The 56,215-nt window shown below is 73.1% G+C and carries 52 protein-coding genes and 2 tRNA genes (2 of these 54 running past the window's edge); 15 read left to right on the forward strand and 39 right to left on the reverse strand.

Annotation, left to right across the window (positions count from 1 at the left end):
* A protein-coding gene (locus tag AES38_RS10860) for a carbonic anhydrase (RefSeq protein WP_053774992.1) crosses the window boundary here: on the forward strand, positions 1-255 show its 3' end. 423 nt of this gene lie to the left of the window's left edge; 255 of the gene's 678 nt are visible here — the last part of the coding sequence; its start codon lies beyond the left edge, outside the window; the stop codon is at positions 253-255.
* Positions 256-338: 83 nt separating this feature from the next.
* Complete coding sequence (locus AES38_RS10865; protein ID WP_072174637.1) at positions 339-1,766, forward strand: class II fumarate hydratase; 1,428 nt, start codon at positions 339-341, stop codon at positions 1,764-1,766.
* Positions 1,767-1,844: 78 nt separating this feature from the next.
* On the opposite strand, the gene phoH2 is transcribed toward AES38_RS10865, so the two are convergent.
* Together phoH2 and AES38_RS10875 are read right to left on the reverse strand one after the other, a co-directional pair.
* A complete protein-coding gene (gene phoH2 / locus AES38_RS10870; protein WP_053775777.1) occupies positions 1,845-3,191 on the reverse strand; it encodes an RNA 5'-3' helicase PhoH2 in 1,347 nt (448 codons plus the stop codon).
* A 223-nt stretch (positions 3,192-3,414) separates the two neighbouring features.
* Positions 3,415-4,200, reverse strand: a complete 786-nt coding sequence (locus AES38_RS10875; RefSeq protein WP_053774993.1) for an isoprenyl transferase — start codon at positions 4,198-4,200, stop codon at positions 3,415-3,417.
* 81 nt (positions 4,201-4,281) lie between these two features.
* Here AES38_RS10875 and trhA point away from each other — a divergent pair, with 81 nt between their 5' ends.
* Positions 4,282-5,025 carry a PAQR family membrane homeostasis protein TrhA gene (trhA, locus tag AES38_RS10880; protein WP_053774994.1) on the forward strand — a complete coding sequence of 248 codons (744 nt, stop codon included), beginning with the start codon at positions 4,282-4,284 and terminating at the stop codon, positions 5,023-5,025.
* Between the two features lie 24 nt (positions 5,026-5,049).
* On the opposite strand, the gene AES38_RS10885 is transcribed toward trhA, so the two are convergent.
* From AES38_RS10885 to mca, 6 genes are all read right to left on the reverse strand, one after another.
* Positions 5,050-6,426 (reverse strand): extracellular solute-binding protein, encoded by a 1,377-nt coding sequence (locus AES38_RS10885; RefSeq protein ID WP_053774995.1) that lies wholly within the window; start codon positions 6,424-6,426, stop codon positions 5,050-5,052.
* A 50-nt stretch (positions 6,427-6,476) separates the two neighbouring features.
* Complete coding sequence (locus AES38_RS10890; protein WP_053774996.1) at positions 6,477-7,391, reverse strand: carbohydrate ABC transporter permease; 915 nt, start codon at positions 7,389-7,391, stop codon at positions 6,477-6,479.
* Entirely contained in the window at positions 7,388-8,377 is a 990-nt protein-coding gene (locus AES38_RS10895; RefSeq protein ID WP_053774997.1) for a carbohydrate ABC transporter permease, read from the reverse strand. Before AES38_RS10895 ends, AES38_RS10890 begins: the two co-directional genes overlap by 4 nt.
* 160 nt (positions 8,378-8,537) lie before the next feature.
* Positions 8,538-9,059 (reverse strand): hypothetical protein, encoded by a 522-nt coding sequence (locus tag AES38_RS10900; RefSeq protein ID WP_053774998.1) that lies wholly within the window; start codon positions 9,057-9,059, stop codon positions 8,538-8,540.
* 110 nt (positions 9,060-9,169) lie between these two features.
* The gene (locus AES38_RS10905; RefSeq protein ID WP_053774999.1) at positions 9,170-9,514 is read right to left on the reverse strand and encodes a hypothetical protein; all 345 of its coding nucleotides are present in this window, start codon (positions 9,512-9,514) and stop codon (positions 9,170-9,172) included.
* Positions 9,514-10,401, reverse strand: coding sequence for a mycothiol conjugate amidase Mca (gene mca / locus AES38_RS10910; protein ID WP_174775900.1), 888 nt, complete (start codon positions 10,399-10,401; stop codon positions 9,514-9,516). The genes AES38_RS10905 and mca overlap by 1 nt, the downstream gene beginning before the upstream one ends.
* A 12-nt stretch (positions 10,402-10,413) precedes the next feature.
* Here mca and AES38_RS10915 point away from each other — a divergent pair, with 12 nt between their 5' ends.
* On the forward strand, positions 10,414-10,950 hold the full coding sequence (locus tag AES38_RS10915; protein ID WP_256998809.1) for a DUF4307 domain-containing protein: 537 nt from the start codon (positions 10,414-10,416) through the stop codon (positions 10,948-10,950).
* A gap of 60 nt (positions 10,951-11,010) precedes the next feature.
* Positions 11,011-11,499, forward strand: coding sequence for a transcription elongation factor GreA (gene greA / locus AES38_RS10920; protein ID WP_053775001.1), 489 nt, complete (start codon positions 11,011-11,013; stop codon positions 11,497-11,499).
* A gap of 81 nt (positions 11,500-11,580) precedes the next feature.
* On the opposite strand, the gene ilvA is transcribed toward greA, so the two are convergent.
* A complete protein-coding gene (ilvA, locus tag AES38_RS10925) occupies positions 11,581-12,957 on the reverse strand; it encodes a threonine ammonia-lyase (protein ID WP_053775002.1) in 1,377 nt (458 codons plus the stop codon).
* Positions 12,954-14,189, reverse strand: a complete 1,236-nt coding sequence (locus tag AES38_RS10930; protein ID WP_053775003.1) for an AI-2E family transporter — start codon at positions 14,187-14,189, stop codon at positions 12,954-12,956. Before AES38_RS10930 ends, ilvA begins: the two co-directional genes overlap by 4 nt.
* A gap of 96 nt (positions 14,190-14,285) precedes the next feature.
* On the opposite strand from AES38_RS10930, the gene AES38_RS10935 reads away from it, so the two are divergent.
* Together AES38_RS10935 and AES38_RS10940 are read left to right on the forward strand one after the other, a co-directional pair.
* Entirely contained in the window at positions 14,286-15,512 is a 1,227-nt protein-coding gene (locus AES38_RS10935; protein ID WP_053775004.1) for a winged helix-turn-helix domain-containing protein, read from the forward strand.
* Entirely contained in the window at positions 15,509-15,967 is a 459-nt protein-coding gene (locus tag AES38_RS10940; protein WP_053775005.1) for a hypothetical protein, read from the forward strand. Before AES38_RS10935 ends, AES38_RS10940 begins: the two co-directional genes overlap by 4 nt.
* Here the strand turns inward: AES38_RS10940 and AES38_RS10945 are convergent.
* Both AES38_RS10945 and AES38_RS10950 read right to left on the reverse strand, forming a co-directional pair.
* Entirely contained in the window at positions 15,964-16,530 is a 567-nt protein-coding gene (locus tag AES38_RS10945) for a LemA family protein (protein ID WP_053775006.1), read from the reverse strand. The genes AES38_RS10940 and AES38_RS10945 overlap by 4 nt on opposite strands.
* Before the next feature lie 96 nt (positions 16,531-16,626).
* Positions 16,627-17,964: a glycoside hydrolase family 1 protein gene (locus AES38_RS10950; RefSeq protein ID WP_256998810.1), complete on the reverse strand. Its 1,338-nt coding sequence runs from the start codon at positions 17,962-17,964 to the stop codon at positions 16,627-16,629.
* Between the two features lie 497 nt (positions 17,965-18,461).
* Here AES38_RS10950 and AES38_RS16345 point away from each other — a divergent pair, with 497 nt between their 5' ends.
* The 3 genes from AES38_RS16345 to AES38_RS10960 all read left to right on the forward strand — a co-directional run bounded on the left by AES38_RS16345 (position 18,462) and on the right by AES38_RS10960 (position 22,063).
* Positions 18,462-19,481: a hypothetical protein gene (locus tag AES38_RS16345; RefSeq protein ID WP_256998811.1), complete on the forward strand. Its 1,020-nt coding sequence runs from the start codon at positions 18,462-18,464 to the stop codon at positions 19,479-19,481.
* Positions 19,478-20,488, forward strand: a complete 1,011-nt coding sequence (locus tag AES38_RS16350; RefSeq protein ID WP_256998812.1) for a hypothetical protein — start codon at positions 19,478-19,480, stop codon at positions 20,486-20,488. Before AES38_RS16345 ends, AES38_RS16350 begins: the two co-directional genes overlap by 4 nt.
* A 132-nt stretch (positions 20,489-20,620) precedes the next feature.
* The gene (locus AES38_RS10960; protein WP_053775007.1) at positions 20,621-22,063 is read left to right on the forward strand and encodes an amino acid permease; all 1,443 of its coding nucleotides are present in this window, start codon (positions 20,621-20,623) and stop codon (positions 22,061-22,063) included.
* Positions 22,064-22,138: 75 nt separating this feature from the next.
* Here the strand turns inward: AES38_RS10960 and AES38_RS10965 are convergent, their stop codons facing one another.
* The 15 genes from AES38_RS10965 to AES38_RS11035 all read right to left on the reverse strand — a co-directional run bounded on the left by AES38_RS10965 (position 22,139) and on the right by AES38_RS11035 (position 38,516).
* Entirely contained in the window at positions 22,139-23,080 is a 942-nt protein-coding gene (locus tag AES38_RS10965) for a ferritin-like domain-containing protein (RefSeq protein WP_053775008.1), read from the reverse strand.
* A 184-nt stretch (positions 23,081-23,264) separates the two neighbouring features.
* Positions 23,265-25,892 carry an OpgC domain-containing protein gene (gene opgC, locus AES38_RS10970; RefSeq protein ID WP_244629161.1) on the reverse strand — a complete coding sequence of 876 codons (2,628 nt, stop codon included), beginning with the start codon at positions 25,890-25,892 and terminating at the stop codon, positions 23,265-23,267.
* Between the two features lie 14 nt (positions 25,893-25,906).
* Positions 25,907-26,341, reverse strand: coding sequence for an ATP-binding protein (locus AES38_RS10975; protein ID WP_053775010.1), 435 nt, complete (start codon positions 26,339-26,341; stop codon positions 25,907-25,909).
* Positions 26,342-26,345: 4 nt separating this feature from the next.
* Positions 26,346-26,684: an STAS domain-containing protein gene (locus AES38_RS10980; RefSeq protein WP_053775011.1), complete on the reverse strand. Its 339-nt coding sequence runs from the start codon at positions 26,682-26,684 to the stop codon at positions 26,346-26,348.
* The gene (locus AES38_RS10985) at positions 26,681-28,633 is read right to left on the reverse strand and encodes a glycosyltransferase family 2 protein (RefSeq protein ID WP_053775012.1); all 1,953 of its coding nucleotides are present in this window, start codon (positions 28,631-28,633) and stop codon (positions 26,681-26,683) included. Before AES38_RS10985 ends, AES38_RS10980 begins: the two co-directional genes overlap by 4 nt.
* Before the next feature lie 71 nt (positions 28,634-28,704).
* Positions 28,705-29,901, reverse strand: coding sequence for a PP2C family protein-serine/threonine phosphatase (locus AES38_RS10990; RefSeq protein WP_053775013.1), 1,197 nt, complete (start codon positions 29,899-29,901; stop codon positions 28,705-28,707).
* 173 nt (positions 29,902-30,074) lie between these two features.
* A tRNA-Leu gene (locus AES38_RS10995) sits at positions 30,075-30,149 on the reverse strand.
* Positions 30,150-30,273: 124 nt separating this feature from the next.
* Positions 30,274-31,764 carry an NAD(P)/FAD-dependent oxidoreductase gene (locus tag AES38_RS11000; protein ID WP_053775014.1) on the reverse strand — a complete coding sequence of 497 codons (1,491 nt, stop codon included), beginning with the start codon at positions 31,762-31,764 and terminating at the stop codon, positions 30,274-30,276.
* Positions 31,765-31,801: 37 nt separating this feature from the next.
* Positions 31,802-33,085 carry a S8 family peptidase gene (locus AES38_RS11005; protein WP_053775015.1) on the reverse strand — a complete coding sequence of 428 codons (1,284 nt, stop codon included), beginning with the start codon at positions 33,083-33,085 and terminating at the stop codon, positions 31,802-31,804.
* Positions 33,082-33,597: a DUF501 domain-containing protein gene (locus AES38_RS11010; protein WP_043675239.1), complete on the reverse strand. Its 516-nt coding sequence runs from the start codon at positions 33,595-33,597 to the stop codon at positions 33,082-33,084. The genes AES38_RS11005 and AES38_RS11010 overlap by 4 nt, the downstream gene beginning before the upstream one ends.
* Positions 33,594-34,148 (reverse strand): FtsB family cell division protein, encoded by a 555-nt coding sequence (locus AES38_RS11015; protein ID WP_053775016.1) that lies wholly within the window; start codon positions 34,146-34,148, stop codon positions 33,594-33,596. Before AES38_RS11015 ends, AES38_RS11010 begins: the two co-directional genes overlap by 4 nt.
* Positions 34,149-34,226: 78 nt before the next feature.
* Positions 34,227-35,507: a phosphopyruvate hydratase gene (gene eno / locus AES38_RS11020; RefSeq protein WP_053775017.1), complete on the reverse strand. Its 1,281-nt coding sequence runs from the start codon at positions 35,505-35,507 to the stop codon at positions 34,227-34,229.
* Positions 35,508-35,623: 116 nt separating this feature from the next.
* Entirely contained in the window at positions 35,624-36,931 is a 1,308-nt protein-coding gene (hisS, locus tag AES38_RS11025; RefSeq protein WP_053775018.1) for a histidine--tRNA ligase, read from the reverse strand.
* Positions 36,932-36,958: 27 nt separating this feature from the next.
* Entirely contained in the window at positions 36,959-37,594 is a 636-nt protein-coding gene (locus AES38_RS11030; protein ID WP_053775019.1) for a TetR/AcrR family transcriptional regulator, read from the reverse strand.
* A 151-nt stretch (positions 37,595-37,745) separates the two neighbouring features.
* Positions 37,746-38,516, reverse strand: coding sequence for a nucleoside triphosphate pyrophosphohydrolase (locus tag AES38_RS11035; protein ID WP_053775020.1), 771 nt, complete (start codon positions 38,514-38,516; stop codon positions 37,746-37,748).
* Between the two features lie 107 nt (positions 38,517-38,623).
* Here AES38_RS11035 and AES38_RS11040 point away from each other — a divergent pair, with 107 nt between their 5' ends.
* Positions 38,624-39,853: a Na+/H+ antiporter NhaA gene (locus AES38_RS11040; protein WP_053775021.1), complete on the forward strand. Its 1,230-nt coding sequence runs from the start codon at positions 38,624-38,626 to the stop codon at positions 39,851-39,853.
* A gap of 36 nt (positions 39,854-39,889) precedes the next feature.
* Here AES38_RS11040 and mfd read toward each other — a convergent pair whose 3' ends face one another.
* From mfd to AES38_RS11060, 4 genes are all read right to left on the reverse strand, one after another.
* Positions 39,890-43,522 (reverse strand): transcription-repair coupling factor, encoded by a 3,633-nt coding sequence (gene mfd / locus AES38_RS11045; RefSeq protein ID WP_053775022.1) that lies wholly within the window; start codon positions 43,520-43,522, stop codon positions 39,890-39,892.
* A 65-nt stretch (positions 43,523-43,587) separates the two neighbouring features.
* Positions 43,588-44,175, reverse strand: coding sequence for an aminoacyl-tRNA hydrolase (gene pth, locus AES38_RS11050; RefSeq protein ID WP_053775023.1), 588 nt, complete (start codon positions 44,173-44,175; stop codon positions 43,588-43,590).
* Between the two features lie 158 nt (positions 44,176-44,333).
* Complete coding sequence (locus AES38_RS11055; RefSeq protein ID WP_053775024.1) at positions 44,334-44,975, reverse strand: 50S ribosomal protein L25/general stress protein Ctc; 642 nt, start codon at positions 44,973-44,975, stop codon at positions 44,334-44,336.
* Between the two features lie 169 nt (positions 44,976-45,144).
* The gene (locus tag AES38_RS11060) at positions 45,145-47,121 is read right to left on the reverse strand and encodes a gluconokinase, GntK/IdnK-type (protein WP_053775025.1); all 1,977 of its coding nucleotides are present in this window, start codon (positions 47,119-47,121) and stop codon (positions 45,145-45,147) included.
* Positions 47,122-47,204: 83 nt separating this feature from the next.
* On the opposite strand from AES38_RS11060, the gene gnd reads away from it, so the two are divergent.
* The gene (gnd, locus tag AES38_RS11065) at positions 47,205-48,659 is read left to right on the forward strand and encodes an NADP-dependent phosphogluconate dehydrogenase (RefSeq protein ID WP_053775026.1); all 1,455 of its coding nucleotides are present in this window, start codon (positions 47,205-47,207) and stop codon (positions 48,657-48,659) included.
* A gap of 69 nt (positions 48,660-48,728) precedes the next feature.
* Here the strand turns inward: gnd and AES38_RS11070 are convergent, their stop codons facing one another.
* The gene (locus tag AES38_RS11070; RefSeq protein WP_157883528.1) at positions 48,729-49,163 is read right to left on the reverse strand and encodes a hypothetical protein; all 435 of its coding nucleotides are present in this window, start codon (positions 49,161-49,163) and stop codon (positions 48,729-48,731) included.
* 181 nt (positions 49,164-49,344) lie between these two features.
* On the opposite strand from AES38_RS11070, the gene AES38_RS11075 reads away from it, so the two are divergent.
* Positions 49,345-49,719 carry a hypothetical protein gene (locus AES38_RS11075; protein ID WP_053775028.1) on the forward strand — a complete coding sequence of 125 codons (375 nt, stop codon included), beginning with the start codon at positions 49,345-49,347 and terminating at the stop codon, positions 49,717-49,719.
* Positions 49,720-49,764: 45 nt separating this feature from the next.
* Here AES38_RS11075 and AES38_RS11080 read toward each other — a convergent pair whose 3' ends face one another.
* The 4 genes from AES38_RS11080 to AES38_RS11095 form a co-directional block, all read right to left on the reverse strand.
* Positions 49,765-50,742: a ribose-phosphate diphosphokinase gene (locus AES38_RS11080; RefSeq protein ID WP_053775029.1), complete on the reverse strand. Its 978-nt coding sequence runs from the start codon at positions 50,740-50,742 to the stop codon at positions 49,765-49,767.
* A gap of 14 nt (positions 50,743-50,756) precedes the next feature.
* Positions 50,757-52,301 (reverse strand): bifunctional UDP-N-acetylglucosamine diphosphorylase/glucosamine-1-phosphate N-acetyltransferase GlmU, encoded by a 1,545-nt coding sequence (gene glmU, locus AES38_RS11085; RefSeq protein WP_053775030.1) that lies wholly within the window; start codon positions 52,299-52,301, stop codon positions 50,757-50,759.
* Positions 52,302-52,352: 51 nt separating this feature from the next.
* Positions 52,353-52,424: transfer RNA gene (locus tag AES38_RS11090), tRNA-Gln, on the reverse strand.
* Positions 52,425-52,499: 75 nt separating this feature from the next.
* Positions 52,500-52,886 (reverse strand): hypothetical protein, encoded by a 387-nt coding sequence (locus tag AES38_RS11095; protein WP_157883529.1) that lies wholly within the window; start codon positions 52,884-52,886, stop codon positions 52,500-52,502.
* A gap of 52 nt (positions 52,887-52,938) precedes the next feature.
* On the opposite strand from AES38_RS11095, the gene AES38_RS11100 reads away from it, so the two are divergent.
* Positions 52,939-53,442 (forward strand): MarR family winged helix-turn-helix transcriptional regulator, encoded by a 504-nt coding sequence (locus AES38_RS11100; protein ID WP_053775032.1) that lies wholly within the window; start codon positions 52,939-52,941, stop codon positions 53,440-53,442.
* A gap of 8 nt (positions 53,443-53,450) precedes the next feature.
* Here AES38_RS11100 and AES38_RS11105 read toward each other — a convergent pair whose 3' ends face one another.
* Genes AES38_RS11105 through AES38_RS11115 form a run of 3 tightly spaced genes read right to left on the reverse strand, consistent with a single transcriptional unit; the run spans position 53,451 to position 55,637 of the window.
* Positions 53,451-53,801 (reverse strand): TraR/DksA family transcriptional regulator, encoded by a 351-nt coding sequence (locus tag AES38_RS11105; RefSeq protein ID WP_053775033.1) that lies wholly within the window; start codon positions 53,799-53,801, stop codon positions 53,451-53,453.
* Positions 53,802-53,811: 10 nt separating this feature from the next.
* Complete coding sequence (locus AES38_RS11110; RefSeq protein ID WP_053775034.1) at positions 53,812-54,819, reverse strand: LLM class flavin-dependent oxidoreductase; 1,008 nt, start codon at positions 54,817-54,819, stop codon at positions 53,812-53,814.
* 2 nt (positions 54,820-54,821) lie between these two features.
* Complete coding sequence (locus AES38_RS11115) at positions 54,822-55,637, reverse strand: LysE/ArgO family amino acid transporter (RefSeq protein WP_053775780.1); 816 nt, start codon at positions 55,635-55,637, stop codon at positions 54,822-54,824.
* Between the two features lie 69 nt (positions 55,638-55,706).
* On the opposite strand from AES38_RS11115, the gene AES38_RS11120 reads away from it, so the two are divergent.
* Positions 55,707-56,215: the 5' portion of a LysR family transcriptional regulator ArgP gene (locus AES38_RS11120; protein ID WP_081001885.1), read on the forward strand. Its footprint extends 388 nt past the window's final position; the window shows 509 of its 897 coding nt (coding positions 1-509); the start codon lies at positions 55,707-55,709; the stop codon falls past the right edge of the window.

Here is a 56,215-nt window from a genome sequence, read left to right on the forward strand (position 1 = left end):
CACATCGCGAACCTCATCGCGCCCATCGCGCCCGCCGTGCACCGCGTCGCGGGCGACCACGTCGTGCCCAGCGAGGTCGACGCCGGCGAGGTCGGCCGCCAGCACCTGCGCGGCACCGTGACCCGCATGCTCGAGGCCTCCGAGATGATCTCCGACAAGGTGGCGGCCGGTAGCCTGGCCATCGTCGGCGCCAACTACAAGCTCCTCGAGGGCACCGCGGTGCCCGACGTCATCGTGGGCGACATCCCTCGCTAGAGGAGCCGTCCGCGCTGACCCGCAGACCCCCGCGGCCGAGGCGGCCCGGGTGCATCACCCGTCCCGAAGGAGAGAGAAACAGCGTGGTCGACACTTCCCCCGGAACCGAGACGAGCGGCGCGGACGCGTTCCGCATCGAGCACGACACGATGGGCGAGGTGCGGGTCCCGAAGGACGCCCTGTACGCCGCCCAGACGCAGCGCGCCGTCGAGAACTTCCCCATCTCCGGCCGCGGGCTCGAGCCCGCGCAGATCCAGGCGCTGGCCCGGATCAAGCGCGCCGCCGCGATCGTGAACGGCGAGATGGGCATCGTCGACGCCGACGTGTCGGCCGCGATCGTGGCCGCCGCCGACGAGGTGGCGGGCGGATCCCACCACGAGCACTTCCCGATCGACGTGTACCAGACGGGCTCCGGCACGAGCTCGAACATGAACATGAACGAGGTCCTCGCGGCCCTCGCCACGGCGTCGCTCGGCAAGCCCGTGCACCCGAACGACCACGTCAACGCGTCGCAGTCGTCGAACGACGTCTTCCCCACCTCGGTGCACGTCGCCGTCACGGGCGCGCTCCTCGCCGAGCTGATCCCCGCCCTCGAGCACCTCGCGGAGGCGCTCGAGACGAAGGCCGACGCGTGGAAGGGGCTCGTCAAGGCGGGTCGCACGCACCTCATGGACGCGACCCCGGTCACGTTCGGCCAGGAGTTCGCCGGCTACGCGCGCCAGGTCCGCCTCGGCATCGAGCGCGTGCGCACCGCCCTCCCCCGCGTCGCGGAGGTCCCGCTCGGCGGCACCGCCACCGGCACGGGAATCAACACGCCCGTCGGCTTCCCGCAGAAGGTGATCCAGGTCCTCGCGGAGGACACCGGCCTCCCCGTCACCGAGGCGCTCGACCACTTCGAGGCGCAGGGCGCGCGCGACGGCCTCGTCGACGCGTCCGGCGCGCTGCGCACCCTCGCGGTGAGCCTCACCAAGATCTGCAACGACATCCGCTGGATGGGCTCGGGCCCGAACACGGGCCTCGGCGAGCTGCACATCCCCGACCTCCAGCCCGGCTCCTCGATCATGCCCGGCAAGGTCAACCCGGTCATCCCCGAGGCCGTGCTCATGGTCTGCGCGCGCGTCATCGGCAACGACGCCACCGTCGCGTGGGCGGGCGCCTCCGGCCTGTTCGAGCTGAACGTCGCGATCCCGGTCATGGGCTCGTCGCTGCTCGAGTCGATCCGCATCCTCGCCTCCTCCACGCGCCTCCTGGCCGACAAGACCGTCGAGGGCCTCCGCGTCAACGAGGAGCACGCGCGTGCCCTCGCGGAGTCGTCGCCGTCGATCGTCACGCCGCTCAACCGCATCATCGGCTACGAGGCGGCGGCCAAGATCGCCAAGCACTCGGTCGCGCAGAAGATGACCGTCCGCGAGGCGGTGGTCGACCTCGGCTACGTCGAGCGCGGCGAGATCACCGAGGAGCAGCTCGATGCGGGCCTCGACGTGCTGCGGATGACGGCGCCGGGCCTGTAGCCGCCGCGCCGCACCGACGCCGACGGGCGCCGATCCCGTCGGGGACCGGCGCCCGTCGTCATGCGCGGAGCGGATGGATCACATGGGGTCGCCGTCGAGCAGCCCCGTCACGAGCGCCGCGATCGCGCTGCGCTCCGAGCGCGTGAGCGTGATGTGGCCGAACAGCTCGTGGCCCTTCAGCGTCTCGATCACGCTGGCGACGCCGTCGTGCCGGCCGACCCGGAGGTTGTCGCGCTGCGCCACGTCGTGCGTGAGCACCACGCGCGAGTTCTGGCCGATGCGGCTGAGCACCGTGAGCAGCACGTTCCGCTCGAGCGACTGCGCCTCGTCGACGATCACGAACGCGTCGTGCAGCGAGCGCCCGCGGATGTGGGTGAGCGGCAGCACCTCGAGGATCCCGCGCTCCACCACCTCGTCCATGACGTTCTGCGAGACGACGGATCCCAGGGTGTCGAACACGGCCTGCGCCCACGGGTTCATCTTCTCGGCGGCGTCGCCCGGCAGGTAACCGAGCTCCTGCCCGCCCACCGCGTACAGCGGCCGGAACACCATGATCTTGCGGTGCTGCTGCTTCTCCAGCACGGCCTCGAGCGCGGCGCACAGGGCGAGCGCCGACTTGCCGGTGCCGGCGCTGCCGCCGAGGGACACGATCCCCACCTCGCGGTCGAGGAGCAGGTCGATCGCGAGCCGCTGCTCGGCCGAGCGGCCCTTGAGGCCGAACACCTCGCGGTCGCCGCGCACCAGGTTCACGGTGCCGCGGCGGACGACCCGGCCGAGCGCGGATCCGCGGTCGGAGTGCAGCACCACGCCCGTGTTCACGGGCAGGTCCTGCACGACGCGCGTCTGCAGCGTCTCGCCGTCGTAGAGGTCGGCCATCTGCTCGCTGGAGAGCGTGACGTCGGCCATGCCGGTCCAGCCGCTGTCGACCGCGAGCTCGGCGCGGTACTCCTCCGCCATGAGGCCGATGGAGGCGGCCTTGACGCGGAGCGGCATGTCCTTCGAGACGACCGTGACCGCGAGGCCCTCCGTGGAGAGGTTGAGGGCGACCGCGAGGATCCGCGAGTCGTTGTCGCCGAGCTGCAGGCCGTTCGGGAGCGCCGCCATGCTCGAGTGGTTGAGCTCGACCCGCAGCGTGCCGCCGGCGTCGCCCACCTCGACGGGGAAGTCGAGCCGCTCGTGCTCCTCGCGGAGCTGGTCGAGGAGGCGGAGGGCCTGGCGCGCGAAGTAGCCGATCTCCGGGTCGTTCCGCTTGCTCTCGAGCTCCGTGATGACGATGACCGGGATCACCACCGCGTGCTCGGCGAAGCGGAAGAGCGCACGCGGGTCGGACAGGAGGACGGAGGTGTCGAGCACGTACGTGCGCTCGGCCTGCTGCGTCCCCTCCCCCCGGTCGTCGCGTCGTGCGGTGCTGCTGCGGCTGTCCATCGGGGCCACGGGCCACTCCATCCCCGAGCGTTCGCGCTCGGATCCTGACGGCGATCGGGCCACATGACGAGAAGAGGTGACGCGGCCCTCTCGATCGGGCGCCATGCCCGATGAGTGCGAACCTACGTCGCGCACCGCGGGTGTGACCAGAGCGACGCGGGTCCGGATGTGTCGCGGACATTAACTCTTGCTCCGCGCGCCGGACGGAGCCGCGGGAGCTGCGTCAGGATCCGAAGCGGCGCTGGCGCGAGGAGTAGTCGCGGAGCGCGCGCAGGAAGTCGACCTCGCGGAGGTCCGGTCCCAGCGCCTCCATGAAGTAGAGCTCGCTGTGCGCCGACTGCCACAGCATGAAGTCGCTGATGCGCTGCTCGCCCGAGGTGCGGATCACGAGGTCCGGATCCGGCTGCCCGCTCGTGTAGAGGTGCTCGCCGATGAGGGCGGGCGTGAGGAGCCCGGCGAGGTCCTCCAGCGTGCCGCCCGCGAGGTGGTGCGCGAGCACGATGCTGCGCATGGCGTCCGCGATCTCGGTGCGCCCGCCGTAGCCGACCGCGAGGTTGATGTGCAGCCCGGTGTTGTCCTTCGAGCGCTCCTCGGAGGCATCGAGGCGCGCGACGAGCTCGGGCGGCAGGCCCTCGTCGGATCCGACGTGCTTCACGCGCCAGTCGCGGTGCCGGGAGAGGTCCTCCGCGAGCTCGCCGATGATGTCGATGAGCGCCGTGAGCTCGGCGCTGCCGCGGCCCGTGAGGTTGTCGGTGGAGAGCAGGTAGAGCGTCGTGACCTTGATGTCGAGGTCGTCGCACCACTCGAGGAACTCGAGGAACTTGGCCGCGCCCGCCCGGTGCCCGTGGGCCGCGGACTCGAGTCCGAGCTGGCGGGCCCAGCGGCGGTTGCCGTCGAGGATCATCGCGATGTGGTGCGGGAGCGCCTGCCGGTCGAGGCCGCGGCGGATGCGCTTCTGGTACGCCCGGTAGAGGAGACCGCGCCACGGTCGGATCGGCTTCTCTCGCACGTAGGCAACGCTAGCCCACGCACCCGGGAGCCCGGATCGCCCGCCCGGCTGACGTCCCCTGGGCTGCCCTACACTCGCAGGATGACGCGCGACGCCTCCTCCCCTGGCCCGCTCGACGACACCCCGGAGGAGGAGGCGTCGGTCGCCCACCTGCCGCTCGTCGAGGACGCGCAGGACGTCGGCCCGGAGCCCAAGCCCACCTGGCGCGGGTGGCTGCACGCGGGCATGACCCCGGTGGCGCTCGTGCTCGGGATCGTCCTCATCGCGGTGGCGGATGGGGCCGCCGCGCGCATCGCGTGCGCCGTGTTCGTGGCGTCGTCGCTGCTGCTGTTCGGCGTCTCCGCGGTCTACCACCGGTTCGACTGGTCGCCGCGGGCCAAGATCCTCCTCAAGCGGATGGACCACGCCAACATCTTCCTGCTCATCGCGGGCTCGTACACGCCCATCACGGTGCTGGCCCTGCCGCACGACAAGTCGGTGCTGCTGCTCTGGCTGGTGTGGTCGGGCGCCGCGCTCGGCGTCCTGTTCCGCGTGTTCTGGATCCACGCCCCGCGCTGGCTCTACGTCCTGCTGTACCTCGTGCTCGGCTACGCGTCGCTCGTGTTCATCGTCGACTTCTTCCGCGCCGACGCCGCGATGATGACGCTGATCCTCGCGGGCGGCCTCGCCTACACGGTCGGCGCCGTCGCGTACGCGCTGAAGCGGCCGAACCCCTGGCCCGGCCGCTTCGGCTTCCACGAGATCTTCCACGCGTTCACCCTCGTCGCGTTCCTCTGCCACTGGACGGGGATCCTGCTGGTGGCGACGCACCCGCCCGTCGTCTGACCGGGCGGGTGCGTCGCGGGCCCGCTACAGGTACGGCTGCACGTTCTCCGTGTACGCGGAGGTGAGCTGGGTGGCGGCCGCCGGGAACACGTCGGCCGGGTCGGCGCCCTGCGTGAGGATCTGCGCCCACGGCTGCTGCAGGTACGTGTCGCCGTTGGGGATCAGCGTGCGCGCCCAGTCCTGCGACCGCACGTGCTCGAGGCTGTCGTACACCGTGCGGAAGGCGGGGTTCGACGCCCAGAAGCCCGTGAGGTCGGACGACCGGCCCGCCGAGGTGCGGACGGGCGCGTAGCCGGTCTTCTTCGCGAAGGCGACCTGCTGGTCGACCTCGGTGACGTGCTTGATGAACATGCCGGCGGCGAGCTGCTGCTCCTTGGTCTTGCTGCCGACGACCGCGAGGCCCGTGCCGCCGGTCGGGACGAACTGCCCCTGGGGGCCGCCGGGCAGGACGCCCGTGCCGATGGGGAACTTCGCGCTCGCGGTGACGATGCCGACCGCGCCCGCCGAGGCGATGGTGCAGGGGGCGAGGCCGCCCGCGAAGTCGACGGCGGTGTCGCCGCTGGCCGCCGCGACGTTGGCGATCTTCGAGTCGAACACGAGGCCGCGGGCGTAGCGGGCCGCCTCGAGCGTCTCGGGCTGGTCGAGCTTCAGGTCCCACCCGTCGGAGTACTGGCCGCCGCGGCCCCACAGCACGTTGCTCATCGCCCACGTGCCGATGGATCCCTGCGGGAGGCGGATCGCGGGCGTCCCGCCGGTCGCCTTCATGATCGCGGGCGCCCACTCCTCGAGCTCCGCCCAGGTCGCGGGGGCGCGGTCCGGGAGGCCGGCGCGCTGCCAGATCGACCGGTCGTAGTAGAAGATCGGCGTCGAGCGCGCGTAGGGCACCGCGAAGCGGCTGCCGTCGTACAGGTAGTCGTCGAGGAACACCCCGTTGAAGTCGTCGAGCTCGAACCCGAGGTGGGACATGAGGCCGTCCATCGCGATCGACTGCTTGTTGACCATGTAGCGGAACCACCAGGTGTCGCTGGCGTTCACCATGTCCGGCATGCTGTCGGTGCCCGCGGCGGCCTGGAGCTTCTGCGCGATCTCGTCGTAGCTCGCGCCGCCCGTGACGACGTTCACCGTGATGCCGGTCTTCGCGAGGAAGTCGGCGGCGAACTGCGCCTCGAGGTCGGAGGTCTGGCCGGGGTGCGTCGTCCACCACGTGATGTCGGTGGCGGGCTGGATCCCGTCCCAGTCGGTGTCGGGCGCGGCCGTCGCCTGGGCGCCGCCGACCGAGGGGCCGGAGCAGGCGGCGAGGAGCGCGGTGCCGCCGAGGACGGCGCCGAGCTTCAGCATGTCGCGCCGGCGGAGGGAGCTGTTCGCCGCGGCGCCGAAGGCCGAGCGGGGGTCGATGGGCATGGTTCTCCTGGGGTTCGGGGATGCGGGTCGGGCGGGGAGGAGGGAGCGGGTCAGCCGGTCACGGCGCCGGCGGTGAGGCCGCCGACGATGCGCCGCTGGAACACGAGGAAGACGGCGAGCACGGGGAGCGTGACGATGACGGTGCCCGCCATGAGCACGCCCCAGTTGGTGATGCCCGTGGTGTCCTGGAGGAGGGTGAGGCCGACGGGCAGGGTCATCATCCGCGGGTCGGTCGTCACGAGGAGCGGCCAGAGGTAGTCGTTCCACTCGCCGACGACGGAGACGAGCGCGACCGCGGCGATCGTGGGGCCCGACATGGGGATCACGAACGACCAGAGCCGGCGCAGGTGCCCGGCCCCGTCCATCGCCGCGGCCTCGAGCACGGAGCCCGGCAGCGTGAGGAAGTGCTGGCGGAAGAGGAACGTGCCGTACGCGCTCGCGACGCCGGGGAGGATGAGGCCGGGGTACGTGTTGATCCATCCGAGGCCCGCGACGACCTGGTAGTTCGGGATCATCACGATCTGCTGCGGCACGAGGAGCGCGAGGATCACCACGCCGAACCACACGTTCCGGAACGGCACGCGGATGAAGACCAGCGCGTACGCCGTCATCAGGCCGAGGAGCACCTTGAGCCCGGAGCCCGCGATCGTCTTGATGGCGCTGTTGGTGGCCAGCGTCTGGAAGGAGACCGTGTCGGACGCGGTCGCGTAGTTCGTGGGCGCGAACGACGACGGCAGCAGCTTCAACGGCACCGAGTAGATCTCGCCGAAGTCCTTGAAGCTCGTGAGCACCATCCAGACCAGCGGCATCAGCATCACGAGCACGGCGAGGGCGAGCGCGAGGTAGGTGCCCGCGAGGGGCGGCCGCGCGGATCCGGATGCGGACGGGCGGCCGAGGCGGCGGCGTGGACGTCCGGGCGCCGACGGCGCTCCCGCGGACTCGGGACGGGCGAGGGTCGCGGTCACGAGTAGTGCACCTTCCGCTGGACGACGACGAGCTGGACGAGGGTGACGACGAGCAGGACGAGGAACAGGATCGTGGCGACGGCCGACGAGTAGCCGGCGCGGCCGGCCACGAAGCCCTCGTGGTAGATCTGGTACATCATCGTGGTCGTGCCCTGCAGCGGCCCGCCCTTGGTCATCGCGCTGATGAGGTCGAAGGTCTGCAGCGAGCTGAGCAGCGTGGTCACGCTGAGGAAGAACGTCGTCGGGCTGAGCATGGGCAGCACGATGCGGACGAAGGTGCGCATGCGCCCCGCGCCGTCGAGGGCCGCCGCGTCGAGCAGGTCCTTCGGCACCGCCTGGAGCCCCGCCAGGTAGATGAGGGCGCAGTAGCCGAGGTCGCGCCAGACCTGCACGGTGGTGACCATCGCGAGTGCGGCGCCCGGGTCGCTGTACCAGTCGGGCGACGGCAGGCCGATGGCGGACAGGCCCGCGGAGATGAGGCCGAAGTTCGGGTCGAAGACGTAGAGCCACAGGAAGCCGACGGCCACGCCCGAGAGCACGTAGGGCGCGACGATGATGGTGCGGACCGGGCCGCGCAGCCGGATCCGGCGGTTCAGCAGCACGGCGACGCCGAGCCCCAGCACCATCGACCCCATCACGGTGACGCCCGTGAAGACGACGGTGACGGAGATGACCGTGGGCGTCTGCGGATCCTGGAACCAGGCGACGTAGTTGGCGAGGCCCACCTCGCGGGCGACGGACGAGCCGATGTTCCACTGCAGCGTCGAGTAGTAGAAGGACTCGAGCAGCGGCTTGTACGTGAAGACCGCGAGCAGCAGCACGTTGGGCCCGACGAAGGCGAGGAACAGCAGGCCGTCGCGGAGGCGCGGGCCCCTGAGGCGGCGCGGTCGCGGGGCGGCGGCGGGACGCGCGGCGACCGGGCGGATCGGCGTGGGCGACCCTCCGGGCGGCGGTGCGAACCGGGCGGGCGCGGGGGCGTGCGTCATGTCGGGCTCCTCCTGCGCTCGGGAGAGGGAACGTTCCCTCCGCGCCCGGCCACGCTACGAAGCGAGGGTTAACGCGGGAGGACGGGCGGGTGGCGGGCGGGGGCACACGCGGCGGCCGGCGTCCCCCGCATGGGGGACGCCGGCCGCCGATGCGATCCGGTCAGCCGCGACGGACGGGCGCGTACCGGTCGTAGACCATCCAGTTGTGACCGGTGGTGTCGATGGTGCCGAAGCCGCCGGCCGTCTGGTACTGGATGTTGCACGTGGGGCCGTCGTAGCTGATGACGTCGTAGAAGCCCGCCGGCAGGTCGACCTTGATGTAGGGGTACAGGTCGGCGCCGGGGCGGTAGTCGCCCATCGAGTAGCAGCGGGAGAGGTTGCCGGCGCCCTTCAGGGACTGGACGCGGATGGCGCGGACGTTGTGCCCGCCGCGGGTCCAGTGCGTCTGGAACTGGATCCGGACGTCGCCGTACGCGAGCGAGGTCTCCGGCGAGCCGCCCGTCCCGGGTGCGGGGACGGTCGTGGTCGTGGTCGCCGAGGTCGGCGCCTCGGACGCGGACGCCGGCGCGATGCCGAGGCCGACGGTGGCGGTGACCGCGAGGGCGACGGCGGCCGTGAGGGATCCGGCTCCGCGGAGGCGACGCGACGATCGGGTCGAGGGCGTGGGGGTGGTGTGTGACACGGTGGTGGCTCCTGTCTCGGGTGGAGCCATGAGACTAGGGAGCGGCAGGCGGGGGGTGGATCGGCACGTCCACAGCGCGCGGACGACCTGCCCCCGCACGGGGGCGGAGGTCAGCCGCGCGGCGGGGATGTCGGGTCGTCCGTGCCGGCGACGCCGTCCGCGTCCGGCGCCGAGCGCCCCGGAGCCCGCCGGTCGCGCTCCGGCGCGGCGTCGCGCGCCAGGTCGGCCTCGAGCTTCTCCGCCTCGAGCCGGCCGCGGATCTCCTCGCGGTAGCGCGTGCGGCGGATCCGCCGGGTCATGTCGACCATGAGCAGCAGCACCATGACGGCCACGAAGAAGATGGCGATGAAGCCGATCGGGCCCGGCGAGACGGTGTCGGGGTCGAACTCGGCGGTGGGCGTCGGGCTCGGCGTGGTGACGGCCGCGGCGAGGCGCAGGGCGAGGTCGGAGCCCATCACGCGCGCGCCGCCCGGTCGTCGGCGTCGTCCGGGATGCCGGCGAAGAGGTCGTGCTCCTCGTCCGGCGCGTCGACGCGCGACTCCACGAGCTGGAAGTCCTCGAACGGCCAGGCCCGCTGCTGCAGGTCGCGCGGCCAGCGGAAGAAGGTGCTGTCGGGCGCGACCTGGCTCGCGTGCGACAGGAGCGCGCGGTCGCGGGCCTCGAAGTGGTCGGCCACGTGCACGTGCGTGGTCGAGAGGTCGGGGCGGTCGCCCATCCAGCCGAGCATCTCGTCGACGGCCTCGAGCATCTCGGGACCCGCGTCGGTGGCGACCAGGTGCTCGCGCACGGCGCGGATCTTCGTGCCGTTGAAGATCCGGTCGAAGTAGAGCTTGGAGATCTCCCACGGCTCGCCCGCGTCGGGGTAGGAGCCCACGACGCCGGACTCGCGCCACGCCTCCATGGCCACGACGTGCGCCTGGATGTGGTCGGGGTGCGGGTAGCCGCCGTTCTCGTCGTAGGCGACGAGGACGTGCGGGCGGAACTCGCGCACCAGGCGGATGAGCGGCTCGGCCGACACCTCCACCGGGATGCTCGCGAAGGACGCGGGCGGCAGCGACCCGTCCTCGCGCGCCATGCCCGAGTCGACGTAGCCGAGCCAGCGGTGCTGGACGCCCATGACGGCCTGGGCGCGCGCCATCTCGATCCGGCGGAGGCCGGGGAGGTCGCGCTCGGCCATCGCGCGCTCGGCGAGGCCCTCGTTGAGGATGTCCCCCGCCTCGCCGCCGGTGCAGCTGACGACCATGACCTCGGCACCCTGGTGCGTGTAGTGGGTGTAGGTCGCCGCGCCCTTGCTGGACTCGTCGTCGGGGTGGGCGTGCACGGCCATGAGGCGCAGGGTCACGGGGCTCCAAGGGTGGGGAAGGTAGTCTGGATCCCCAGAGTACAAGGTGCGTGGGAGGAGATCGCCGTGACGACCGGGTCCCGCTCCCCCGCCCCCGCCGGCCCCCTCGGGGACGACGACGAGACCGTCGAGCACCGGGCGCCGGCACCGCGATCCAGCGCCGCGCTCGACGAGCGGTACGGCCGCACCCGGCCGGCGCGCATCCGTCAGCGCTGGCTCTACGGCACGGCCGGCGGCCTCGTCGCGCTCGTGTTCGGCGCCTGGGTGCTGTGGGCCGGGCTCGACCAGGCGTCGGGATCCATCGACGCCACCGACCGCGCCTTCGACATCGTCGACGACCGCACCATCGACGTCACGTTCTCGGTGGTCATGCCCGCCGGCAGCGAGGCCTTCTGCGCGGTGCAGGCGCAGGACGAGCAGCGCTCCATCGTCGGCTGGAAGGTGGTCGAGCTCCCCGCGCAGGACGGCTTCGAGCGCATGGAGACGGTGCGGCTCCGCACCACCGGTCCCGCGGTGACCGGGTTGATCCACAGCTGCTGGCCCGCCTAGAGTGGGTGATTCGCCTCGACGGTTCCGTCGGGGCGTCCGTGCGAGTGCAAGGAGTCCATCGTGGCGCAGGAGCAGGCAGTCACCTGGCTGACCCAGGAGGCGTTCGACCGCCTCAGCAGGGAGCTCGACACCCTCAGCGTGCAGGGCCGCGAGGAGATCGCGAAGAAGATCGAGATCGCCCGCGAGGAGGGCGACCTCAAGGAGAACGGCGGCTACCACGCCGCCAAGGAGGAGCAGGGCAAGATCGAGGCGCGCATCCGCCAGCTCACGCAGCTGCTGCGGACGGCCGAGGTGGGCGACGCGCCGGAGAGCCACGGCGTCGTGGAGCCCGGCACGGTCGTGACCGCGGTCATCGCGGGCGACGAGACGAAGTTCCTGCTCGGCAACCGCGAGATCGCAGGCGACAGCGAGCTCGACGTCTACAGCGAGCAGTCGCCGCTCGGCGCCGCCATCATCGGCTGGGAGGTCGGGCAGAAGGGCACGTACACCGCGCCCAACGGCCGCGAGATCGCCGTCGAGATCCAGGCCGTGGAGAACTACACGCCGTAGCTCCCCGCATCACGACGAGAGGGGACGCGGACCGCATGGTCCGCGTCCCCTCTCTCGTCGCCGGGGCCGTGACGGACGGCGTCAGTCGCGCTGGAGCCGGGGGTCGTAGCCCGCGTCGCGCAGCCGCTCGACGACCTCGGTCGTGTGCTCGGGCCCGCGCGTCTCCACGCTGACCTCGAGCTCGACCTCGCTGATCTGCAGGCCCCGGCCGTGCCGTGTGTGCAGCACCTCGACGACGTTCGCGTTCGCCTCGGAGATGATCTGCGAGGTGCGCGCGAGCTGGCCCGGGCGGTCGGGCAGCATGATCCGCAGCTTCACGTAGCGGTCGCTGGCGGCGAGGCCCCGGCTGATGACGCGCTCCATCATGAGCGGGTCGATGTTGCCGCCCGAGAGGATCACGACGGTGCGGCCGGCGTCCTGCACGAGGCCCGCCAGGATCGCGGCGACGCCCACGGCACCCGCCGGCTCCACCACGAGCTTCGCGCGCTCGAGGAGGAGCAGCAGGGCGCGGGCCGTGTCGTCGTCCTCGACCGTGACGACCTCGTCGACGCTCTCGCGGATGATGTCGAAGTTGAGCAGGCCCGGCTTCGCGACCGCGATGCCGTCGGCGATGGTGGGTGTGATCTCGATCTCGGTCGCGCGGCCCGCGGCGAGCGAGGGCGGGTAGGCGGCGGCGTTGCGCGCCTGCACGCCGATGACGCGGATCGTGCGGCCCTCCTCCGCGGCGCGCAGCTTGAGCGCCGTCGCGACGCCGGAGATGAGCCCGCCGCCGCCGATGGGCACGACGACCGTCTCCACGTCGGGCGTCTGGTCGAGGATCTCGAGGCCGAGGGTGGCCTGGCCGGTGATCACGTCCTCGTGGTCGAAGGGCGGGATGAGCACGGCGCCCGTCTGCGCCGCGAACTCGGCCGCGGCGAGGAGCGGCTCGGCGACCGTGTGGCCGCGGAGGATGACCTCGGCCCCGTACTGGCGGGTCGCCTGGAGCTTCGGCAGCGCGACGCCGGTGGGCATGAATATCGTGGCGCGGATCCCGAGCTCGCGCGCCGCGAACGCGACGCCCTGCGCGTGGTTGCCGGCCGACGCCGCCACGACGCCGCGCGCCTTCTCCTCGTCGGTGAGGCGCGAGATGCGGTTGTAGGCGCCGCGGATCTTGTACGAGCCGGTGCGCTGCAGGTTCTCGCACTTGAGGTGCACGGGGCTGCCGAGGATCTCCGCGAGGAAGCGCGACGACTCCATCGGCGTGACGTCGGCGACGCGGCTGACGACCTCGCGGGCGGCCTGGATGCGCGCGAGCGTGGGCGCGGATCCGCGGGGCAGCTCCCCGGCGAGCGCGGCGGCGTCCTCCCCCAGCTGCGACGGGTCGAGCTCGTCGCCGACCGCGCGGAGGTGCGGGAGGTCGGGGTGCGGGGCCGCGGCGGCCTCCTCGGCGGGGGTCCGGGCGGGGGCGGCGTCGGTCATCGGGTGGGCTTCCTCGGGTTCGGGCGGCGGGTGGCGTGCGAGGCGTCGGCGGGGACCGCGGGCGGCGGCGGCTCGGGTTCCCCGCGCCAGGCCCCGCTGGCGACGTGCTTGACCATGGAGTTGAGGGTCGCGACGAGCGGCACGGCGAAGAACGTGCCGGCGATGCCGCCGACCATGCCGCCGGCGGCCACCGAGAGCACGACCGCGAGCGGGTGCACCTTCACGACCGAACCCATGATGAGCGGCTGCAGGACGTGGCCCTCCACCTGCTGCACGATGAGGACGATCGCGACCATGATGAGCGCCTGCGTCAGCCCGTTGTAGACGAGCGCGACGAACACGGCGAGCGTGCCCGTGACGACCGCGCCGACGATCGGGATGAAGGAGCCGAGGAACACGAGCACTCCGATGGGGATGGCCAGCGGCACCCCGATGATGGCGGCGCCGCCGGCGATGCCGACCGCGTCGATCAGGGCGACGAGCACCTGCACCTTCACGAAGTTCTGCAGCGTGGTCCAGCCGGCCTTGCCCGCGCCGTCGACCGCGGGGCGCGCGAGCCGCGGGAAGAGGCGCACCACCCAGCGCCACATGCCGGGGCCGTCGATGAGGATGAACAGCGTCGAGAACAGCACGAGCAGCACGCCCGTGAGCACGTGGCCGAGCGAGGACGTGACCGACAGCGCGCCGCTGACGAGCGCGCCGGCGTCGCGCTGGATCGCGTCGACCGCCTGCGCGTAGGCGTCGTTGAGCTGCGCCTCGGAGAGCTGGAGCGGTCCGTCGGTGAGGAAGCCGCGCACGTCGGCGTAGCGGGTGAGCGTCTGCGCGCGGATGGAGTCGTACTGGCCGATGATCTGCGTCGTGACCAGGTAGACGAGCGCCGCGACCGCGACGATGACGCCGATCTCGGAGATCGCGACGGCGAGCCACTTGGGCACGTGGTGGCGCTGCATCCAGTTCGAGATGGGCACGAGCAGGGCCGCGAGCACGATGGCGAGGAACAGCGGGATGACGACGTACTCCAGCTGGATCACGAGCCAGGCGACGACGCCGAGCACGCCCAGGATGAGGAGGAGGCGCCAGGCCCACGCCCCCGCGATGACCATCCCGGGCGGCACGGCCTCGGCGACGGTGCGCGCGACGGGCCGTACGGTGTCGATGTCGGGGTCGACGCGGGCCTCGGCCGCGCGGGCGGCAGCCGCGGCGCGCGCACGGGATCGCTGGCCGAAGATCATGCTGGGAGTCTAGGACGGGCCTCCCGTGCGGCCGTGCGCGAGCCGCGTCGCGGATCCGCCCGATGCGGCGTCGGGGGCGGCCGCTAGCGTCGGGTCATGCCCGACTCCGTCTCCCCCGCCCTCGCCCGCCGCGTGGCCCTCGCGGCGCAGGGGCTCGGCCGGCCGCATCCGGGAGCCGCGGGCACGCGCAGCCTGGCCGCGGGGATCCGGCGGCTCGGCCTGCTGCAGATCGACTCCGTCAACGTCTTCGAGCGCAGCCACCACCTGCCGATGCTCGCGCGCGTGGGCCCCTACGACCGGGCCGCGCTCGACCGGATGCTGTTCGGCGGCGGCGGCGCGTACACCGAGTACTGGGCGCACCAGGCCGCCGTGCTGCCCGTCGACGACCTGCCGCTGTTCGGCTGGCGGATGGAGGCGGAGCGCGTCCGCCGCACGGCGCCCGGCACCTGGGCGCACGACCACGCGCCGCTCCTCGCGGAGGTCCGGGCGGAGCTCGCCCGCACGGGACCGGTGCCCGCGAGCGCGATCGAGCACGAGGCCAACGTCCGGACGGGCCCGTGGTGGGGCTGGTCGGACGTGAAGCGCGCGCTGGAGGCGATGTTCGCGTGGGGCGAGATCGCGAGCGCCGGCCGCCGCGGGTTCGAGCGCGTCTACGGGCTCGCGGAGGACGTGCTGCCCGCGACGGTCCGCGCGCGTGACGTGCCCGAGGAGGACGCCGTGCGGGAGCTCGTGCGCCGCGCCGCCGTCGCGCACGGCATCGGCACCGCGGCCGACCTCGGCGACTACCACCGGCTCTCCCGCGCCGCGACGGACCGTGCGCTGCGCGACCTCGCCGACGCGGGCGAGGTGCTGTCCGTCTCCGTGCCCGGCTGGGAGGGGCGCGGGAGGCCGCTGCCCGTGTGGCTGCACCGGGACGCGCGGCTGCCCCGGCGGATCCGCGGCGAGGCGCTGCTCTCGCCCTTCGACCCGGTCGTGTGGTTCCGCGAGCGCGCCCTCCGCCTCTTCGACCTGCGCTACCGCATCGAGATCTACACGCCCGCCGCGCAGCGCGTGCACGGCTACTACGTGCTGCCGGTGCTCGTCGACGACGAGATCGTCGCGCGCGTGGACCTCAAGAGCGACCGGCAGGCGGGCGTGCTGCGCGTGCAGGCGTCCTGGATCGAGGGACGCCACGACCCCGCGGCCGTCGCCGAGCGCGTCGCCCCGCTGCTGGAGCGCGCCGCCGCGTGGCAGGGCCTCGAGTCCGTCGGCGTCGTCGACCGCGGGACGCTCGCGTCGGCGCTACGGGCGCGTCTGCCGGGGATCGCGGCGGCGGCGCGATGACGGGCTTCCCGCGGGGGCACGACCTCGGTCGGATCGACGTCGTCACCCTCGAGGACGCCGCCGCGCTGAGCCGCGACGTGCCGCTCGACATCGCCGCGGTTCAGGCGGCCTGGCCCGCCTTCGAGGCGGGCTTCGACTCGCTGCGCGGGCGCCGGATGATGGGGCTCGTGCTCGGAGCCGACCGCGTCTACCGCATGGCGTCGGTGCGGCTCGCGCGGGACGTCGACGTCCCCGCGCACCTCGACGAGACGGTCGTCCCCGGCGGCGCCTACCTCCGGTTGCGCCTGCGCGGGGAGGCTCCCGGCGTCTACGAGCGCATCGAGCCGGCCTTCCAGGCGCTGTTCGACCTCGCGGACCCCGACCCGGATCGCCCCCACATCGAGCACTACCGCCGCGCGGGCGAGGTCGACTGCCTCGTGCCGATCCTCGCGGCGGACGGCGGCGACGGTCGCTAGAACTGCACGCGCGGCGGCTCGGCGATGGACGCGAGGCTCGAGACCTCGTAGAAGTCCCGCTCGCCGAAGCCGAGCCCGCGCACGAAGAGCGTGTTCGGGAACTGCGTGATCTTGGTGTTGAGCTCGCGCACGCCGCCGTTGTAGAAGCGGCGCGAGGCCTGGATCCGGTCCTCGGTGTCGACGAGCTCGCCCTGCAGCTGCAGGAAGGTCTGGCTCGTCTGCAGCTGCGGGTAGGCCTCGGCCACCGCGAAGAGCGACTTCATCGCGCCCTGCAGGTGCTCCTCGGCGCTGCTCGCCTCGGCCGGGTTCGCCGCGCTGATCGTCTCCGTGCGCGCCGACGCGACCGACTCGAACACCCGGTTCTCGTGCGATGCGTAGCCCTTGACGGACTCGATGATGGTCGGCAGCAGGTCCGCGCGCCTCTTCAGCTGCACGGTGATGTCGCTCCACGCCTCGTCCACGCGGACGTTGAGGGTGACGAGGGCGTTGTAGGTCGCCCAGAGGTAGATGCCGACGAGCACGGCCAGGAGCACGACGACTCCGAGCGCGATCCACAATTCCATGCTGAGGATCCTACGCGCGGCCTTGGGGAGGACCCGGGGACGGCGGGCCCGCGCACCCGTTCTGGGGGCGTCGCGCGGACCGCCCGCGTCCGGGGGTCAGCCGCGCTCGCGCAGGGTGTCGCGGAGGAAGCGGTAGGAGGAGCGGGGCGTGCGGTCGCCGGTGCGCGGATCCACGTGCACGAGCCCGCGCGGGGCCGACCGGCCCGCCTCCCACTCGAAGCCGTCGAGCAGGCTGCCCGCGACGACGGCCTCGAACCGCACGCCCTCCGCCGGGCCGCCGGGCGCGACGGCGGAGAGCGCCTGGACGAGGTGGTCGGAGATCGCGTGGGCGCGGCGCGGGTCCCGGCGGGAGCCGTCGCGCTCGTCGACCTGCTCGGGGTGCGCGGCGGCGAGGCCGGAGAGCACGACGGGCGGGAGGGCGTCGCCGTAGCGCGCGCGGAGGTCGGCGAGCACGACCGGGACGAGGTCGGGTGCGACCGGGTGGCCGTCGAGGGAGGCCGGGTGGTCGGTCCACGGCAGCTCCGCGAAGGGGATCGCCACGGATCCGGCGACCAGGCGCGGCACGGCGGCCACGCGGATCGGATCCGCCAGCGCGACGCCGTAGTGGTCGAGCGGCTGCGCGATGGCGCGGAGGTCGGCCGGGTCCACCCGGCCGAGGCGCGCGAAGGCCTCCGCGTGCGGGCCGTCGAGGTCCGGGTAGCGGCCGAGGAGCACGGCGTCGGCGAAGAGGTCCTGGTGCAGGGCGCGGGCCACGACGGCGGCCGCGCGGTCGTCGTCGTCCGCGGAGGCGGCCTCGACCACGCGGTGCGCGTTGACGATGCCGACGCGGGCGGAGGCGCGCGAGCCGCGGATCGCCTCGACCGCCCGGCCGTGGGCGAGCAGCTGGTGGTGCACGGTGGGCAGCGCGTCGAGCCCGAGGCGGGATCCCGGCGCGTGGATCCCGGTGACGTGGCCCGCCATCGTGGTGAGCGCGGGCGTGCGCAGGGTCACCCAGTCGGGCACGCGGTCGGCGAGCGCCTCGGCGGCGAGGTACGCGAGGTCGCCGAAGCGCATCGCGGTGTCGCGGTGCAGCCAGCCGCCGCGGTCCTGGAGCTCCACGGGCAGGTCGTGGTCGTGCAGGGCGGCGCGCGGGCGGATCCCCGCGGCGAGCAGCGCGTCGACCAGCTCGTCGTAGAACGCGATGCCCTCCCGGCGGAGCCCGCCGCGGGCCTCGGGCTGGATCCGCGACCACGAGATCGAGAAGGAGAGGACGTCGACGCCGAGCTCGGCCGCGAGCGCGACGTCCTCGCCGACCCTCTCCATGTGCCGGGCGCCGCGCTCCGGGTCGCTGCCGTCGACCACGGCCCCGGGGCGGCGCGCGAACGCGTCCCACACGGACTCCGTGCGGCCGCCCTCGTGGGCGCGGCCCTCGACCTTCGGGGCGCTCGTGCTCACCCCGATGCGCGGGCCGCCGGCGACGAGATCCGCCAGCTCGGTCGGCGTCGGACGGTCGGGGCGGCGTCGCGTGGGGTCACCTGAGCCAGTATCGGGCACCGCGGCGGGGCGGGCCGTCGCACCGGCCGCGCACACCGCGCGCTCCGGTCCCGGGCACGCGTCGTCCAGGTTCGCCTACCACTTCCGTCACGGTCGGTGCGGACGGTTGACACGCCCGCACGCAGCCGCATGAATGGACGCACGGTGCAGGATCTGACGACGAACGATGGTCGTCCGGCCACGGGGGTGGTGCGGGCGGCGTCCGGCGATCCCGCGACCGCCTCGTCCGGGCCGTCGCCCTGCTCGCCCTCCTCGCCGCGCTGAGCGTCGGCGGCACGGCCGCGGCCTCCGGCGCGACGCAGACGCCCACGCCGACGCCGAGCCCGACGCCCTCCGGCGCCCCCGTCGCGGCCCCCACCGTCGACACGCCGCCGTTCTCGACCGACGGGGCGATCACCGTGACGGGCACGCGCGCACCGGGCGCCGACGTCCAGGTCACCATCGCGAGCGTGCCCGCCGCCGTCACGCTCCCCTCCTCCACCACCTGGCGCGCGACCGCCACGGGCGTGCCCGACGGGCAGAGCCCCATCCGCGCGGTCGCCAGCGGCCAGGAGGCCACCGCGACCGCGTCGGTCCTCCGCGCCCCCGGGGTCAACAGCTTCTCCGTCGTGACCACGGGGCTCGTGAGCGGCACCGGCTACCCCGGGGCCACGGTCGACGCCCGCTCCGGATCCGCCGCCTGCCGCGCGACGGTCGGCGCGTCGAGCACCTGGGCCTGCCTCCTCGCCCCGCCGCCGCCCTCGGGCACCGGCGTGCCCGTCACCGCGACGCAGAGCACGCCCTGGAGCTCGGGCACGCCCGCGGTCGGGCGCGGCTCGGGCAGCTTCGACACGACGGCGCCCGGCGCCGCGGTCATCACCGCCCCCGCGGCGGGCGCGACCGTCGACGCGACGGGCATCACGATCTCCGGCACGTCCGACGAGGACGGCACGACCGTCCGCGCGTACCTCTCCGGCTACGGCGACTCCGCGTGCCAGGCGCAGGTCTCCGGAGGGCGCTGGTCGTGCACCACCGGCACGCTGCCACCCGGGCCGCTCGGGATCACGGCGACCGTGACGGATCCGCTCGGCAACATCAGCACGCTCGCCCCGGAGGTGCGCATCACCGTCGCCGCCCCCGCGGCCTCGCCCACGCCCGGCGCGTCCCCGACGCCCACCCCCACGCCCCGGTCGACGAGCTCGCCCGAGAGCACGCAGTCCGCGCCCGCGCCCGCCCCGGGATCCGGTGGCGGCGGCGGCGCACCCGGATCCGCCCCCGGGCAGGACCCGGCGCCCGGCTCCGCCCCCGCCCACGCCGCCCCGGCACCTGGAACGCGCCCACGCGCTTCGGCACCTCGCTGCAGCCGCTGCCCGCCGCGTTCACGGACGGCCGCGGCCTCCTGCCCCTCCTCCTCGCGCTCGGCGCGGTCCTCCTCGTGACCCTGCCGGCGCTGCTCCTCCGCGGCGCCCTCATCGCGCGCTTCGGCGGCCGTCACCGCGCGGCCGAGGACGTGACGCCGCTGCGGATCATCCCCCGAGGTGACGCCGGCGCCCTCACCACGCGGGCCACGGCGGCCACGTTCACCGACTCCACCGCCACCACCGGGCAGATGCGCATCGTGCCCGGCCGTCTCGACTCCGCGCCCGTCCCGGTCCCCGCGCGACGCGAGCCGGAGCCGACGCTCCTCGCCACCCGCCCCGCGCGCGAGCCCGGCCGCGCCGGACGCTGGGGTGCCGCCGCGGCCGCGCTCGCCCTCGCCGCCGCGCTGGCCTCGCTCTCCCTGCCCGTGGGATCCGACCCCAACGCCGTCCGCCTCTTCCTCGCCGCCCTCGTGGGCCTCGCGATCGTGAACGTCGTGGGCGTCGTCGCGGTCGCCTCGGTCGCCGGACGCGTGGGCGCCGGTCCCGCGCGGGTGCGTGCGGTGCCCGCCCTCCTGGTCCTCTCGGCCACGGCCGTGCTCGTGTCGCGGAGCCTCGGCCTCGCGCCGCCCGTCGTGATCGGCCAGGTGCTCGGCCTCGTGGCCGACGACCGCGACGACCGCTCCCGCGCCCGCCTCGCGCTCGTCCAGTCGGGGTCGCTCGCGACGCTGGGGCTCCTGACCTGGATCCTCTACGGCCTGGTCCCGGCGACCGGCGGCATGTGGCCGCAGCTCGCCAACGAGCTGCTCAGCGTCATCACGCTCGCCGCGCTCAGCTCCGCGGCGCTCGCGCTCGCGCCCGTGTCGCTCGTCCTCGGCCGCTCCCTCCTGCTGCGCTCCCTGCCGCTCTGGGCCGTCGTGAGCGTCGCCGTCCTCACGCTGGCGTTCGCGGCCGTCGCCACGACCGCGAGCGGCGTGCCGGCGGGCGTCTGGGTCACGTCGCTCGTCGTCGCCGCGGCCTTCGCCGCGGTGAGCGTCGCCGTGTGGCTCTGGATCCGCGTCGTCGAGCCCTCGCTGCAGCGCTCCTAGCAGCCCTCCCCCGCCGCTGTCCCGCCGCCGCGCCGCATCTGGTGCGGACGCCCGGGCGGGGCCACACTGGGGGCGTCGCCGGCTCCGGCGGCCTCGACCCGGCCCGCGGGGCCCCGACGGCAGGAGTCCTGCATGAGCACTTCGAGCACGAGCCTCTGGTCGGCGCTCACCCGGCGGAAGCCCGTCGAGACCATCGAGGCGGAACCCGGTGCGGCGACCGAGGAGGGCGGCCTCACCCGCTCGCTCGGCCTGTGGCAGCTGACCGCGATCGGCGTCGGCGGCATCATCGGCACCGGCATCTTCACGCTGGCCGGCACGGTCGCGAACCAGACGGCGGGCCCGGCCGTCCTCATCTCGTTCCTCATCGCGGGCATCGCGAGCGCCGCGGCCGCCCTCTCCTACGCGGAGTTCGCGGGCATGATCCCCAAGGCCGGCTCCGCGTACACCTACGGCTACGCGGCCCTCGGCGAGATCGTGGGCTGGTTCATCGGCTGGGACCTGCTGCTCGAGTACACCGCCATCGTGGGGGTGGTCGCCATCGGGGTCTCGGGCTACGCGGGCTTCCTGCTCGACCAGTTCGGCGTCGACCTGCCCGCCTGGATGCTCGGCGCCGCCGGCACGGGCGACGGTCACGTGGTCGACCTGTTCGCCGTGATCCTCTGCCTCGGCACCGCGTTCGTCCTCACCCGCGGCATGAAGAGCGTCGGCCGCTTCGAGCTCTACCTCGTGGGCCTCAAGGTGGCGCTCGTGCTGGTGATCGTGGTGATCGGCTTCACGCAGATCACCGGCGCCAACTACCAGCCGTACTTCCCGTTCGGCGCGGCCGGCGTCTTCACGGGCGCCGCGACGGTCTTCTTCGCGGTCTTCGGCTACGACGCCATGAGCACCGCGGCCGAGGAGTCGAAGGACGCGACCAAGCACATGCCGAAGGCGATCCTCCTGTCGCTGGGCATCGCGATGGTGCTCTACGTGCTCGCGACGATCGTGCTCACGGGCATGCAGCGCTACAGCGAGATCGACCCGAAGAGCGGCTTCGCGACGGCGTTCGAGTCGGTGGGGCTGCCCGCGGTCGCCAACGTGGTGGCGGTCGGCGCGATCGTCAGCGTCGTCACCGTGATGCTCACCTTCATGCTCGGCGCCAGCCGCGTGTGGTTCTCCATGAGCCGCGACGGCCTGCTGCCGAGGTGGTTCGCGGTCACCGACCGGAAGCGCAACGTGCCCACGCGCGTCACGTGGATCATCGGCGTCGGCTCGGCCCTGTTCGCGGGCTTCCTGCCCATCACGGTCGTGGCGGAGCTCACGAACATCGGGATCCTGCTGGCGTTCGTGGTGGTGTGCGCCGCGGTCATCGTGCTCCGCTACAAGCGACCCGAGATCCCGCGGGCATTCCGGCTGCCGCTCATGCCGGTGGTGCCGATCATCGGCATCGGCTTCTCGCTCTGGCTGGTCTCGTCGCTGCCGTGGGAGACGTGGGTGCGGTTCGCGGTGTGGCTCGTCATCGGCCTCGTGATCTACCTCACGTACTCGCGCCGCAACTCGGTGCTCGCGGCGGACAGCCCGCGCAACCGGCGCTGAGGGCCACCCGGACGACGACAGGGGCGCCGCCCACCTCGCGAGGTGGGCGGCGCCCCTGCTGCATGCGCCTGCGGGCTAGTTCGCGCCGCTGGTGTTGATGCCGCCGTTGACGCCGTTGGGGTAGAACCCGCCCTTCGTCACGGCCTTGTTGTTGAGGTACACGATGTTGAGGACCTGGCCGGTCGTGCGGCTGAACGCGATGCCGTTCGCGTCGGTCGGCACGAGGTTCGCGCCGCCCGAGATCGTGATGCCCTGGTCGAGGTCCGTGGACCCGTCGAGGGAGTCGCGCGCGTTGGAGATCGCGTTGGTCGGGGCCGCGAGGCCCTTCGCGTACAGCGACGTGCGGATGATGCCCGCGTGGTAGGCCTCGACCGCGAGGATGCCGGCGGCCGCCTCGAGGTAGGTCTTGTTCGTGATGAGCGGGGCGGCGCCCTTGTAGGCGGTCACTCCCACGTCCTCGAACACGAAGGACGCGAGCAGGAAGTTCTCGTCGCTCGCGAACGCGTCGAACTTCTCGCCCGGCTTGATGAGGCCGGCGGCCGTGGCCGCGGCGGAGAACGCGGCGTCCAGGTCGATGGCGGGACGGGCGACCTTGGCCGAGCCGAGCGCTGAGCGCAGGAACTTGACGTGGGCCTTCTCGTCCTGGGCGATCTCGCGGGCGTACTCGCGGATCGCGCGGTCCTTGAACTGCACCTGGCGACCGCCCGTGACGCCACCGGCCGTGCCGACGCCCGAGATGTCGTTCGGGACGAGGCCCGCGCCCGTGGAGGCGCGGAGGTAGAACTCGGCCTCGAGGTACTCGAGGTTGAGCGCGAAGTTGAGGACGGCGGCGTCGGTCACGGCGCCCGCGTCGGCCTCGGCCTGCGCGTCGGCCGCCTGGGCTCCGGTCGCCGGGATGAGGGCGGCGGCGCCGACGCCGAGTCCCGCGATGCCCGCCGCGCTGAAGAAGCGACGACGGTCCAGGGGCGACTGCGCGCTCCTGTCGATGGCCTGGGTGATGAACTTCCTGTCGAACATGGTTGGAGCTCCCTTGATCGTCGCGTCCGTATCCCAGATACCGAGCGCGTTGTGGTTCGAACGCTAAACGGGTGTTCGGCATCCGGGAAGGGGCGCTACGCGCTGTTTCGCCGGATGTCGGGATTCGTTCGGAACGGGGCCGCATGCGGATTGGGCCGGATCCCGGGGGATCCGGCGGAGCGGATCAGGTCGGGATGACCTTGAACAGCACCTTGCGCGTGACCATGAACCAGATCGCCGCGAGCACGAGCGTGTGGACCACTGCTCCCTGCCAGGGATTCGCCCTGTCGAGGAACGGCAGGCTGCCCACGATCAGCACGAAGAAGACGTGGACGATGAACACGTAGAGGCTCGCGGACCCGAGCGGCGTGTAGAACCAGCCGAACGCGCGGTCCACGGGCTTCCACACCCGCGTGAGGAACGTGTACGCGACCACGAGCATCAGCCCGAGGTCGATGAGGCGGCCGGGCTGCAGGAAGGTCCGCTGGTACATTGACTCGTACAGCGACGAGTACAGGCCGTCGGGCACGCCCGGCAGCTGCACGCCGTAGGTGTGGCCCGCCCAGAGCACCGCGAGCGTCCCGACGTAGGCGACCATGAGTATCGACACGAGGACGCGCCCCAGCCGCCCCGTGAGCGCGCGGGTGATCTGCCGCCGGTAGTAGCCGATCACCATGCCGTTGAGGAACGCGACCTGCCACGTGAGCAGCGGGAAGACGTCCTCGAACATCGACGGCAGCACGCGGATGTCGTACATCGCGTTGAGCACGTACGCGGCCCAGCTCGCGATGAGCACGACCCACCACATGCGTCGGCGGAGCAGCCACACGATCGCCGGGACGAGGAGGGTCAGCACCACGAAGAGCCCCATGATGTTGAACACCCACGGGCCCATGCGCAGCAGCAGCAGGTCGCGGATCACGTACCAGGGCGGCGGGTAGTCGAGCAGGCGGTCGCCGTTCGGGTAGAGGTCGTAGACCTGCCCGGTCGTGACCTTGCCGTCCGCGCCCGTGCCGCGGTCGGTGAAGGTCGTGATGACGTCGGTGGCGAGGAACGGCACGAACGTGAGCGCGAAGACGATCACGACCACGGCGAGCGCGACCACGTACTGCTTGAACGCGCGCCGCAGGATCGAGACGAGGGCCTTCAGCTCGCCGAACCTCTTCACCGCCAGCGGGTAGACCATGCCGAGCACGAGTCCGGAGAGCAGCACGAACATCTCGGCGCCCGTGATGGCGCCGATCGCGTTGATGGTCACGTAGGAGTACGGGCTCGCCAGCTCGATGTGGGTGATGACCACGGCCACGATGGTCCAGCCGCGGAAGAGGTCCAGGCGGCGGTCGCGGGGGCTGTTCTCGTCGGGGTACCGCCAGCCGGGCTTGAGCCGGCCGATGGGCCCGGAGATCGCGAAGAGGAGCAGGAGCACGACCGCGCACAGCACGATCCAGCCCATCTGCTCGTCCTCGGGCGAGCCGGGGTCGCGGTACTGGGCGGTCGCGACGTTCGAGCGCTCCTGGTCGAAGACCTGCGTGACGGCGCCGAGCGTCGCGGTGGCGGGATCCAGGTGCGCCCGGAGCGCCGACGCGATGGCCGGATCGCCCGTGGCGCGCCAGTCGATGACGGCGCCCTCGGCCTCCGCCTCCGGCCGCTCGAGCTCGCGCCAGACCACCATGCCGATGCCCGGATGCGCGGCGCGGACGTCGGCGGAGAGCACCTGCTCCCACCACGCGCTCTTGATGTCGGCCTCGCTCGCGCCGTCGGTGCGGGCGGGGTCGTAGAGCGCGCCCGTCTCGATCACGGCGGGCTTGCCCGTGCCGTCGATCCACTCGGCCCCGAAGTCGCGCCCAGCGCCGCTCTCGTCGGCGTAGCCGTAGCCGCCGGCGAGCTCGCGCAGGAACTTGCCCTCCTCGGGCACGACGTTCTCGCCGAACTCCTGCTGTGGGATGACCTCGCTGCCGAGGTAGTCCTCCGCGGGCGCGCCCACGGTGAAGTCCTGCTCGGAGCCGAAGTGCGACGCGGACAGGCCCACCCAGTCGACGGCGTCGTCGCCCGGGTAGTAGGGCCGGTAGGCGTCGTCGTCGAGGTCCACGCGGCCGTTGCCGTCGGTGTCCAGCTCGGCGATGGAGCGGGTGCCGGATCCCTGCGTGAGGCCGTCGGCGGATCCGAACGGGTAGCCGGCGGCGTACGCGGGCGACCACACCGTGACGGCGTCCGCGTCGGAGGCGTGCACGGCGTCCGCGATCTGGCGGAACGCGGCGATGTACGCGGTCGGCTGCTGCCCCCACGGGGTCCACGAGCCGTTCATCTCCGGCGCGAACCGCACGAGCGCACGGGAGTCGTAGCGCTCGCGCAGCGCCTCGAGCCGGCCGGTGAGCGCGGTGGCGTCGTCGGCCGTGAGCTCCCCGAGCGGCACGGTGGGCTCGAGCGTGAGGAACAGGAGCGACCCCTGCTGCGCGGCCTGCTGCGCGAACTGGTCGAGGTAGGTGACGTCGTCGGAGGAGAGCGGGTAGCGCACCGACTGCCCGAGCACCGCGGGGCTGGCGCCGAGGCGGTCGGCGTAGCTCTGCGCGTCGTCGGCCGTCCAGTCGATGATGCCGCCGAACCAGGGCGCGGCCGGCGCCCGGGTGAGGTCGACCTCGTCGGCGGGCGCCGCGGGCGCGGTCGCCGTCGGCGCGGATCCGGTCGGCACCGCGAGCGCCGCGGTCGCCGGGACGACGGCGATCGCGAGCGCGACGAACGCCGCGACCCAGCCTCGTCCCGCTCCTCGCGTGCGTCCCGCTCCTCGCGTGCGCCCGCCCCCGCGTGCACGCATCCCCCGGCCCGGCATCAGCCGCGGAGCCTGACCAGCCGCCAGCGGTTGCTGCCGTCCGCGCGCTCGTAGGTGAGGTCGTCGAGGATCGCCTGCGCGAGCGCGAGCCCGCGGCCGTTCTCGCTGAGGTCGTCCGGCATGGACACCTCGGTGAGGTCGACGACGGCGGGCTGGCCGTCGTCCTCGAACAGGGCCACGATGCGGTCGTGCTGGCAGACCACGGTCATGGTGAAGGTCACGGGGTACCCCGCGCGCTGGCCCACCGTGACGCCGTGCTCCACCACGTTGCCCGCGATCTCCACGACGGCGGTCTCGAAGAGCATCCGCTCGGTGTCGCTCACGTCGTGGGCCTGGTCCCACACGGCCGCGATGACGGCGTGCACGGCGGAGAGGCTCTCCTCGACCGCGGGGAGGGTGACGTTCGCCCGCACCGCCGGTGCGTGGTGCGTCATGCCCTCATCGGTCACGGAACACGCCCTCGGGTGACTCGTGCACCGTCAGCACGCGGTTGAGGTTCGTCAGCTCCAGCACGGCCTTCACCTGGGCGTTCGGGCGGGCGAGCCGCAGGTCGCCGCCCGCCTGGCGGGCGCGCTTGAGGCCGGAGACGAGGGCGCCGAGGCCGGAGGAGTCCATGAAGTCGATGCTGCCGAGGTCCACCACGACGAACGGCCGGCCGCCGTCGATGACCTCGGTGACGACGGTGGTGAGCTGGCGCGCGGACACCATGTTGAGACGGCCCGTCGGCGTGACGACGCTGACGCCGGTCCCCTGCTCGTCCACTGCGATGTCGATCATGCGTCCTCCTTGGCCGGCGTGAAGCCCCGATAGCGGGCCGCACGGATGATGATGCTGAAGATCGCCAGGTCGAAGACGACCCAGGCGAGGTTGGTGAAGGTGCCGAGCGGCGTCGCCTGCCCGACCGCGAGGCGCAGAATGCCGATCGCCGAGGCGACGATGAGCGCGCCGATCACGTAGAGCTGCGGCTTCACGAGGTCCCACCGCGGCTTGCCGCTCTCGGCGCGCACCTTGGGCGTCACGGCGAAGTCGAGGGGCTTGCGGAAGAAGACGTTGGCCACCGCGGTGGTGACCGACGAGATCCACACCGGGAACAGCGCGAGCGAGTACTGCTGCCCGCGCCACGTGCGCTTGCCGCGGCCGACCACCGCGAACAGCAGCTGGTTGACCACGAGGAACGGGATCAGCCGCACGAAGAAGTCGGTCGAGAGCGCCTGCACCGGGAGCACGCCGAACACGAGGTAGATGAGGGGCGCGGCCACGTAGACGACGGCGGTGAAGCCGGAGAAGTAGCTCCACATGGTGGCGAAGTACATGAGCCGCTGCGGGATGGAGAGCGCCTTCTGCAGCAGCGGGTTCTCGCGGAAGAAGACCTGGATCGTGCCCTGCGCCCAGCGGAGGCGCTGCGTGAGCATGGTCGGCAGGTCCTCGGGGGCGAGCCCGTAGGCGAGCACCTCGTCGTGGTAGGCCGACTTCCAGCCGAGGCCGTGCAGGCGCATGCAGGTCGCCATGTCCTCGGTGACGGAGATGGTGGCCAGCGGCATGATCGACTGCGCGTCGTCGTCGCGGTGCACGTCGATGTCGCGGATGAGCGCGCGCACGGCGTCGAGGGCGCCGAGCGGCGACCAGTCGCGCTGCGACAGGCTGGCGAGCGCCGAGTCGTCCACGAGCGAGACGGCGTCCCGGTCCACGGAGTGCCGGCCGGACAGCGCGGCGATCTCCGCGAGGTCGGCCTTCAGCGCCGCCACGTCGTCCTGCACCATGCGCGCCGCGATGGAGTCGACGCGCTTCTGGAAGCGGTAGGTCACGTCGGCGAGGGGCTGGCCGCGGCGCAGCTCGGCACGGGCGCGGCGGACGTCGTACGCGACGTCGTCGAGCGCCTTGCGCAGGTCGTCCTGGTCGGGCTCCAGCTCGGCGCGCGCCTTGACGAGCACGTCGCCGGCGGTGCGGAGCGCCCGGAAGACGCTGATCTCGATGTCCGTGACGTAGCGCGAGACGCCGAGGAGCATGAGGGCCTCGCGCCGCAGGATCGCGTTGGAGCCGCAGAAGAACGCCGCGTTCCAGCCGTCCTTGCCCTGCTGGATGGGGCCGTAGAACAGGGGCGCCTGACTGCCGAGCGGATCCGAGTCCGGCACGTTCACGAACACCTGCGGCGTCTGCACGAGCGCCATCCGGTCGTCCTCGAAGTAGCCGAGCGTCTTGTCGAGGATGTCGGGCTCGGGCACCTGGTCGGCGTCGAGGATGAGCATGAACTCGCCCTCGGTCGTGAGGAGCGCGTTGTTGAGGTTGCCGGCCTTGGCGTGGCGGGCGCGACCCGTCCAATCGGCCGAGCGGGTGATCCAGCCGATGCCCTCGGCCTCCGCGATGTCGCGGAGCTCGGTGCGGTTGCCGTCGTCGAGCACCCACGTCTTGTGCGGGTACGTGATGCGCTGGGCCGCGCGCGCCGTCTCCATGACGAGGTCGAGGGGCTCGTTGTACGTCGCGATGAAGACGTCGACCGTGAGGCCCTCCTGCGGCACGGGCGGCTTCGGCCGGTCGCGGGCGCGCCACATCGTGAGGCCGAACAGCAGCGAGTCGATGAGGCTGTACGTCTCCGCGAGCACGAGCGGGATCGCGATCCAGAGGGCCTCCGGGTTCACCGAGAACAGCAGGCGCCAGACGATGTAGTTGAGGCCGAGGACCGCGGTGACCACGGCGAGCAGGCGGATGATCGCGAAGCGCAGCGTCATGCGCGGTCGGTTCCCGGCACGACGGCGGCGATGGCGCCGCGGGTGGGGGCGGACGCGGACGTCGACGCGGCTCATGCGCGGCTCACCGCGAGGACGGTCACGTCGTCGAGCGGCGTCCCGGCGGAGGCGAGGATGCGGACGCGGTCGACGAGCCGGTGCACGCCGCCCGCATCGGCCACGAGCCGCCCGATGGACGCGAACGCCGGGTCGCTCCCGCCGAACATGTCGAACAGGCCGTCGCTGAAGGTCACGAAGGTGTCGCCGCGGGCGAGCACCGTGTGACGCTCCTCCCAGCGGTGCTCGGGGTCGATGCCCACGGGCAGGTCGCCGGTGTCGAGGTGGGTGACACGGCCGTCGGCGTGGACGATGATCGTCAGCCCGTGGCCCGCGTCCGCGTAGCGGAGGAGCCCGGAGGCCTGGTCGAGGTGCCCGTGCTGCAGGGTGACGAAGGAGCCCGTGCGGTCGAGGTCGGCGTCGAGCGAGCGCGCCGCGTCGGTGACCATGAGCCCCGTGTCCTCCAGGACGCCGGCGCCGTAGCGGTCCGCGGTGCTCGCGATGCCGCGGAGGACGGCGCGGACGGTGGCCGTGAGGATCGCGGCGCCCGTGCCCTTGCCCATCACGTCGGCGATGGAGAAGCGGAGGCCGGACGGGGTGCGCTCGTAGTCGTAGAAGTCGCCGCCGACGACCTGGGCGGGCACGCACACGGCCGCGATCGAGTAGCCGGGGAGGTCCACCTCGGAGGTCGGCAGCAGCGCCGACTGCACGGAGTGCGCGCGCTCCATCTCGGCGCTCGCGACGAGCTCGCGCTGCGCCCACTCGGCCAGCTCCGCGAACAGCAGGAGCTGGGCGGGGTCGAGCCCGCGCGGCTCGACGTCGTAGAGGCAGAAGGTGCCGATGACCAGGCCCTCGGGGTCCCGCAGCGGGTGCCCGGCGTAGAAGCGGATGTGCGGCTCGCCCGCGACGGACGGCAGGTGCCGGAAGACCGGGTGCGCCTGCGCGTCCTCCACGACGAGCACGCGCTCCTCGCGCACCGTGGTGTCGCAGAAGATGGTGCTGATGGGCGTCTCGGAGAGCTCGGCGCCCGCGCACGACGCGAACCACATGCGGTCGTGGTCGGCCAGGCCGATGGTGCACAGGGGGACGCCGAAGGCCGTGCGCGCGAGGCGCGTGACGCGGTCGAAGCGCTCCTCGGGCGGCCCGTCCAGCAGGCCGAGCGCCTCCACGGCGAGTTGCGACGCGCTCGATCGCGCGTCCTCGATCAGACCCATCCCCGCCCCCTCGCCGACCCGGGCCCCCGCCCACGCCACCCGATTCGTCGGGTTCCCTCAGCTTACGTGCCCGGATCGATAGGGGGCGTACTAAGTGGCGCTGCGGGGATGACCTCGGTGGTCGTCCCAGTGCTGGGATCCGGCGGGCAGCCGGGCGCATCCGCGCTCCTCGGTGCCCCCGCAGGGACTCGAACCCTGACCTGTAGCGATTTTAAGTCGCCCGTCTCTGCCAATTGGACTACGGGGGCATGTCGCCGGAGCGCTCCCGCCAGCCTACGGTCAGCTGGAGGACCGGGTGCGTCCGGGCATGACGACGGCCCGCAGGCTGCTGCCTGCGGGCCGTGGTCGAGTCGTGCGGGTGGATCACACGGGTCAGGCCGTGCGGTCCTCGTCCTTCGTCTCCGCGCTCGGCGAGGAGCTGTAGCTGCCCGCGAGCGCCGGGGACTTCTCGCCCTCGGAGGGCGCGTCGGCCTTGGCCTCGTCGGCCGCCTTCTTCGACGGCGCGTCCTTCTTCTCGGCGGGCGCGGCCGGGGCGGCGTCCGCGGCGGGACGCGGGCGCGACGCGAACGTCTCGAACGCGGTGCGCGGGGTCTCGCGCGCCTCGAGGGACACGATGTCGCGGCCCCAGACGAGGTTGTTCACCCAGCCCGTGACGACGCGCGCCTTGCGCTCGAAGCTCGGGATCGCGAGGCCGTGGTAGCCGCGGTGCATGACCCAGGCGGGGAAGCCCGTGATGCCGAGCTTGCCCGACTGGAACGCGCCCTGGTACAGGCCGAGGCCCGCGACGGCGCCGAGGTTCTTGTGGAAGTAGTCGGTGATCCCCTCGCCGCGGAGGCTCGCGGTGAGGTTCTTCGCCATGAGCTTGCCCTGGCGCACGGCGTGCTGCGCGTTGGGCACGCAGAAGCCGCCGACGCCGCCGCCCGTGAGGTCGGGGGTGGCCGCCACGTCGCCGGCGCCCCAGGCGTCCGCCACGATGCCGTCGTCGCCCTCGACCCGGCCGTCGGCGCGCACGCGCAGGCGCCCGCGCTCCTCGATCGGCAGGTCGGTGTTCTTGAGCATGGGGCTGGCCATGACGCCCGCGGTCCAGACGATGACGTCGGACTCGAACGACTCGCCGGTCGACAGCTCGACGACGCCGCCGACGGCGGACTTGAGCTGCGTGTCCAGGTGCACGAGCGCGCCGCGCTCGGCGAGGTTCTTCAGCACCCAGTGGCTGGTCTCGAGCGAGACCTCGGGCATGATGCGGCCCATCGCCTCGATGAGGTGGAAGTGCGTGTCCTCGAAGTCGATCTCGGGGTACTTCTTCACGAGGTCGGTCGCGATGCTGCGCATCTCGGCGAAGACCTCGATGCCGGCGAAGCCGCCGCCGACCACCACGAAGGTGAGGAGGCGGTCGCGCTCGGGGCCGGCCGGGAGGGTGGCGGCGCGGTCGAAGTTGGCGAAGATGCGGTCGCGGATGGCGACGGCCTCCTCGATCGTCTTCAGGCCGATGGCCTCGTCGGCGACGCCCGGGATCGGGAACGTGCGCGAGACGCTGCCCGCGGTGACGACGATGATGTCGTACTGGAACTCGTACGGCTCGCCCACGGGCGGCGTGATGGTCGCGGTCTTCGACGCGTGGTCGATGCCGGTCACCTTGGCCGTGACGACGTTCGTGGTGCGCAGGTGGCGTCGCTGGGACACCACGGCGTGGCGCGGCTCGATGGATCCGGAGACCACCTCGGGCAGGAACGGCTGGTACGTCATGTACGGCAGCGGGTCGACCATGGTGACCTCGGCCTCGCCGGATCGGAGGTGCGACTCGAGCTTCCATGCCGTGTAGAAACCGGCGTAGCCGCCGCCGACGATCAGGATTTTGGGCACGATGGATGACTCCCTGCAGGTTGTGGTCGAAATCAGGCTACCCCTTCCGGAGCAGGCGCCTGAAATGCCGGAACGCGACGACGCCCATGGCGGCCGCGAGCGCCGCGAAGACGGACAGGACGAGGGCCGGGATCCCCACCTGGCGGAGGGCGCCGACGGTGGGCAGCGCGCCCGCCGCGGGGTCGGCGGTGGCGGCGTCGGCGGGCACGGCGGGGGTGGGATCCGGGGTGGCGGACGCGGCCGGATCCGGCGTCGGGACGGGCGCGCGGCGGTACAGGCGCACCCACTCCGCGAGGTCGCCGAGCGGCTTCCCGCTCGCGGGCGCGACATCGGCGGTGACGGCGGCGGCCGCGTCGACGAGCCCGCGCCCGTAGATCTCCGGCTTCCCCTTCTGCCGGGCGGTGGCCAGCACGCGCTCGACCACGTCGTCGGCCTTCAGCTCCGGATGCGCGGCCCGCACGAGCGCGACCACGCCGGAGACGAGGGGCGCCGCGCCGCTCGTGCCGCTCCACTGCACGTACCCGCCGCCGGGCTGGACGCCCACGAGCTGCTCGCTGGGCGCGGCGACCGCGATCGTGATGCCCTGCGACGACGCGTCGAAGCTCGCGGCCCCGGAGCGGTCGACGCCCGCGACCGCCAGGACGCCGGGGATGGTGGCGGGCGCGCCCACCTCGGTGGTGCCGCTCCCCCGGTTGCCCGCGGCGGCGACGACCACGACGTCGTGCTCGTACGCGTAGAGGAACGCGCGGTCCCAGCTCTCGGGCCAGTCGAGCGAGTTGCGGGTGAGGGACATGTTGATGACGCTCGCGCCGTTGTCGACGGCCCAGCGGACGGCGTCGGCGATCTGCGCGTCCTCGTCGCGCGCGCCCGGGGTGGGGCCGCCCAGCGCGACCGAGACGGCGAGGAGGCTCGCGCCGGGGGCCACGCCGATGACGCCGGATCCCGTGCCCGTGCCGCGGCCCGCGAGGAGCGACGCGACCATGGTGCCGTGCTCGTCCGACGCGCCGACCGGCTTCGTGCCGTCCGCGGATCCGACGCCCGAGACGTCGGTGCCGCCCACGACCGCGCCGCGCAGGTCGGCGACGGAGGCGTCGACGCCCGTGTCGATGACGGCGACCTTCACGCCCTCGCCGCGCGTGGTCTGCCAGGCCCGCTCGACGCCGTAGTCGGCGAGCCAGTACTCGCGCTCGCGCACGGGATCCGCGTGGGCGGGGGTCGTGGCGGGCAGGACCGCGGCGAGGGCGAGGATCCCGACCGCGACGGCCCGCGCCGGACGCCGCCCGCGGCCGCCCGCGACGCGGGCGTCGCGCGGCCGGGTCATGCCGTGGCGGGGTCGGCGCACTCGCACACGTCGGGCGACCACGACGCCCGCGCGAGCGCGATGTCGCCGATGGGGTTGACGCCGGGACCCGCCGCGAGCGCGTGGCCCGCCAGCGCGTGCAGGCACTTCACGCGGACGGGCATGCCGCCCGCGGAGACGCCCTGGAGCTCGGGCACCACGAGGATCGACTCGCGGTCGGCGAGGTACGACGCGTGGGCGGCGGCGTACGCGTCGCGCATCGCCTCGTCCTCCGCGAGGTCGTCCTGCAGCTCGGCCATGACGTGCTCGGCCTCGAGGTGCGAGATGGCGGCGGTGGCCGCCGGGTGGCTCAGGTAGTAGAGCGTGGGGAACGGCGTGCCGTCGGTGAGGCGCGGCGCCGTGCTCACGACCGTGGGGTTGCCGCAGACGCAGCGGGCGGAGATGCCGACCACGTCGCGGGCCGGGCGGCCGAGCTGCTCGGACACGATGCGCACGTCGCGCTCGGAGGGCGGGTCGAAGGGGGGTCGGGTCACTGGTCGCCTCCCTGGACGGATCCCTGGAGCTGGTCGGGCGGGGTCTCGCTGAGGCCGCTGGTGAGCGCGGAGCCGAGCAGGGACTGGACCCAGTCCTTCTTCGTCTCCTGCAGGTCGTCGCTGATGGGCGCGCCGTCCGGCGTGGTCGTGGCCTCGCCCGAGGTGGCGGGGAGCCCGCGGACCAGGTAGCTCGTCTCGCCGGGCATCACGTAGAAGAGGCGGTCGCGCACCTGGGCCTTGAGGAAGGCGGGGTCGTCGTAGCGGGCGCGCTGGTCCTGGAGCTGGGCGATGGTGCCCTTCTGGGCGTCCACCGCGCTCTGCAGGCTGCTGAGCTGCTGCCGCTGCTCGAGGTAGATGCGCAGGCCGGGCGCGAGGACCACGACCGTGAGGACGAGGAGCACGAGCACCATGACCGAGAAGCCGGAGAAGCGCATGCTGCGGAGCCAGTTGCCGGCGGGGGCGTCCTCGGGCAGGGCCACGGGGACGCGCTCGGTGCGCGGACGGGATCCGCGTCCGCCGCGGAGGGCGTCGAGGCCGGGGAAGCGGGCCATCGGTCCTCCTTCGTGTGCGGGGTCGTGCGGGTGGACGGCGGACCGCCCGCGCCGTGCGGCGCGGGCGGTCCGGCCGGATCAGGCCTGGAAGCGCGGGAAGGCGCTGCGGCCGGCGTAGACCGCGGCGGCGCCGAGGTCCTGCTCGATGCGGAGGAGCTGGTTGTACTTCGCGACGCGCTCGCTGCGGGCGGGGGCGCCGGTCTTGATCTGGCCCGCGTCCACGGCGACCGCGAGGTCGGCGATGGTCGTGTCCTCGGTCTCGCCGGAGCGGTGCGAGAGCACGGTGGTGTAGCCGCTGCGCTGCGCGAGGCTGACCGCGTCCAGCGTCTCGGTGAGCGTGCCGATCTGGTTGACCTTGACGAGGATCGAGTTGGCGACGCCGCGCGTGATGCCGTCGGCGAGGCGCTTCGGGTTGGTGACGAAGAGGTCGTCGCCGACGATCTGCACCTTCGAGCCGAGCTCGGCGGTGAAGTGGTCGTAGCCGGCCCAGTCGTCCTCGTCCAGCGGGTCCTCGATGGTGATGAGGGGGTAGGACGCGACGAGGTCGGCGAAGTACGCGGTCATGTGCGCCGCATCCACCTTCTGGCCCTCGAACGTGTACGCGCCGTCGGAGAAGAACTCGCTGGACGCGACGTCGAGGCCGAGCGCGATCTGCTTGCCGGCGGTGAAGCCCGCGGAGTCGATGGCCTCCATGAGCAGGTCGAGCGCGGCGCGGTTGCTGTCGAGGTTCGGCGCGAAGCCGCCCTCGTCGCCGAGGCCGGTGGACAGGCCCTTCTTCTTCAGCAGGCTCTTGAGCGCGTGGTACGTCTCGACGCCCCAGCGCAGGCCCTCGGAGAAGGTCGACGCGCCGACGGGGAGGAGCATGAACTCCTGGATGTCGACGTTGGTGTCCGCGTGCGAGCCGCCGTTGATGACGTTGAGCATCGGGACCGGCAGCGTGTGCGCATTGGGGCCGCCGAGGTAGCGGTACAGGGGCAGCTCGGCCGAGTCGGCGGCGGCCTTCGCGACCGCGAGGGAGACGCCGAGGAGCGCGTTCGCGCCGAGGCGCGACTTGTTCTCGGTGCCGTCGAGCTCGATCATCGTGGCGTCGATGATGCGCTGGTCGGCCGCGTCGAGGTCCTGGATGGCCGGGCCGATCTCGTCGACGACGGCGGCGACGGCCTTCTGGACGCCCTTGCCCAGGTAGCGGCCCGCGTCGCCGTCGCGCAGCTCGTACGCCTCGAACGCGCCGGTGGAGGCGCCGGACGGGACGGCGGCGCGGGTGAACGTGCCGTCCTCGAGGAGCACCTCGACCTCGACGGTCGGGTTGCCCCGGGAGTCGAGGATCTCGCGTGCGTTGACTGCTTCGATGGCTGCCACGGAATGGTCTCCTTGCGTTGCGGTGAGGGGGTGGGAAGTCGGGTCCATCCTAGCCGCGGGGTCGTTCCGGGCCGCGGGCGGCGACGCCTCCGCGCAGGTGTCGCGCAGGTGACGGATCAGCCGCGCGGGCCGCCGTCGAGCGGGCGCTCCTGCAGGGACGCGGCGTCCGCCGTGTCCGCGTCGACCGCCGCGAAGGTGCGGAAGCCCTGCCGCTTGAGCGCCTCGAGGAGCGGCGCCACGTTCTTCGGCCGCGGCTCCAGGCGCACCCGGCGCCCGGACGCGACGAGCTCCGCCTTGAGGCGCGCGAGCACGGCCACGGGGGTCCGGCGGTCGTGCACGAGCGCGATGGCGTCGGCGTCCTCCGCCTCCGGCAGGACGGCCAGGTCGACGATCCGCTCGAAGCCGATGGAGAAGCCGGCCGCCGGCACGTCCTGGCCGAGGAAGCGGCCGATCATGCCGTCGTAGCGTCCGCCGCCGCCCACCGAGCTGCCGGACGCGGGGTGCGCGATCTCGAAGATCGTGCCCGTGTAGTAGCCCATGCCGCGCACGAGGGTCGGGTCGAAGCGGAGGGTGACGCCGTCGGGCAGGCCGACGAGCGCGTCCGCCAGGGTCTCGAGGTCGGCGACCGCGTCGGGGTCGACGCCCTCGGGGAGGATCCCGGTGATCGCCGCCGTCGTGAGCGGCACGCCGCCGTCGGCGAGCGCGGGCTCGATGCGCTCGAGGATCCCGCCGAGCATCGCGGCCGCGTCGGCCCCGCCCTCGGCGAGCTCGGCCACCACGCCCGCGGCGCCGATCTTGTCGAGCTTGTCGATGCTGATGAGCGCCTGCGCCTGGCGCTCCGCCGCGAACCCGCAGGAGTCGAGGATGCCGGCGAGGATCCGCCGGTCGTTGACGCGGATGGTGCAGCCCGTGAGGCCGAGGGCGGCGAGGGTCGCCGCCGTGGCGGAGATCAGCTCGACCTCGGCGAGCTGCCCGGGCTCGCCGATGATGTCGATGTCGCACTGCATGAACTGGCGGTAGCGGCCCTTCTGCGGGCGCTCGGCGCGCCAGACCGGCGCGGCCTGGATCGCGCGGAAGACCCCGGGCAGCTCGGCGCGGTGCGACGCGTAGAAGCGCGCGAGCGGCACCGTGAGGTCGAAGCGGAGGCCGAGGTCGGAGAGCGCGAGCACGTCGCCCGCGTCCGCCGCCGCGTGCAGGTCGTCGCCCGAGAGGCCGCGCTTCAGCACCGAGTACGCGAGCTTCTCGTTGTCGCCGCCGAGTCCCGCGTGCAGCCGGCCGGACTCCTCGACCACGGGGGTCTCGATCTCGTCGAACCCGTGCGCCCGGTAGGTGCGGCGGATGACGGCGAGCGCCTGCTCGCGTCGGGCCTTCTCGGCGGGCAGGAAGTCGCGCATGCCGCGGGGCGGCGTGATCTGCTGGGGCATCCCCCGATTCTGTCAGGCGGCGGGTGGTCAGGCCGCGCGGTGCCGGTCGGGCGACCCGGGCGCGCGCGGCCGGTCGGGCAGGTCGAGCCACGGGCGGATGCGCGGGACGAACGCGTCCACGAGCGCCTCGAAGCCGCGCAGGGCGCGGACGCGGTCGCCCGAGATCACGAAGTCGAACTGGAGGCCGTAGGAGGCGGCCTGCAGGAGGTCGGCCGTGTCGACGGCCACGTCCTCGGGCACGCCGTGCGCGACCATCCACTCCAGCCCGAAGCGCCGCCATGCGGCCACGCTCGCGATGGCGTGCGGCCGCACCACCCCGTCCCGGGTGCGGAGGAGCGCGGCCTCGAACTCGAGCCGCTGGAAGTCTCGGTTCACGTCGGTGAGGCGCCAGCTCCACGCCTGGGTCGCCCACGCGCGGAGCTCAGTCGCGGGGATCGCACGCGGGTCGCCCGCCGCCATCTCCGCCTGGCGCGCGTCGATCGCGTCCATGGCGGCCTCGAGCAGCCGCTCCTTGGAGCCGAAGTGGTAGACGAGCACGAAGGTGCTCTCGCCCAGCGCCTCGGCGAGCCCGCGGAACGTCACCGACTGGAGCGGGTGGGTGCGGAGGTGGTCGAGGATGTGGGCCAGCAGGTCCTGGCGGCGATGGGGATCCGGTGCGGCCACGCCCCACCATAACAACCGTGATGGACACGGGGCGAAGACCGTTACCGTGTGATCGCCCGATCTGTCCGCCGCCTCCTTCGGGTGGAGGTGCCGGACGTGGCGGCCCGGGATCGGGTAAATCCCGGGTGACGCCCCGCGGGCCGGACGACGCCTACGCGCTCCGGCCCGCGTCGGGGGATCCGTCGGCCGCGTCGCCGTCGCCCGGTCCGTCCCCGTCCGCGCTCGGGCGCTCCGGCTCCGCCGCCCGGATCTCCGCGGCGAGCGACCGCAGCGTCGTCCGCAGCGCGCGCTCCGCGTCGAGCCCGCGGGACCTCGCCGAGACGACCACCGCGAGCAGCAGCCGTCCGAGGTCGTCCTCGTCGTCCACCGGGATGGCGGCGGGCGCGTCCGCGTCGACCAGCCCGATGCGCTCCGCCCGGCCGAGCAGCTTGTCGGCGAGGGCGAGGGACGGCAGCGTCCGCGGGATCCCGTCGAGGACGCTCGTGCGCGCCGACTTCTCGCGGTCCTTGGCGGCGCCCCACACGCGCAGGACCTCCTCGACCGTGTCGGCGCGCTCGTCGCCGAACACGTGCGGGTGACGGCGCACCATCTTCTCGGTGGCGGTGCGCGCGACGTCGTCGAGGTCGAAGCCCTCCCCCTCCGTGCGGGCGATGTCGGCGTGGAAGACGACCTGCAGCAGCACGTCGGCGAGCTCCTCGCGCATGCCCGGCACGTCGTCCGTCTCGATGGCGTCGACGAGCTCGTGGCTCTCCTCGAGGAGGTACGGGACGAGGGAGCGGTGCGTCATGCCCCGGTTCCAGACGCAGCCGTCGGGGGCGCGGAGGACGGCCATCGCCTCCGCCAGCTCGGCGACGGCGTCCGCGCCCGCGTCGGCGTGGGCGTGGGCGTCGTCGGGTGCGGACGGGGTCCGGGGCTCGCTCATCCCGCCATCCTCGCATCGGGCGCCCGGTAGGCTGAGGGTCGGTGTGCCGGGAAGTCTGGTCGGCGGCGGGTGACCGTCTCCCCCTCCCCCGACCCCGGAAGGCGCACATGACCGCCCTCATCCGCTCCGAGCGCATCGCCGCCGGACTCCTCCTCCTCGCCGCCGTCGTCGGCCTCGTCGTCGCGAACACGCCCGCGGGCGGCGGCCTCATCGCGTGGGCCGACGGCCACCTCGCGGTCCCCGCGATCGGCGTCGACCTGTCGCTCCGCCACTGGGTGAGCGACGGCCTGCTCGTGGTCTTCTTCTTCATCGTCGCCGTCGAGCTCAAGCACGAGTTCCTCGCCGGCGGGCTGAACAGCGTCTCGGCGGCGCTCGTGCCCGCGATCGCCGCGGTCGGCGGGGTGGTCGTGCCCGCGGGCGTGTACCTCGCGATCACGGCCGGCAGCGGCTTCGAGCGCGGCTGGCCCGTGCCGACCGCGACCGACATCGCCTTCGCGCTGGGCGTCCTCGCCGTGTTCGGCCGGGGTCTCCCCGCCGCGGTGCGCGTCTTCCTCCTGGCGCTCGCGGTGCTCGACGACCTCATCGCCATCGGGATCATCGCGGTCTTCTTCACGACCGACCTCGCGCTCGCGCCCCTCGGCGTCGCGGTGGCGGGCGTCGTGCTCTTCGCCGTCGTCGGACGGCTCGGCGTCGGGCGCACCGGCGCGGCCCGCGTCGCGGTGGTGGCGCTCCTCGTGCTCATCGCCCTCGTCACCTGGTGGGCGACGCTCTCCTCGGGGATCCACGCGACCATCGCGGGCGTCGCGCTCGGCTTCGCGCTCCCCCGCCTCTCGGGCCTCCGCGCCGCGCACGCGCTGGAGCCGGTCTCGAACGGGATCGTGCTGCCGCTGTTCGCCTTCTCGGCCGCGCTCGTCGCGATCCCCGCGGTCGGCCTGTCCGAGCTCGCGCCCGCCTTCTGGGGCATCGCGCTCGCGCTGCCGCTCGGCAAGCTCGTGGGGATCACCGCGGGCGGGCTGCTCGGCGCGTGGGTCGCGCGGCGACGCGGATCCGCCGGCGGTCTCGCCGTGCCCGACCTCGTGACCGTGTCCCTCCTCGGCGGCATCGGCTTCACGGTGTCGCTGCTGATGAGCGAGCTCGCGTTCGCCGGCCTCGACGAGGTGCGGGACGAGGGCACGCTCGCGGTGCTGCTCGGATCCGGCGTCGCGATCGTGGCCGCGGCCGTCACGCTGTCGATCCGCAGCCGCCGCGCCCGCCGCGACGGCACCGCCGTGGATGACGACGACGCCGCGCGCGACGACTTCCCGGCGCACGTGGACGGCGGGCCGACCCGCGCCTAGGCGCCGGCCGACCCGCCCCGGGTCACGACCGGCGGCTCACGCCTTCGGCGCGGACTCCTTCGCGGCCGGCGCCGGCTCCACCGTGAACACGGCGTCGAGGAGCTGCCGCACCCAGTCCACGAGCTCGGCGTCGGGCAGCGGCTCGCCGTCGCGCTTGGGCAGCGGGACGGTCACGGCGTTGGTCTGGGCGAACAGGCGGCTGCCCGGGTACATGCGCTGCAGGCGCACCTGCTTGCTGTCGGCGAGGTCGGCCGGCGCGATGCGGAGGTTCGGCCCCATCGCGACGACCTCGCTGAGGCCAGCCCGCTGCGCCACGCGGCGCAGGCGCGAGACCCGCACGAGGTTGTCGACCTCCACGGGCGGCTCGCCGTAGCGGTCGGCCAGCTCCTCGATGACCCGGTCGATCTGGTCGTCGGTGGCCGTGGGCGAGGCCGCCGTGGAGAGCTTCTGGTACGCCTCCAGGCGCAGCCGCTCGCTGTCGACGTACTCCTCGGGGATGTGCGCGTCGACCGGCAGCTCGAGCCGCAGCTCGGTCTGGCCCTCCGCGACGTCGCCGCGGAAGGTCGAGACCGCCTCGCCGATCATGCGGAGGTAGAGGTCGAAGCCGACGCCCTGGATGTGGCCGGACTGCTCGCCGCCCAGCAGGTTGCCCGCGCCGCGGATCTCGAGGTCCTTGAGCGCGACCTGCATGCCGGATCCCAGCTCGTTGTTCGCCGCGATGGTGGACAGCCGGTCGTGCGCCGTCTCGGAGAGCGGCTTGTCGGCGTCGTAGAGGAAGTACGCGTACGCGCGCTCCCGCCCGCGGCCGACGCGCCCGCGCAGCTGGTGCAGCTGGCTGAGGCCGTACTTGTCGGCGCGGTCGATGATGAGCGTGTTCGCGTTCGCGATGTCGAGGCCGGTCTCGATGATGGTGGTCGACACGAGCACGTCGAACTTCCGCTCCCAGAAGTCGACGATGACCTGCTCCAGCATCGCCTCGCTCATCTTGCCGTGGGCCACGGCGACGCGCGCCTCGGGCACGAGCTCCGCGAGCTCCGACGCGACCCGGTTGATGCTCGAGACGCGGTTGTGCACGAAGAACACCTGGCCCTCGCGCAGCAGCTCGCGGCGGATGGCGGCGGCGATCTGCTTCTCGCTGTTCGGGCCGACGAACGTGAGGATCGGGTGCCGGTCCTCCGGCGGCGTCGCGAGCGTCGACATCTCGCGGATGCCCGTGACCGCCATCTCGAGCGTGCGCGGGATCGGCGTGGCCGACATCGCGAGGATGTCGACGTTCGCCTTGAGCTTCTTCAGCGCGTCCTTGTGCTCGACGCCGAACCGCTGCTCCTCGTCGATGATGACGAGCCCCACGTCCTTGAAGGCGATGCTGCCCGTCAGCAGGCGGTGGGTGCCGATGACCACGTCGACCGAGCCGTCCTCGAGCCCCTTGATGGTCTCGCGCGACTCCTTCTCGGTCTGGAAGCGGCTGAGCTGGCGCAGGTGCACCGGGAAGCCGGCGAAGCGCTCGGAGAACGTCTCGAAGTGCTGCTTCACGAGCAGCGTCGTGGGCACGAGCATCACGACCTGCTTGCCGTCCTGCACGGCCTTGAACGCGGCGCGCACGGCGATCTCGGTCTTGCCGAACCCGACGTCGCCCGAGACCAGGCGGTCCATGGGGATGGGGCTCTCCATGTCGCGCTTGACCTCGTCGATGACGGTGAGCTGGTCGGGCGTCTCCATGAAGGGGAACGCCTCCTCCAGCTCGCGCTGCCACGGGGTGTCCGGCGGGAAGGAGTGGCCGCGCGACGCCATGCGCGCCGAGTAGAGCTTCACGAGCTCCACCGCGATGTCGCGGACGGCCCGGCGCGCCTTGCCCTTGGCGGCGGCCCAGTCGCTGCCGCCCATCTTGCTGAGGGCGGGCTCCTCCCCGCCGACGTAGCGGCTGAGCAGGTCGAGCTGGTCGGTGGGCACGAAGAGCTTGTCGCCCGGGTAGCCGCGCTTCGAGGGCGCGTACTCGATGACGAGGTACTCGCGCCGGGTCTTCACGGCGTTGCGTCCGCCGGAGGAGACCTCGCGCTGAGTGAGCTCGACGAACCTCCCGATGCCGTGCGTGGTGTGCACGACGTGGTCGCCGGGCTTCAGCTGCAGCGGATCCACCACGTTCTTGCGGCGGGTGGCGAGCTTCTTGACCTGGCGGCTGTCGTATCCGGCTGCGCGCCCGTAGAACTCGCTCTCGGTGAGGATGGCGAGCTTCACCTCGGGCATCTCGAAGCCCGCGTCGATCGCGGAGCGGAGGAGGTAGGCGATGCCGGCCTCGGGCGCCGCCGGGAACTCCTCGACGACGCGCGCGGGCACGCCCGCCTCGCGGAGCACGGTGTCGGCGCGCTCGACGAGGCCGGATCCCTGGGCCACGACGCCCACGGTCCACCCGGTCGCGAGGCGCTCGCGCACGTGCTCGATGGCGCCGTCGGCGTTGCCCGCGAAGCTCGGCACGGGATCCGCCTCGATGCGGACGGTCATGACCTCGTCGATCCCCAGGTCCTCCGGCAGGACGTCGGTGGCCTGGAAGCCCGAGAGGGTCCACCAGCGACGCGGGCCCCGGGCGTCGCGCAGGCGGCCGAGCGAGAGGAAGTCGCCGGAGGCGAGGTCGATGGGCGCCTGCGCGCCCGCGGTGGCGGCGTTCCACGCGGCGTCGAGGAACTCGCGGTTGGTGTCGGCGAGGCTCTGCGCGCGGGTGGACACGCGCTCCGGCGACACGACGGCGATGGCGGCGTCGACCGGCAGGTAGTGCGTGACGGGGACCAACTTGTCGACCAGCGCGGGGGCCAGCGATTCCATGCCCTCCACCGGGATGCCCTCGGCGATCTTCGCGAGCATCTGCTGCAGGTTCGGGAACTCGTGCTGCATCTCGCGGGCGCGCTGGCGCACGGGCGCGCTCAGCAGCAGCTCGCGGCTCGGCGGCAGCTCGACCGAGTCGACCGTCTCCTCCAGCGAGCGCTGGTCGGCGACCGCGAAGGGCCGCATCTGGTCGACCTCGTCGCCGAAGAACTCCACGCGCACGGGGTGGTCGGACACGGGCGGGAAGACGTCGAGGATGCCGCCGCGCACCGCGAACTCGCCGCGGCGCGTGACCATGTCGACGCGCGAGTACGCGAGGTCGACGAGCCGCACGGCGAGCTCGGACAGGTCGTGGCCGCGGCTGCCGGTGGCGAGCTGCACGGGCGGCAGCTCCGTGAGGTTGTCGGCGACCGGCTGGAGCGCCGCACGCACCGAGGCGACCACGACGAGCGGGCGCACCTCGGCGGCCGGCACCTCGCGCGCGCCCTGGCCGAGCGCGGCGTGCCACGCCTCCATGCGGCGCAGCGCGTGGATCCGCTTGCCCACGATCTCGGCGCTCGGGCTGAGCCGCTCGTGCGGCAGCGTCTCCCAGGCGGGGAACTCGAGGATCTCGGCGTCCGGCAGCACGGCGGCGAGGCTGCGGCGCATGCCCTCGGACTCGCGGCCGGTGGCGGTGACGACGAACAGGCACCCCGGGATGCCGCGCTGGATGCGCTGGCGGAGGAGCCCCGCGAGCAGCGGCCCCTGGAGCCCCTCGGTGAGGGAGAAGTCGGCGTCGCGGGAGGCCGATGCGAGGGCGTCGTCGAACGTGGAGGCGCGCGAGAGCGCCGGGATCAAGCCCTGGAGGATCACCAGATGATCGTACGCGCCGCCGCCGACAGGGCCGCCGCCGTCCGCCGTGGGCGGACGGGCGCGGATCAGGACGCGGCGGTGTGGAACCGGAGCTGCGCCGCGATGAGCCCGTCGGAGGCGATCATCTCGATCGCGTCGGCCGCGTCCTCGAGCACGTTCGGCAGCACCTGCCGCTCGGTGGAGGAGAAGGGCTTGAGCACGAAGTCGGCGGCGTCCTGGCGGCCGGGCGGGCGGCCGATGCCGATGCGGACGCGCGTGAAGTCGCCCGTGCCGGCGGAGGAGATGATGTCGCGGATCCCGTTGTGGCCGCCGTGCCCGCCGCCCTGCTTGAGCTTCATGGCGTCGAAGGGGATGTCGAGCTCGTCGTGCGCGACCACGAGCTGCGACGCGTCGAGCGAGAAGTACTTGAGGAGGTTCGCGACCGGCCCGCCGGACAGGTTCATGAACGAGCTCGGCTTCGCGAGGATGAGCTTCGGTCCGCCCGGCACCGCGCGGCCCTCCGCGACCTGCGCGTTGGCGCGGTGCGAGCGGAACGAGGCGCGCATCCGGTCGGCGAGCACGTCGAGCGCCATCTGGCCGACGTTGTGGCGCGTGCCCGCGTACTGCGGTCCGGGGTTGCCGAGGCCGACCACGAGCAGGGTCCGGTCGTCCACGTGCGCTCTCCTCGGTAGGTCGATGGCATCCGGGGCGGATGCGCGGAGCCCGCCGGCCGCTGCCGGTGTCCCGGACGGCGGCCGACGGGCTCCGTGGTGCTGTCGTGCTGTCGTGCTGGTGCTGCCGGGGCAGCGGGCGACCGGGGGCCGCCGGGGTGCTACTTGTCGGCGTCGACGACCTCGTCGCCGGTGCCGCCCTCGCCGGTGACCTCGACGCCCTCGTCACCCTCGGCCGCCGCGTCCTCCGCGTCGGTCGTGAGGTCGAGCTGGGGCACCGAGACCGCGAGCACGAGCGTCTCGGGGTCGGTGACGAGGTTCGCGCCGGCGGGCAGGGTGACCTGGCCGGCCGTGACCTGCGTGCCCTCCTCGAAGCCCTCGATGGAGACCACGAAGGACTCGGGGATGTGGGTGGCCTCGACGTCGACCGTGATGGACGTGTTCTCGAGGTTGTGGATCGTGCCGGGGTAGGACTCGCCCTCGACGTGGATCGGGACCTCGACCTCGACGCGCTCGCCGCGGCGGACGACGATGAGGTCGACGTGCTCGATGATCTGGCGCACGGGGTCCTTCTGGACGTCCTTCACCAGCGCGAGCTGGGGCGTGCCCTCGATGTCGAGCGTGATGATCTGGTTCGCCTTGCGGATGATGAGCATGAGCTCGTGGCCCGGCAGCGTGACGTGCTGCGGGTCGGTGCCGTGGCCGTAGATGACCGCGGGGATCTTGCCGATCGCGCGGATCTTGCGGGCCGCGCCCTTGCCGAACTGCGTGCGCAGCTCCGCGGTGAGGTTGTTGTCAACCATGGTGTCGCTCCTAGTGCGGCCCGTGAGGGCTCGCGTCGTGTGCCTGTCGTCTGCTCGAACGCTTGCGCGTGAGGAATGAGGTGCGAGCCCCGTCCACCGCGTCGATAACGGATCGCCGCCGCGCTCGCGCGCCGCCGTGCGATCCCTCGCCGAAGTTCAACCCCCGATGCTACCGGACGGACGGGTCCCCGGTCGACGCGTCGGCGGGAGCGGGCGCCGGGGATCCCGGTGCGGGCGGCGTGGACTGCCCGACCCGGAGGCGGAGGCCGTCGTGCACGCCGTCGACGACGTCCTCGAACGCGACCGGCGTGCCGAGCGTGGCCGAGACGTAGACGCTGACGACCGTGGCGAGCGAGAGGAACGCGTCGTCCACCGTGACCCCCGCGGGGCGACCGGTGCGGAGGGCGTCCGCGATGTCGTCGTACTGGCGGTAGTGGCCCTCGAGGTACGTGTTGTCGAGGCGCGGCGAGCGCGGCAGCTCGGCCGCGTGCATCTCGAGCTCCGCGTCGTTGCGCACGTCCGCCTGCGCGGGCACGCCCGACTCGGGCGCCGCGTGGAAGTAGGTGAGGGATCCGGCCTCGATGACCGCGGATCCGCGCGTGCCCTGCACCTGCACGCGGGTGTCGAGGCCCGGGTAGCCGGCGGTGGTCGCCTGCATGGTGGCGAGCGCGCCGGAGGCGAACCGGATCACGGCGACCGCGACGTCCTCCACCTCGATGCCGTCGTGCGCGAGCAGCGCCGTCTGCGCGTAGACCTCGACGGGACGGCCCAGGTAGGAGACGAGCAGGTCGAGCGTGTGCACGCCCTGGTTCATGAGGGCGCCGCCGCCGTCGAGGTCCCACGTCCCGCGCCAGTGGCCCGAGTCGTAGAAGCCCTGGCTGCGCCACCACGGCGCGCTCGCGACCGCGGAGGTCACGCGCCCGAGGCGGCCCGAGCGGACGGCCCGGTCGACGACGACGCTCGACGGGTTGAAGCGGTGCTGGCTGATGACGGTCGAGAGGATCCCCCGCTCGGCGGCCTCGCGCGCGAGCTCGGCGATGCGGCGGCCGCGTGCCAGGTCGACGTCGAGCGGCTTCTCGATCACCACGTGGAGGCCGGCGGCGAGCGCCTCCTCGGCGAGGCCGATGTGCAGGCCGCTCGGGGTGCAGATGACGACGAGCTCGGCGGCGTCGGCCCGGATCATGTCGCCGAGGTGCGCGAAGACGCGCGGACGGTCGGCGCGCAGCTCGTCGACGACCACGTCGGCGAGCTCCTCGGCGGTGGCGGACGAGACGTCGACGAGCGCGGCGACGCGGAACTCGGGGTGCTCGGCGAGGACGCGCGCGTGGTGCGTGCCGATGACGCCGCAGCCGACGATCGCCACGCGGATGGGCTCGTGGACGGCGGCAGCCGGGGCGCCCGCGCCCGCCGTCGCGACGACCGGCTCGGCGTCGGCGTCGGCGTGCGGCACGTCGTCGTCGGACCGCGCCTCACGGACGAGCTCGGGGACGTCCGCCTCGGGCACCGCCTCGGCGGGCTCCGTCGCCGTGGCGGGCGCGTCGTCGACGCGTCCAGGCGACGCCGTGCGCCCGCCGGGGAGCAGCTCGCGGACGGCGGCGTCGGCGAGCGCCACCGGGTCGTCGGCGATGTCCAGCGTGATCCCCTGCTCGTCGTCGCCGAGCGGCTCGAGCGTGCGCAGCTGCGAGGCGAGGAGGCTCGACGGCATGAAGTGGCCCTCCCGTCCGCCGAGCCGCTCGGCGAGGAGCTCGTGGTCGCCGGCGAGGTGCACGAAGACCGCGTCGGGCGCGGCCGCGCGGAGGATGTCGCGGTAGGAGCGCTTCAGCGCGCTGCACGCGACGACGGGTCCGCCCTGGGGACGGCCGGCGAGCGCGCGGCCCACCTCCTCGAGCCACGGGCGGCGGTCGTCGTCGTCGAGGGCGTGGCCCTCGGCCATCTTGCGGCGGTTGGCCTCGGTATGCAGGTCGTCGCCGTCGAGGAAGGGGACGCCGGCGTCCTGGGCGAGGAGCTCGCCCACGGTCGACTTCCCGGATCCGGAGACCCCCATCACGATCACGGGCGGGAACGGGCGGACGGCGTCGATGCGGATCACTCCCTGCGGTTCGGTGAGGAACTCGTGCGGCGCGACCGTGTGGGTGCGCTCGTCCATCCTACGAGACCGCCCCTGGGGCCCCGCCGACGCTCGGGGGCCCGCGAGTAGCCTGAGGACGACTGTCGACAAGGAGGCATCAGATGTCAGATGACCAGCAGGGCACGGCGAACATCGGGGTGGTGGGGCTCGCGGTGATGGGCTCGAACCTCGCCCGCAACCTCGCCAGCCGCGAGGGCAACACGGTCGCGGTGTACAACCGCACCACGCAGAAGACCACCGACCTCATCGAGGAGCACCCCGAGGCCGGCTTCGTCGCCGCCACCACGATCGAGGAGTTCGCGGCATCGCTGCAGCGCCCCCGCACGGCGATCATCATGGTGAAGGCCGGGCGCGGCACGGACGCGGTCATCGAGCAGCTGACCGAGGCGTTCGAGGAGGGCGACATCATCGTCGACGGCGGCAACGCGCTGTTCACCGACACGATCCGCCGCGAGAAGGAGGTCCGCGCGAAGGGCCTCCACTTCGTCGGCGCCGGCATCTCCGGCGGCGAGGAGGGCGCGCTCAAGGGCCCGAGCATCATGCCCGGCGGCACCGCCGAGGCCTACGAGACCCTCGGCCCGATCCTCGAGTCGATCGCGGCGGTCGCGGAGGGCAAGCCCTGCGTGACCCACATCGGCACCGACGGCGCCGGCCACTTCGTGAAGATGATCCACAACGGCATCGAGTACGCCGACATGCAGCTCATCGCCGAGTCCTTCGACCTCCTCCGCCGCGTGGGCGGCCACGAGCCGGCCGCCATCGCGGACGTGTTCGAGGAGTGGAACGGGGGCGACCTCGAGTCGTACCTCATCGAGATCACGGCCGAGGTGCTCCGCCAGACGGACGCGTCGACCGGGAAGCCCCTCGTCGACGTGATCGTCGACCAGGCCGGGTCCAAGGGCACGGGCGTCTGGACGGTGCAGAACGCGGTCGGCCTCGGCGTGCCGGTGGGCGGGATCGCGGAGGCCGTGTTCGCGCGCGCCGTGTCCTCCAAGCCCGAGCAGCGGAAGGCCGTGCAGGCCACCATCACGAGCCGTCCCGAGATCCAGTCCGGCGGCGACACCTTCGAGGACGACGTGCGGGCCGCGCTCTACGCGAGCAAGGTCGTCGCCTACGCGCAGGGCTTCGACGCGATCATCGCGGGCGCGAAGGAGTACGGCTGGGACATCGACAAGGGCAAGGTCGCGGAGATCTGGCGCGGCGGCTGCATCATCCGCGCCCAGTTCCTCAACCGCATCGTCGAGGCGTACGAGAAGGACTCCGGCCTCGCGACGCTCCTCGAGGACCCGTACTTCGCCAAGGCCGTCGCCGACGGCGAGCAGGCCTGGCGCCGGGTCGTCTCGGTCGCCGCGCTGTCGGGGATCCCGGTGCCCGGCTTCGCGTCGGCGCTGAGCTACTACGACTCGCTCGCCTCCGAGCGCCTGCCCGCCGCCCTCGTGCAGGGGCAGCGCGACTTCTTCGGCGCGCACACGTACCACCGCACCGACAAGGAGGGCACCTTCCACACGCTGTGGTCGGGCGACCGCTCCGAGGTCGAGGCGGAGGACACGCACTAGCGGCACCGCCCGTCGCACGACGCGAGCCCGCCGGTCGAGGACCGGCGGGCTCGTCCCGTCTCGGGGCGCTCACCTGTGCCAGAAGGAGATCCCCGCGGCGCCGCCCGGGTACCTGGCGTCGTACTTCGACGTGTACCTGTAGATCAGGTTGACGTCCATGTCGCGGCAGATGTCGACCTCGTCGTCCTCGCCGATCCGGGCTCCGAACGTCTCGCAGTCCACCATGATGAACGTCCTGCGGGCGCTCGATCCCGCGTAGGCGGAGCCGTAGTGGTCCCGCATGAAGTCGATCTTCTTCGAGCAGGTCTCGTTGTTGTGGTCGTCCTTGTAGATCATCGCCACGAGGCCCGTGCCGTAGAGGTCGCCACGGGTCGAGGAGTTGAAGACGCCGCACACGCGGTAGCCCGAGAGCGCGTGCGCAGCGGGTGCCGGACCCATCACCGCGCCCGTCACCCCCAGCACCAGCGCCAGCAGCGCGGCCGACATGAGTGAAGCCCGACGCATGATCTCGCTCTTCACACGAATCCTTTCCATCGTCGTCGAAGAGGGGCCGCGGACCGGTCGCCGCGGTCGCCGGAAGCGTAGGCAGGCCCGGGTGGCCCGCGGGCCGACCCTGCACACGCGCCCGTCGGCAGGGGCGCGGCTCGGCTCGGCTCGGCGACGGGCCTCTGTCACACTGGAGCGGATGGACGACGACGAGCACCCGGAGCTCGCGGGCTACGAGCCGCACCGCCCGCGGAGCCTGCGCAGCAAGCGCACGCTGCTCGTGATGCGCGTCGTCGTCGTGGTCGGGATCGTGAGCCTGCTGCTCCCCGGCCTCGTCACCATGGTGCGCGTCGGCGCGAGCACGGCCGACATGGCCTGCGCCGACTTCGTGCGGTTCGAGCGGCCGGACTCCCCCTCCTACGAGGTGCGGTTCCAGCTCTTCGGGCCCGGCGTCGTGGGCTACGAGTGCTACACGCAGCACGCCTTCGGCGGCGACGAGCACATCGTCTCGCTCGGCCTCATCCCCTCGGGGCGCGTGGCGCGCGAGGTCGTGGAGCGGAACTCCCGGGACTGACCCGCGAGCCGCCCGCGACGGCGGCCCGCGCTCGTGCGCTCGGGCCTAGGCCGCGCCGTCGAACATGCTGGTGACGGATCCGTCGTCGAAGACCTCGTGGATCGCGCGCGCCAGCAGCGGCGCGATGGGCAGCACCGTGAGCTTGTCCCAGCGCTTCTCCTCGGGGATCGGCAGCGAGTCCGTGACGACGACCGAGTCGATGTGCGGGCTGTCGAGGATCTGCGTGGCCGGGTCGGAGAAGACCGCGTGCGTCGCCGCGACCACGACGCCCGTGGCGCCGTTCTTCTTCAGCGCCTCGGCGGCGGAGACGATGGTGCGGCCGGTGTCGATGAGGTCGTCCACCAGGAGGCACACGCGACCGGAGACGTCGCCGACGATCTCGTGCACGGTGACCTGGTTGTGCACCTTCGGGTCGCGGCGCTTGTGGATGATGGCGAGCGGGGCGCCGAGCTTGTCGCTCCAGATGTCGGCGACGCGGACGCGGCCCATGTCGGGCGAGACGACCGTGAGGGTCGAGGAGTCGAGCACCGAGCGCATGTGCTCGAGGAGCACCGGCATCGCGAAGAGGTGGTCGACGGGGCCGTCGAAGAAGCCCTGGATCTGCGCGGCGTGCAGGTCGACCGACATGATGCGGTCGGCGCCCGCGGCCTTGAAGAGGTCGGCGACGAGGCGGGCGGAGATCGGCTCGCGGCCGCGGCCCTTCTTGTCCTGCCGGGCGTAGGGGTAGAACGGCGCGACCACGGTGATCCGCTTGGCCGAGGCCCGCTTCATCGCGTCGACCATGATGAGCTGCTCCATGAGCCACTCGTTGATGGGCGCCGAGTGCGACTGGATGACGAACGCGTCGCTGCCGCGGACGCTCTCGTCGTAGCGGATGTAGAGCTCGCCGTTGGCGAAGGTCCGCGCGTCGGTGTGCACGAGGGTCGTCTCGAGCTCCTGGGCGATCTGCTCGGCGAGCTCGGGGTGCGCGCGGCCCGTGACGATCACGAGGCGCTTCTCTCCGGCGGTCTTGATTGCGGACACGGGACTCCGTCTCGTCAGTGCTGCTCGGTGTGCTCGGTCCCGGACGGCGCGTCCTGGTGCCCGTCGGCTGCCTCGACGGCGGCCCGGGCCTCGGGGGTGCCCGGTCGCTTCGCCTCGGTCCAGCCGACCATGTTGCGTTGCGGCGCCACCGAGATGCCGAGTGCGCCGGGCGGGACGTCCTTGCGGATGACGGCACCGGCACCCGTGTAGGAGCCGGTACCGATCCTAACGGGTGCGACGAAGACGTTCCGCGAGCCGACGTGGACGTGGTCGCCCACCTCGGTGCGGTGCTTGGCGACGCCATCGTAGTTCGCGAAGATCGCTCCCGCGCCGATGTTGGAGTGCTCGCCGATGGTGGCGTCGCCCACGTAGCTGAGGTGCGGGACCTTGCTGCCCGCGCCGATCTCCGCGTTCTTCGTCTCGACGTAGGCGCCGATCTTGCCGCCCTCGCCGAGACGCGTGCCGGGGCGGAGGTAGGAGAACGGTCCGACCGTGGCGCGGGCGCCGATGACGGCGAGCTCCGCGTCGGTGCGGCGGACGACCGCGTCCTCGCCCACCTCGGTGTCGCGGAGGGTCGTGTCGGGGCCGACGGTCGCGCCGGCGGCGACCGTGGAGGCGCCGAGGATCTGGGTGCCCGGGAGGATCGTGACGTCGGCGGCCAGCGTGGCCTTGACGTCGATCCACGTGGTGCCCGGGTCCTGGATCGTCACGCCCGCGAGCTGCCAGCGGCGGATGAGGCGCGCGTTCAGCTCGGTGGCGGCGGCCGTGAGCTGCACGCGGTCGTTGATGCCGGCGACGAGCCAGCTGTCGCGCACGGGCAGGCCCTCGATGGAACCGCCCGCGCGGCGGATCACGTCGGCCGCGTCGGTGAGGTACTTCTCGCGCTGCGCGTTCTCGGTGCCGATGGCGCCGAGGGTCTGGCGGAGCGCCTCGGCGTCGAAGACGTAGACGCCGGCGTTCACCTCGTCGATGCGGAGCTGCTCGCCCGTGGCGTCCTTCTGCTCGACGATGGCCTCGAACGCGCCGTCCTGGCCGCGGATGATGCGGCCGTTGCCGGTCGGGTCCTGGAGCCGGGCGGTGAGGAGCGTGAGGTCGTTGCGCGCCTGGCGGTGCGCGGAGACGAGCGAGCGCAGGGTCGCCGCGTCGAGCAGGGGCACGTCGCCGGAGAGCACGACGACCTGGCCGGTGAAGCCCTCGGGCAGCGCCGTGATGCCGACCTCGACCGCGCGGCCGGTGCCGGGGATCTCGTCCTGGTCGACCACGAGGGCGTCGGGCGAGAGGGCGCGGACGGCCTCGACCACCTGGTCGCGCTCGTGCCGCACGACCGTCACGATGTGGCGGGCGCCGAGCTCCTCCGCCGTCGCGAGCACGTGGCCGACGAGCGGCAGGCCCGCGAGCGGGTGCAGGACCTTGGGGAGGCGCGAGCGCATGCGGGTGCCCTGGCCGGCGGCGAGGATCACGACGGCGATCGACGGGCTGCGCGGCTCGCCGTCGACGTCGAGCTCGCCCGTCACGATGGGGATCTCGCGGGTCCTCGGCGTGCTGTCTGACTCGGTCATGGCGATCTCCTGATCTGCGTTGCGTCTCTCCGGCGCGGCCGGCGGGCGTCGCTCCGCCCCCAGGATTCGAACCTGGACCTCACAGCTCCAAAGGCTGAAGTGCTGCCGTTACACCAAGGCGGACCGCTCACGGCCCGGCCGTGCGCAGGTCGAGTCTGCCAGAGGTGCCCGGGCCCGGAGACCGGGCGCGGCGGGCGGTCAGGCGTCGCGGGCGCGACGCCGGACGGCGCGGTGGATCCGCAGGGCGAGGAGGAGCAGGCCGCTGACCGTGAGCGCGACCGCGCCGCCGACGAGGACGCGTCCGTCGACCCCGTCCCGCTGGAAGGGCCGCACCTGGCTGACGAACGCCGCCATGCCGAGGAACAGCGGCGTCAGGACCAGCGCGACCCGGCCCTCCGGCCCGCGGGACGGCTCCTCCGCGCCGCGTCGGTCGCGGACCTCGCGGACGATGAGCCCGCACCACAGCGCGAGGGCGAGGAACAGGTTCGCCGTCGTGCTCAGGATCAGCGTCACGACCAGGGAGAGGACAGCGCCGGCCACGTACCACCACGGCATGACGGAGCGGATGGAGGGGAGGTCGGCCATGCGCATCACGCTAGCGACCGGGTGGACGCCCCCGGACCGGCATGATGGGGGGATGCCCAGCCGCGACGAGGTCGACCGCATCGTCGACGCGTGGCGGCGCGAGCGGCCCGACCTCGACTTCTCCCCGCTCGAGGTGCTCTCCCGGGTCGGCCGGCTGTCCCGGCTGCTCGAGCGGGCCCGGCGCTCGGCGTTCCAGGAGTCCGAGCTCGAGTCGTGGGAGTTCGACGTGCTGTCGGCGCTGCGGCGGGCGGGCGATCCGTACCAGCTGAGCCCCAAGGCACTCCTGCAGCAGACGCTCGTCTCCTCCGGGACCATGACGAACCGCATCGACCGCCTCGTGACGCGGGGCCTCGTGGAGCGGCGCACGGACCCGCACGACGGGCGCGGGATCCTCGTGGTCATGTCGGACGCGGGGCGCACGCGCGTCGACACCGCGATCACGCGGCTCGTGGCCGAGGAGGCCGAGCTGCTCGAGACGCTGCCCGCCGCCGACCGCGAGGTGCTGGCGGGCCTGCTGCGGCAGCTGATCCTCGACCTCGACGACGACTCGGCCTGACGCCACGCTCAGGCGTGCGCGACGCAGCGGCGCGCTGCCGGGCGGATCTCCAGCCGGCCCGCGGGGATCGCCTCGCCGCAGACCTCGCACCGTCCGTAGGTGCCGGCGTCGAGGCGCGCGACCGCGGCGTCGACGTCGGCGAGGCGCACGCGAGCCTCGCGGATCATCGCGTCGGACTGCGAGCGCTCGAACGCGAGGGTCGCGCCCTCGGGGTCGTGCTCGTCGTCGGAGTTGGCGTCCTGGCGCGCCTCCACGATGGCCGCCACGTCGCGGTCGAGCCCGCGGATGAGCGCGAGCGTGTCGGCCCGCAGCGCGGCGAGCGCCGCGCGCGGGTCGACGGGCGCGGCGGCGTCGGCCATGGATCCCGCGCTAGGCGGCGACGAGCGCGTGCGCGTCCGCCATCAGCTCGACGGAGCGGAGGCGCTCGGGCGTGCGCTGCGACGCGTGGCCGACGATGACCTCGTCGACCCCCGCCTGCTCCGCGAACCGGTTCGCGTAGTCGGAGACCTCGGCGCCGGTGCCGACGGCCGTGTAGGTCATCATGCTGGCGACGTGCGCGCCGACCGGGGCCTCGAGGAGGCGGTCGAGCTCGTCGTCGGTGAAGGTCTGCGTGGCCGGGATCTGGCCGCTCTGGCGGAGCAGCATCATGAGGCGCGCGCGGCGGACGTCGGCGAACTGGCGCTCGGCGTCGGCGCGGTCGTCGGCCGCGATGGCGTTGATGCCGGCGATCGCGTAGGGCGCGTCGAGCTGCTCCGACGGGCGGAAGTCGCGGCGGTAGATGGTGATGGCGTCGAGGAGCATGTCGGGCGCGAAGTGCGACGCGAAGGCGAACGGCAGGCCGAGGGCCGCGGCGAGCTGGGCGCCGAAGGTCGAGGATCCGAGGATGTAGAGGGGCACGCGCGTGCCGGCGCCGGGCGTCGCGGACACGCCGGGCACCTGGCTCTCGCCGGCGAGGAAGCCCTGCAGCTCCACGACGTCCTCGGGGAATCGGTCGGAGGATCCGGGGTCGCGGCGGAGCGCGCGGAAGGTCGCCTGGTCGCTGCCGGGCGCGCGGCCGAGGCCGAGGTCGATGCGGCCCGGGTGCAGCGTCTCGAGGGTGCCGAACTGCTCCGCGATGGTGAGCGGCGAGTGGTTCGGCAGCATGACGCCGCCGGAGCCGAGGCGGATGGTGGACGTCTGGCTCGCGACGTGGGCGATGAGGACGCTCGTCGCGCTGGAGGCGATCGAAGCCATGTTGTGGTGCTCCGCGTACCAGACCCGGCGGTAGCCGCTGCGCTCGGCCTGCTGGGCGAGGGCGACGGAGGCGGCGAAGCTGTCGCGGGCGGTCTCCCCGGGGGCGATGGGGGCGAGGTCGAGGATGGAGAGCGGGACGGTCATGCTCACCTCAACAGCGCGGACGCCTCCACTGTTCCGACCTCGTCCGCGACGGGGGCGGCGGGCGCGTCGCCCGTCGCCGCCTCGCCGCGGGCCGCATCCGCGCGAGGCCGACGACGCCGCGCGACCGACCACGCGGCGACGACGCCGGCGAGGGCCGCGCAGATCGCGGTGGCGAGGGCGATCCGCGCCCCCTCCCCCGGGCCGGCCGGCACCAGGGGCAGCAGGATCTGCACGGCGAGCACCAGCATCACGCCGGCGATGACGGTGTCGAGCACGCGCCACGCGGACGGGCGCGCGAGCACGGGCGCGAAGACGCGCGCCGCGGTGGCCAGCAGCGTGAACCACGCGCAGCTGGCGGCCATCGCGCCGACGCCGAACGCCCAGCGGCCGTCGCCGTGGCCCGCGGCGACGGATCCGACGAGGAGCACCGTGTCGAGGTAGACGTGCGGGTTCAGCCAGGTGAGGGCGAGGCACGCGGCGACGACGGCCGCGAGCGAGCGGGGCGCGGACGCGGCGACCGCGAGCCCGTGCGGCGCGACGGCGCGGAGGAGCGACAGGGCGGCGTAGCCGGCGAGGAAGCAGGCGCCGAGGATGCGGATCACGACGATCGCGACCGGCGCCGCCTCGATGAGCGCGCCGACGCCCGCGACGCCGAGGCCGATGAGGATCACGTCGGAGACCCCGCAGATGAGCACGACGGGCAGCACGTGCTCGCGCCGGGTGCCCTGCCGGAGGATGAAGGCGTTCTGCGCGCCGATCGCGGCGATGAGCGAGAAGCCGAGGCCGAAGCCGGAGAGCGCGTGGGCGAGCGGGTGCATGGCCTCCACGCTAGGCATCGCGCGCACATCAGACCAGCTCATCTTCCTGCTGCACCATTAGCATCGCTGATGATGGACATCCGCACCGAGCACCTGCGCACCCTGGCCGCCGTCATCGACACGGGCACGCTCGACGCGGCCGCCCGCGCGCTGCGGCTCACGCCCTCCGCGGTGAGCCAGCGGATCACGGCGCTCGAGCGCAGCGCCGGCCGCGTGCTCCTCCGCCGCACGCGCCCGGCGACCACGACGGAGGCGGGCGACGCCGTGCTGCGGCACGCGCGCCAGGTGCTCCTGCTCGAGCGCGACCTCGACGGGCTGCTCGGCGTGGGCGAGGGCGATGCGCCGCGGGCCGGCACCGCCGCGGTGCCCGTCGTCGTGAACGGCGACTCGCTCGCCTCGTGGCTGCTGCCCGCCTTCGCGGCGCTCGCGGCCGAGACCGGGCAGGCGGTGGAGGTGCTGCGCGAGGACGAGCACCACTCCCTCGACCTGCTGCGCGACGGATCCGCGATGGCCGCCGTCACGAGCGTGAAGGACCCGGTGCAGGGCTGCACCTCGGAGCGGCTCGGCCGGATGCGGTA

It is taken from the genome of Clavibacter capsici (assembly GCF_001280205.1).
Classification (GTDB): Bacteria; Actinomycetota; Actinomycetes; order Actinomycetales; family Microbacteriaceae; genus Clavibacter; species Clavibacter capsici.

Excerpts from the sequence above, each read along its gene's own strand:
- AES38_RS10935 (WP_053775004.1), top strand. The coding sequence starts at position 14,286 with ATGCCCGACTCCGTCTCCCCCGCCCTCGCCCGCCGCGTGGCCCTCGCG.
- gnd (WP_053775026.1), top strand. The coding sequence starts at position 47,205 with ATGTCAGATGACCAGCAGGGCACGGCGAACATCGGGGTGGTGGGGCTC.
- AES38_RS11075 (WP_053775028.1), top strand. The coding sequence starts at position 49,345 with ATGGACGACGACGAGCACCCGGAGCTCGCGGGCTACGAGCCGCACCGC.
- AES38_RS10895 (WP_053774997.1), bottom strand. The coding sequence starts at position 8,377 with ATGACGCACGCCCCCGCGCCCGCCCGGTTCGCACCGCCGCCCGGAGGG.
- AES38_RS11060 (WP_053775025.1), bottom strand. The coding sequence starts at position 47,121 with ATGGACGAGCGCACCCACACGGTCGCGCCGCACGAGTTCCTCACCGAA.
- AES38_RS11035 (WP_053775020.1), bottom strand. The coding sequence starts at position 38,516 with ATGAGCGAGCCCCGGACCCCGTCCGCACCCGACGACGCCCACGCCCAC.
- AES38_RS10975 (WP_053775010.1), bottom strand. The coding sequence starts at position 26,341 with ATGACGCACCACGCACCGGCGGTGCGGGCGAACGTCACCCTCCCCGCG.
- AES38_RS11115 (WP_053775780.1), bottom strand. The coding sequence starts at position 55,637 with ATGCACCCGCTCGCCCACGCGCTCTCCGGCTTCGGCCTCGGCTTCTCG.
- AES38_RS11055 (WP_053775024.1), bottom strand. The coding sequence starts at position 44,975 with ATGGTTGACAACAACCTCACCGCGGAGCTGCGCACGCAGTTCGGCAAG.
- glmU (WP_053775030.1), bottom strand. The coding sequence starts at position 52,301 with ATGACCGAGTCAGACAGCACGCCGAGGACCCGCGAGATCCCCATCGTG.
- AES38_RS11070 (WP_157883528.1), bottom strand. The coding sequence starts at position 49,163 with ATGCGTCGGGCTTCACTCATGTCGGCCGCGCTGCTGGCGCTGGTGCTG.
- AES38_RS10965 (WP_053775008.1), bottom strand. The coding sequence starts at position 23,080 with ATGTTCGACAGGAAGTTCATCACCCAGGCCATCGACAGGAGCGCGCAG.
- AES38_RS10960 (WP_053775007.1), top strand. The coding sequence starts at position 20,621 with ATGAGCACTTCGAGCACGAGCCTCTGGTCGGCGCTCACCCGGCGGAAG.
- AES38_RS10980 (WP_053775011.1), bottom strand. The coding sequence starts at position 26,684 with ATGATCGACATCGCAGTGGACGAGCAGGGGACCGGCGTCAGCGTCGTC.
- AES38_RS11095 (WP_157883529.1), bottom strand. The coding sequence starts at position 52,886 with ATGGCCGACCTCCCCTCCATCCGCTCCGTCATGCCGTGGTGGTACGTG.
- AES38_RS10945 (WP_053775006.1), bottom strand. The coding sequence starts at position 16,530 with ATGGAATTGTGGATCGCGCTCGGAGTCGTCGTGCTCCTGGCCGTGCTC.
- AES38_RS11105 (WP_053775033.1), bottom strand. The coding sequence starts at position 53,801 with ATGGCCGACGCCGCCGCGCCCGTCGACCCGCGCGCGGCGCTCGCCGCG.
- AES38_RS10990 (WP_053775013.1), bottom strand. The coding sequence starts at position 29,901 with ATGGGTCTGATCGAGGACGCGCGATCGAGCGCGTCGCAACTCGCCGTG.
- opgC (WP_244629161.1), bottom strand. The coding sequence starts at position 25,892 with ATGCGTGCACGCGGGGGCGGGCGCACGCGAGGAGCGGGACGCACGCGA.
- trhA (WP_053774994.1), top strand. The coding sequence starts at position 4,282 with ATGACGCGCGACGCCTCCTCCCCTGGCCCGCTCGACGACACCCCGGAG.
- phoH2 (WP_053775777.1), bottom strand. The coding sequence starts at position 3,191 with ATGGACAGCCGCAGCAGCACCGCACGACGCGACGACCGGGGGGAGGGG.
- AES38_RS11100 (WP_053775032.1), top strand. The coding sequence starts at position 52,939 with ATGCCCAGCCGCGACGAGGTCGACCGCATCGTCGACGCGTGGCGGCGC.
- AES38_RS11015 (WP_053775016.1), bottom strand. The coding sequence starts at position 34,148 with ATGGCCCGCTTCCCCGGCCTCGACGCCCTCCGCGGCGGACGCGGATCC.
- AES38_RS11005 (WP_053775015.1), bottom strand. The coding sequence starts at position 33,085 with ATGACCCGGCCGCGCGACGCCCGCGTCGCGGGCGGCCGCGGGCGGCGT.
- AES38_RS10930 (WP_053775003.1), bottom strand. The coding sequence starts at position 14,189 with ATGATCTTCGGCCAGCGATCCCGTGCGCGCGCCGCGGCTGCCGCCCGC.
- AES38_RS10985 (WP_053775012.1), bottom strand. The coding sequence starts at position 28,633 with ATGACGCTGCGCTTCGCGATCATCCGCCTGCTCGCCGTGGTCACCGCG.
- AES38_RS11040 (WP_053775021.1), top strand. The coding sequence starts at position 38,624 with ATGACCGCCCTCATCCGCTCCGAGCGCATCGCCGCCGGACTCCTCCTC.
- AES38_RS11110 (WP_053775034.1), bottom strand. The coding sequence starts at position 54,819 with ATGACCGTCCCGCTCTCCATCCTCGACCTCGCCCCCATCGCCCCCGGG.
- AES38_RS10905 (WP_053774999.1), bottom strand. The coding sequence starts at position 9,514 with ATGGGCTCCGACCTCGCCCTGCGCCTCGCCGCGGCCGTCACCACGCCG.
- AES38_RS10940 (WP_053775005.1), top strand. The coding sequence starts at position 15,509 with ATGACGGGCTTCCCGCGGGGGCACGACCTCGGTCGGATCGACGTCGTC.
- AES38_RS10885 (WP_053774995.1), bottom strand. The coding sequence starts at position 6,426 with ATGCCCATCGACCCCCGCTCGGCCTTCGGCGCCGCGGCGAACAGCTCC.
- ilvA (WP_053775002.1), bottom strand. The coding sequence starts at position 12,957 with ATGACCGACGCCGCCCCCGCCCGGACCCCCGCCGAGGAGGCCGCCGCG.
- hisS (WP_053775018.1), bottom strand. The coding sequence starts at position 36,931 with ATGCCCCAGCAGATCACGCCGCCCCGCGGCATGCGCGACTTCCTGCCC.